The 57,671-nt window shown below is 33.9% G+C and carries 63 protein-coding genes and 2 pseudogenes (2 of these 65 only partly in view); 50 read left to right on the top strand and 15 right to left on the bottom strand.

Going from position 1 to position 57,671, the window contains the following annotated elements; genetic code table 11:
* The 5 genes from FOT98_RS09870 to FOT98_RS09890 all read left to right on the top strand — a co-directional run.
* On the top strand, positions 1–284 hold the end of the coding sequence (locus FOT98_RS09870; RefSeq protein WP_000257392.1) for an SPFH domain-containing protein. 688 nt of this gene lie to the left of the window's left edge; only the last 284 of its 972 coding nucleotides appear in the window; the start codon falls outside the window, past its left edge; it ends in the stop codon at positions 282–284.
* Between the two features lie 172 nt (positions 285–456).
* Positions 457–1,047 carry a histidine phosphatase family protein gene (locus FOT98_RS09875; protein WP_063261356.1) on the top strand — a complete coding sequence of 197 codons (591 nt, stop codon included), beginning with the start codon at positions 457–459 and terminating at the stop codon, positions 1,045–1,047.
* 6 nt (positions 1,048–1,053) lie between these two features.
* Positions 1,054–1,830, top strand: coding sequence for a Cof-type HAD-IIB family hydrolase (locus tag FOT98_RS09880; RefSeq protein WP_063261357.1), 777 nt, complete (start codon positions 1,054–1,056; stop codon positions 1,828–1,830).
* 148 nt (positions 1,831–1,978) lie between these two features.
* Positions 1,979–2,524, top strand: coding sequence for a MarR family winged helix-turn-helix transcriptional regulator (locus FOT98_RS09885; protein WP_063261358.1), 546 nt, complete (start codon positions 1,979–1,981; stop codon positions 2,522–2,524).
* 173 nt (positions 2,525–2,697) lie between these two features.
* The gene (locus FOT98_RS09890) at positions 2,698–3,879 is read left to right on the top strand and encodes an MFS transporter (protein ID WP_063261368.1); all 1,182 of its coding nucleotides are present in this window, start codon (positions 2,698–2,700) and stop codon (positions 3,877–3,879) included.
* 8 nt (positions 3,880–3,887) lie between these two features.
* On the opposite strand, the gene FOT98_RS09895 is transcribed toward FOT98_RS09890, so the two are convergent.
* On the bottom strand, positions 3,888–4,349 hold the full coding sequence (locus FOT98_RS09895; RefSeq protein WP_061676415.1) for a DinB family protein: 462 nt from the start codon (positions 4,347–4,349) through the stop codon (positions 3,888–3,890).
* 171 nt (positions 4,350–4,520) lie between these two features.
* Here FOT98_RS09895 and alr point away from each other — a divergent pair, with 171 nt between their 5' ends.
* Complete coding sequence (gene alr, locus FOT98_RS09900) at positions 4,521–5,696, top strand: alanine racemase (RefSeq protein ID WP_061676495.1); 1,176 nt, start codon at positions 4,521–4,523, stop codon at positions 5,694–5,696.
* 20 nt (positions 5,697–5,716) lie between these two features.
* On the opposite strand, the gene FOT98_RS09905 is transcribed toward alr, so the two are convergent.
* The 3 genes from FOT98_RS09905 to FOT98_RS09915 are packed head-to-tail and all read right to left on the bottom strand — an operon-like array spanning position 5,717 to position 8,212.
* Positions 5,717–6,430 (bottom strand): class I SAM-dependent methyltransferase, encoded by a 714-nt coding sequence (locus tag FOT98_RS09905; RefSeq protein ID WP_063261359.1) that lies wholly within the window; start codon positions 6,428–6,430, stop codon positions 5,717–5,719.
* Positions 6,423–7,310 carry a GNAT family N-acetyltransferase gene (locus FOT98_RS09910; protein WP_063261369.1) on the bottom strand — a complete coding sequence of 296 codons (888 nt, stop codon included), beginning with the start codon at positions 7,308–7,310 and terminating at the stop codon, positions 6,423–6,425. The genes FOT98_RS09905 and FOT98_RS09910 overlap by 8 nt, the downstream gene beginning before the upstream one ends.
* A gap of 23 nt (positions 7,311–7,333) precedes the next feature.
* Positions 7,334–8,212 carry a phosphotransferase gene (locus FOT98_RS09915; RefSeq protein WP_063261360.1) on the bottom strand — a complete coding sequence of 293 codons (879 nt, stop codon included), beginning with the start codon at positions 8,210–8,212 and terminating at the stop codon, positions 7,334–7,336.
* Between the two features lie 195 nt (positions 8,213–8,407).
* On the opposite strand from FOT98_RS09915, the gene FOT98_RS09920 reads away from it, so the two are divergent.
* Positions 8,408–9,253 (top strand): YitT family protein, encoded by an 846-nt coding sequence (locus FOT98_RS09920; RefSeq protein ID WP_061676411.1) that lies wholly within the window; start codon positions 8,408–8,410, stop codon positions 9,251–9,253.
* Positions 9,254–9,293: 40 nt separating this feature from the next.
* On the opposite strand, the gene pdxR is transcribed toward FOT98_RS09920, so the two are convergent.
* On the bottom strand, positions 9,294–10,700 hold the full coding sequence (gene pdxR / locus FOT98_RS09925) for a MocR-like pyridoxine biosynthesis transcription factor PdxR (RefSeq protein WP_063261361.1): 1,407 nt from the start codon (positions 10,698–10,700) through the stop codon (positions 9,294–9,296).
* 130 nt (positions 10,701–10,830) lie between these two features.
* Here pdxR and FOT98_RS09930 point away from each other — a divergent pair, with 130 nt between their 5' ends.
* The 30 genes and pseudogenes from FOT98_RS09930 to FOT98_RS10070 all read left to right on the top strand — a co-directional run bounded on the left by FOT98_RS09930 (position 10,831) and on the right by FOT98_RS10070 (position 38,805).
* Positions 10,831–11,253: a GNAT family N-acetyltransferase gene (locus tag FOT98_RS09930; RefSeq protein ID WP_061676409.1), complete on the top strand. Its 423-nt coding sequence runs from the start codon at positions 10,831–10,833 to the stop codon at positions 11,251–11,253.
* A gap of 147 nt (positions 11,254–11,400) precedes the next feature.
* Positions 11,401–12,513 carry a metallophosphoesterase gene (locus FOT98_RS09935; protein ID WP_063261362.1) on the top strand — a complete coding sequence of 371 codons (1,113 nt, stop codon included), beginning with the start codon at positions 11,401–11,403 and terminating at the stop codon, positions 12,511–12,513.
* A 113-nt stretch (positions 12,514–12,626) separates the two neighbouring features.
* Positions 12,627–13,193: a GNAT family N-acetyltransferase gene (locus tag FOT98_RS09940; RefSeq protein WP_063261363.1), complete on the top strand. Its 567-nt coding sequence runs from the start codon at positions 12,627–12,629 to the stop codon at positions 13,191–13,193.
* A 6-nt stretch (positions 13,194–13,199) separates the two neighbouring features.
* Positions 13,200–13,760 carry a 2'-5' RNA ligase family protein gene (locus tag FOT98_RS09945; protein ID WP_063261364.1) on the top strand — a complete coding sequence of 187 codons (561 nt, stop codon included), beginning with the start codon at positions 13,200–13,202 and terminating at the stop codon, positions 13,758–13,760.
* Positions 13,757–14,242 carry a GNAT family N-acetyltransferase gene (locus FOT98_RS09950; protein WP_063261365.1) on the top strand — a complete coding sequence of 162 codons (486 nt, stop codon included), beginning with the start codon at positions 13,757–13,759 and terminating at the stop codon, positions 14,240–14,242. The genes FOT98_RS09945 and FOT98_RS09950 overlap by 4 nt, the downstream gene beginning before the upstream one ends.
* 12 nt (positions 14,243–14,254) lie before the next feature.
* Complete coding sequence (locus FOT98_RS09955; RefSeq protein WP_063261366.1) at positions 14,255–14,626, top strand: cupin domain-containing protein; 372 nt, start codon at positions 14,255–14,257, stop codon at positions 14,624–14,626.
* Positions 14,623–15,051, top strand: coding sequence for a GNAT family N-acetyltransferase (locus FOT98_RS09960; RefSeq protein WP_063261367.1), 429 nt, complete (start codon positions 14,623–14,625; stop codon positions 15,049–15,051). Before FOT98_RS09955 ends, FOT98_RS09960 begins: the two co-directional genes overlap by 4 nt.
* A 388-nt stretch (positions 15,052–15,439) precedes the next feature.
* Positions 15,440–15,736 carry a WXG100 family type VII secretion target gene (locus FOT98_RS09965; protein ID WP_000918601.1) on the top strand — a complete coding sequence of 99 codons (297 nt, stop codon included), beginning with the start codon at positions 15,440–15,442 and terminating at the stop codon, positions 15,734–15,736.
* 126 nt (positions 15,737–15,862) lie between these two features.
* Positions 15,863–19,507 (top strand): type VII secretion protein EsaA, encoded by a 3,645-nt coding sequence (gene esaA, locus FOT98_RS09970; RefSeq protein WP_144291055.1) that lies wholly within the window; start codon positions 15,863–15,865, stop codon positions 19,505–19,507.
* Entirely contained in the window at positions 19,479–19,982 is a 504-nt protein-coding gene (gene essA, locus FOT98_RS09975) for a type VII secretion protein EssA (protein WP_063261723.1), read from the top strand. Before esaA ends, essA begins: the two co-directional genes overlap by 29 nt.
* Before the next feature lie 4 nt (positions 19,983–19,986).
* Positions 19,987–20,238: an EsaB/YukD family protein gene (locus tag FOT98_RS09980; RefSeq protein ID WP_001007572.1), complete on the top strand. Its 252-nt coding sequence runs from the start codon at positions 19,987–19,989 to the stop codon at positions 20,236–20,238.
* 73 nt (positions 20,239–20,311) lie between these two features.
* Entirely contained in the window at positions 20,312–21,511 is a 1,200-nt protein-coding gene (gene essB / locus FOT98_RS09985) for a type VII secretion protein EssB (RefSeq protein WP_063261722.1), read from the top strand.
* A 43-nt stretch (positions 21,512–21,554) separates the two neighbouring features.
* Positions 21,555–26,066: a type VII secretion protein EssC gene (essC, locus tag FOT98_RS09990; protein WP_063261721.1), complete on the top strand. Its 4,512-nt coding sequence runs from the start codon at positions 21,555–21,557 to the stop codon at positions 26,064–26,066.
* 12 nt (positions 26,067–26,078) lie between these two features.
* A complete protein-coding gene (locus FOT98_RS09995) occupies positions 26,079–26,501 on the top strand; it encodes a YwqH-like family protein (RefSeq protein WP_002127046.1) in 423 nt (140 codons plus the stop codon).
* A 3-nt stretch (positions 26,502–26,504) separates the two neighbouring features.
* Complete coding sequence (locus tag FOT98_RS10000) at positions 26,505–26,807, top strand: TIGR04197 family type VII secretion effector (protein WP_063261720.1); 303 nt, start codon at positions 26,505–26,507, stop codon at positions 26,805–26,807.
* A gap of 17 nt (positions 26,808–26,824) precedes the next feature.
* Positions 26,825–28,330, top strand: a complete 1,506-nt coding sequence (locus FOT98_RS10005; RefSeq protein ID WP_063261719.1) for a T7SS effector LXG polymorphic toxin — start codon at positions 26,825–26,827, stop codon at positions 28,328–28,330.
* Between the two features lie 35 nt (positions 28,331–28,365).
* Entirely contained in the window at positions 28,366–29,160 is a 795-nt protein-coding gene (locus FOT98_RS10010; RefSeq protein ID WP_063261718.1) for a hypothetical protein, read from the top strand.
* Positions 29,161–29,241: 81 nt separating this feature from the next.
* The gene (locus FOT98_RS10015; protein ID WP_046959244.1) at positions 29,242–29,706 is read left to right on the top strand and encodes a DUF5085 family protein; all 465 of its coding nucleotides are present in this window, start codon (positions 29,242–29,244) and stop codon (positions 29,704–29,706) included.
* Entirely contained in the window at positions 29,700–30,146 is a 447-nt protein-coding gene (locus FOT98_RS10020; protein WP_063261717.1) for a DUF5085 family protein, read from the top strand. Before FOT98_RS10015 ends, FOT98_RS10020 begins: the two co-directional genes overlap by 7 nt.
* A gap of 289 nt (positions 30,147–30,435) precedes the next feature.
* On the top strand, positions 30,436–30,681 hold the full coding sequence (locus tag FOT98_RS10025) for a hypothetical protein (RefSeq protein WP_063261716.1): 246 nt from the start codon (positions 30,436–30,438) through the stop codon (positions 30,679–30,681).
* Positions 30,682–31,148: 467 nt separating this feature from the next.
* On the top strand, positions 31,149–31,409 hold the full coding sequence (locus tag FOT98_RS10030; protein ID WP_063261715.1) for a hypothetical protein: 261 nt from the start codon (positions 31,149–31,151) through the stop codon (positions 31,407–31,409).
* An 11-nt stretch (positions 31,410–31,420) separates the two neighbouring features.
* Positions 31,421–32,059, top strand: coding sequence for a hypothetical protein (locus tag FOT98_RS10035; RefSeq protein ID WP_063261714.1), 639 nt, complete (start codon positions 31,421–31,423; stop codon positions 32,057–32,059).
* A gap of 446 nt (positions 32,060–32,505) precedes the next feature.
* Positions 32,506–33,300 carry a hypothetical protein gene (locus tag FOT98_RS10040; RefSeq protein ID WP_063261713.1) on the top strand — a complete coding sequence of 265 codons (795 nt, stop codon included), beginning with the start codon at positions 32,506–32,508 and terminating at the stop codon, positions 33,298–33,300.
* A gap of 27 nt (positions 33,301–33,327) precedes the next feature.
* Positions 33,328–34,125 (top strand): hypothetical protein, encoded by a 798-nt coding sequence (locus FOT98_RS10045; RefSeq protein WP_063261712.1) that lies wholly within the window; start codon positions 33,328–33,330, stop codon positions 34,123–34,125.
* Positions 34,126–34,219: 94 nt separating this feature from the next.
* Positions 34,220–34,497, top strand: a pseudogene (locus FOT98_RS33260) (hypothetical protein).
* A 91-nt stretch (positions 34,498–34,588) separates the two neighbouring features.
* The gene (locus FOT98_RS10050; protein ID WP_063261711.1) at positions 34,589–35,359 is read left to right on the top strand and encodes a hypothetical protein; all 771 of its coding nucleotides are present in this window, start codon (positions 34,589–34,591) and stop codon (positions 35,357–35,359) included.
* A 62-nt stretch (positions 35,360–35,421) separates the two neighbouring features.
* Positions 35,422–36,192, top strand: a complete 771-nt coding sequence (locus FOT98_RS10055; protein WP_063261710.1) for a hypothetical protein — start codon at positions 35,422–35,424, stop codon at positions 36,190–36,192.
* 62 nt (positions 36,193–36,254) lie between these two features.
* Entirely contained in the window at positions 36,255–37,016 is a 762-nt protein-coding gene (locus FOT98_RS10060) for a hypothetical protein (protein ID WP_063261709.1), read from the top strand.
* Between the two features lie 62 nt (positions 37,017–37,078).
* Positions 37,079–37,855 carry a hypothetical protein gene (locus FOT98_RS10065; RefSeq protein WP_063261708.1) on the top strand — a complete coding sequence of 259 codons (777 nt, stop codon included), beginning with the start codon at positions 37,079–37,081 and terminating at the stop codon, positions 37,853–37,855.
* A gap of 176 nt (positions 37,856–38,031) precedes the next feature.
* Positions 38,032–38,805, top strand: a complete 774-nt coding sequence (locus tag FOT98_RS10070; protein WP_000628355.1) for a DUF3952 domain-containing protein — start codon at positions 38,032–38,034, stop codon at positions 38,803–38,805.
* A 278-nt stretch (positions 38,806–39,083) separates the two neighbouring features.
* Here the strand turns inward: FOT98_RS10070 and FOT98_RS10075 are convergent, their stop codons facing one another.
* Complete coding sequence (locus FOT98_RS10075; protein WP_063261707.1) at positions 39,084–39,869, bottom strand: GNAT family N-acetyltransferase; 786 nt, start codon at positions 39,867–39,869, stop codon at positions 39,084–39,086.
* 132 nt (positions 39,870–40,001) lie between these two features.
* On the opposite strand from FOT98_RS10075, the gene ytfJ reads away from it, so the two are divergent.
* The 4 genes from ytfJ to FOT98_RS10095 all read left to right on the top strand — a co-directional run bounded on the left by ytfJ (position 40,002) and on the right by FOT98_RS10095 (position 42,018).
* Positions 40,002–40,427: a GerW family sporulation protein gene (ytfJ, locus tag FOT98_RS10080; protein ID WP_000349987.1), complete on the top strand. Its 426-nt coding sequence runs from the start codon at positions 40,002–40,004 to the stop codon at positions 40,425–40,427.
* 160 nt (positions 40,428–40,587) lie between these two features.
* Entirely contained in the window at positions 40,588–41,364 is a 777-nt protein-coding gene (locus tag FOT98_RS10085; protein ID WP_061678612.1) for a hypothetical protein, read from the top strand.
* A gap of 51 nt (positions 41,365–41,415) precedes the next feature.
* The gene (locus FOT98_RS10090; RefSeq protein ID WP_061678611.1) at positions 41,416–41,736 is read left to right on the top strand and encodes a hypothetical protein; all 321 of its coding nucleotides are present in this window, start codon (positions 41,416–41,418) and stop codon (positions 41,734–41,736) included.
* A gap of 69 nt (positions 41,737–41,805) precedes the next feature.
* Complete coding sequence (locus FOT98_RS10095; protein ID WP_063261706.1) at positions 41,806–42,018, top strand: hypothetical protein; 213 nt, start codon at positions 41,806–41,808, stop codon at positions 42,016–42,018.
* Positions 42,019–42,048: 30 nt separating this feature from the next.
* Here the strand turns inward: FOT98_RS10095 and FOT98_RS10100 are convergent, their stop codons facing one another.
* On the bottom strand, positions 42,049–42,387 hold the full coding sequence (locus tag FOT98_RS10100) for a hypothetical protein (protein ID WP_001253205.1): 339 nt from the start codon (positions 42,385–42,387) through the stop codon (positions 42,049–42,051).
* Positions 42,388–42,591: 204 nt separating this feature from the next.
* Between FOT98_RS10100 and FOT98_RS10105 the strand changes: the two genes are divergently transcribed.
* The 6 genes and pseudogenes from FOT98_RS10105 (at position 42,592) to FOT98_RS10130 (ending at position 47,744) form a co-directional block, all read left to right on the top strand.
* The gene (locus tag FOT98_RS10105) at positions 42,592–43,272 is read left to right on the top strand and encodes a class I SAM-dependent methyltransferase (protein ID WP_063261705.1); all 681 of its coding nucleotides are present in this window, start codon (positions 42,592–42,594) and stop codon (positions 43,270–43,272) included.
* 94 nt (positions 43,273–43,366) lie between these two features.
* Positions 43,367–45,055 (top strand): formate--tetrahydrofolate ligase, encoded by a 1,689-nt coding sequence (locus tag FOT98_RS10110; protein WP_012644371.1) that lies wholly within the window; start codon positions 43,367–43,369, stop codon positions 45,053–45,055.
* 90 nt (positions 45,056–45,145) lie between these two features.
* Positions 45,146–45,673 (top strand): hypothetical protein, encoded by a 528-nt coding sequence (locus FOT98_RS10115; protein WP_063261704.1) that lies wholly within the window; start codon positions 45,146–45,148, stop codon positions 45,671–45,673.
* 19 nt (positions 45,674–45,692) lie between these two features.
* Positions 45,693–46,862 (top strand): DEAD/DEAH box helicase, encoded by a 1,170-nt coding sequence (locus tag FOT98_RS10120; RefSeq protein WP_061678608.1) that lies wholly within the window; start codon positions 45,693–45,695, stop codon positions 46,860–46,862.
* Between the two features lie 229 nt (positions 46,863–47,091).
* A pseudogene (locus FOT98_RS10125) lies at positions 47,092–47,304 on the top strand (sugar phosphate isomerase/epimerase family protein); the annotation flags it as partial.
* Between the two features lie 56 nt (positions 47,305–47,360).
* A complete protein-coding gene (locus FOT98_RS10130; protein WP_063261703.1) occupies positions 47,361–47,744 on the top strand; it encodes a VOC family protein in 384 nt (127 codons plus the stop codon).
* A 44-nt stretch (positions 47,745–47,788) separates the two neighbouring features.
* Here the strand turns inward: FOT98_RS10130 and FOT98_RS10135 are convergent, their stop codons facing one another.
* A complete protein-coding gene (locus FOT98_RS10135) occupies positions 47,789–48,427 on the bottom strand; it encodes a zinc dependent phospholipase C family protein (protein ID WP_063261702.1) in 639 nt (212 codons plus the stop codon).
* Positions 48,428–48,456: 29 nt separating this feature from the next.
* Positions 48,457–49,443 (bottom strand): quinone oxidoreductase family protein, encoded by a 987-nt coding sequence (locus FOT98_RS10140; RefSeq protein WP_063261701.1) that lies wholly within the window; start codon positions 49,441–49,443, stop codon positions 48,457–48,459.
* 206 nt (positions 49,444–49,649) lie between these two features.
* Between FOT98_RS10140 and FOT98_RS10145 the strand changes: the two genes are divergently transcribed.
* A complete protein-coding gene (locus tag FOT98_RS10145) occupies positions 49,650–50,228 on the top strand; it encodes a sigma-70 family RNA polymerase sigma factor (protein ID WP_063261700.1) in 579 nt (192 codons plus the stop codon).
* The gene (locus tag FOT98_RS10150) at positions 50,225–50,905 is read left to right on the top strand and encodes a DUF3600 domain-containing protein (RefSeq protein ID WP_063261699.1); all 681 of its coding nucleotides are present in this window, start codon (positions 50,225–50,227) and stop codon (positions 50,903–50,905) included. The genes FOT98_RS10145 and FOT98_RS10150 overlap by 4 nt, the downstream gene beginning before the upstream one ends.
* A 43-nt stretch (positions 50,906–50,948) precedes the next feature.
* Here FOT98_RS10150 and FOT98_RS10155 read toward each other — a convergent pair whose 3' ends face one another.
* The 5 genes from FOT98_RS10155 to FOT98_RS10175 all read right to left on the bottom strand — a co-directional run bounded on the left by FOT98_RS10155 (position 50,949) and on the right by FOT98_RS10175 (position 55,190).
* Complete coding sequence (locus FOT98_RS10155) at positions 50,949–51,194, bottom strand: hypothetical protein (RefSeq protein WP_063261698.1); 246 nt, start codon at positions 51,192–51,194, stop codon at positions 50,949–50,951.
* Positions 51,195–51,335: 141 nt separating this feature from the next.
* Complete coding sequence (locus FOT98_RS10160) at positions 51,336–53,282, bottom strand: ABC1 kinase family protein (RefSeq protein WP_063261697.1); 1,947 nt, start codon at positions 53,280–53,282, stop codon at positions 51,336–51,338.
* Positions 53,283–53,392: 110 nt separating this feature from the next.
* Complete coding sequence (locus tag FOT98_RS10165; RefSeq protein WP_063261696.1) at positions 53,393–53,827, bottom strand: hypothetical protein; 435 nt, start codon at positions 53,825–53,827, stop codon at positions 53,393–53,395.
* 85 nt (positions 53,828–53,912) lie between these two features.
* Positions 53,913–54,884, bottom strand: coding sequence for an MBL fold metallo-hydrolase (locus FOT98_RS10170; protein WP_063261695.1), 972 nt, complete (start codon positions 54,882–54,884; stop codon positions 53,913–53,915).
* Between the two features lie 96 nt (positions 54,885–54,980).
* On the bottom strand, positions 54,981–55,190 hold the full coding sequence (locus FOT98_RS10175) for a DUF3925 family protein (protein WP_002127081.1): 210 nt from the start codon (positions 55,188–55,190) through the stop codon (positions 54,981–54,983).
* 223 nt (positions 55,191–55,413) lie between these two features.
* Here FOT98_RS10175 and bsaA point away from each other — a divergent pair, with 223 nt between their 5' ends.
* Positions 55,414–55,896 carry a glutathione peroxidase gene (gene bsaA / locus FOT98_RS10180; RefSeq protein ID WP_000219426.1) on the top strand — a complete coding sequence of 161 codons (483 nt, stop codon included), beginning with the start codon at positions 55,414–55,416 and terminating at the stop codon, positions 55,894–55,896.
* An 82-nt stretch (positions 55,897–55,978) separates the two neighbouring features.
* Here the strand turns inward: bsaA and FOT98_RS10185 are convergent, their stop codons facing one another.
* A protein-coding gene (locus FOT98_RS10185) for a transglutaminase TgpA family protein (protein ID WP_063261694.1) crosses the window boundary here: on the bottom strand, positions 55,979–57,671 show its 3' portion. 536 nt of this gene lie beyond the right edge of the window; the window shows 1,693 of its 2,229 coding nt (coding positions 537–2,229); its start codon lies off the right edge, out of view — the gene reads right to left on this strand; the stop codon is at positions 55,979–55,981.

A 57,671-nucleotide genomic window follows, 5' to 3' on the forward strand; every position in this document is an offset into this window, starting at 1 on the left:
AAGCAAAGGAACTAGAAGCGCAAGGGGAAGCAAGAGCGATTGAGGAAATTGCAAAAGCAGAACAAAATCGAATTGAATTACTTCGTGCAGCAGATTTAGATGAACGCGTACTTGCTTATAAATCATTTGAATCATTGATTGAGGTTGCAAAAGGACCAGCAAATAAAGTCTTTATTCCGTCTAATGCAATTGAAACACTTGGTACTCTTGGGGCGATTGGAGAAATCTTTAAAGAAAAACAAGCGAAGAAATTGCCTTCTTCAGATACACCAAAAGAACAATAAGAGTGAAAAAGAGAAGTGGGATGCCATTTCTCTTTTTATTTTTTATCATTGCATTAATTTATTGAGTACATTTTTCATTCTTAGATGAATGGGGATTACTTTATTATTTTGAAAAATTTCAATAATATGTTAAAATTTAATCTTGATTTTAAGGAGAGAAGGGGAAATAAGAATGCAAATACTACTAATAAGACACGGTGAATCCGAAGCGGACATTTTACAGGTACATGAAGGACGAGCTGACTTTGAATTAACAGAAAAGGGAAGACAGCAAGTACAAAGGCTTGTACAGAAAGTGAAAGAGGATTTTCCGCCAGATTTCATTTGGGCAAGTACATTAAAACGTGCTCGCGAAACAGGTGAAACATTAGCAGAAGGAATTGGATGCCCAATTCAATTAGAAGAGGAATTAATGGAGTTCAATAATGGAGTGCAAGCAGGCTTATCATTTGAAGAAGCAAAGAAATATCCAGAGCCAAAGTTTCTTCATGACCGCTTTGAAAATGGGGAATCATTTATTGAATTTAGAATGAGAATAGAAGGAATCTTTTCTAAAATCGTGACAGAGAATACATATGACCGAATTGCAATTGTTGCACACGGTGGTGTAATAAATAGTATACTACGTGCATTTTTCAAAATGCCAATCTCAATGGATTATTACTTTAAAATGGGAGATACGGGAATCAGTTTAATTGAAATTGATGGGGAACAAAAAACGGTACATTTCATTAATGATACGAATCATTTGGAAGGGATATAAAGACCCGTGTACAAAGTAGTGTTTTTTGATGTTGACGGTACGCTTTTAAGTGAGATTGATAGAAGTATGCACGAAAGCACAAAAGAAGCGATACAAAGATTAATAGATAAAGGAATTCACGTAGTTGTTACAACAGGGAGACCTTATAGCTTGTGTTCACAATTTAAGGAACTAGGCATAAATACGTTTATTTCTGCAAATGGTGCACATATCAAGTGTGAGGAAACAGTTATACATAAATCAGTACTTTCAAGTGAAATCGTTCATGATATCTCAGAGTTTGCTGAATTACATGGTCACGGTATTTCTTATTTTACAGAGGATTTTGAAATGAACGGAATAGCCTCGGATAGTGAGCGTGTAATGCAAGCACTTAGCGAGACGTTGAATTTAGAGAAGTATCCTGAAAAAAGCAGGGATTTGTCAGAAGAGGTCTATTGTTTATGTCTGTATGCGGATGAAATAGAATCTAAAAAATTTATTGAAAAATACCCAATGCTGACATTTGACCGTTTTCATAGTTACGTAATAAACGTATTGGAAGATAATAAAGTATCAAAATTAACTGCAATTCAAAAGATATTAGATCACTTAAACATTTGTAAATCAGAAGCGATTGCATTTGGCGACGGTGGAAATGATATTGAGATGTTGCAGTATGTAGGATTAGGTATTGCGATGGGGAATGGCGGAGAAGAGTTAAAAACAAGAGCTGATTTCGTTACAAAGAAGGCGAGTGAAGGTGGTATTTCCTTTGCCTTAAAGGAGTTTCGTCTTATTTAAAAATAATAGCTAGTCAGTTTGAAAAATCCTGTTTTAATTACAGGATTTTTTTGTCTAACAATATTCTTGCAATAAAAGGAAAAATGTGAGTATAATGAAAAGTAGTTAGGTAAGCTAATTAATTGAAGAGAAAGGAGAGTGAAGATGAATGGATTCAAAAAAGGATTCTCTTCCTTTAGGGATTGGGCCGTATGCTGAGCTAATAAAAAAGACAGTATCAGCGGATACGGATCCAATCGCAGCAAAACTTGGTTTGTTAATGTTATGGACGTCTGATAATGTTCTAGATGCTGTTGATGTAGATTTAGCTCCGCTTGGTATATCGGAAAGTAAATTAGATTTTTTACTGTTGTTTATTTTGCGTGAAATGGAATCAAATGGGGAAGAAGTGAATATGAGTCCTTCGGATATTGCGAGTCGATTAGGGATAACACGTGCTTCTGTCACTGGTCTATTAGATTGGATGGAGAAACGAGAGTTAATCGTAAGATTCCATCATTCTGAAGATCGAAGAAGACTAAAAGTGAAAATTACTCCGAAAGGAAAAGAGCTAGTTACACACTCTTTACCAACTTTTTGGTTATCTTGCGCTTCGTTAGTTGACGATTTTAATCAAGAAGAGCGTCAAGTTTTAGAAAGGTTATTAAATAAAATGCAAGTAAATATGCAGGTGAAATTAGGAGAAGGTAGGTAAATAAGTTGATTATAAGGGTCAACTTATTTATTTGGAAATATAATTAGCTTACCTTATTATATGTTTAACTAATTTCATGATCTGTCATGTTTTTTACGATGTAATTAAAATAAGTAAGCGTGCTTTAGAGGTTTTAAATTGATAAAAAATTGTAATAAGGGAGAGATATTATGATGGAAATAGGAAAGGAAATAAATAGTGAAAAGAATTATACAATAATGACCGTTGTATTATGTTGGTCGGGTATGGTAGTGATGTCTAGCTTATATGTAACAATCCCTTTAATTGCACTATTTTCAGACCTTTTTAATGTTTCACTAGCACAAGCTGCAGCTACAGGCAGTATATTTTCTGTTGGCTTTGCTATTGGTTGCTTGTTATTTGGGGCAATCTCTGATAAATATGGGCGGAAAAAAGTGATCTTCATTGGATTACTTGCTCTGTCGATTATTTCGTTTTCCTTAGGGTTTGTGGATAGTATATTGTGGCTTGTTATTTTTAGGGGCTTACAGGGTATTGCAGCAGCTACATTTTCTCCGGTAGCGTTAGCTTACGTTGTAGAAATGTTTCCAGTAGAAAAAAAGGTTACAACAATAGGATTTGTTAGTACGGGTTTTTTAGTAGCTGGAATTGTAGGGCAGGTAATAAGTACGGTTGTTAGTCAACATTTTGGATGGCATATGGTGTTCTTTCTTCTTAGCATTGTCTATATGATTACTGCTGTATGGATTCAGTATTCTCTTCCGAAAGGGGAGATATCTCAATCTTATACTGATATTTTGGGACCGATTAAACAGATAGGTAAAGTCTTTACACATAAAAGCTTATTATTGAGCTATATGATTGCGTTTGTTTTATTAATGGCTTTTGTTAATATGTATACTGTTTTAGGGAATTATTTGAGCTCTCCTACTTATAATTTAACTGCAGAACAAATCCTTTATTTTCGCTTAGCGGGGCTAATTGGTATGCTGCTGTCACCACTTACAGGTCGTTTAACAAAGAGGTTCGAAGTAAGGAAGGTTCTGCAAGGTGGATTGCTAGTCGCTATTTTTAGTCTAAGCGCAATGGGCTTTGTTTCGTATTTGCCTCTTCTTGTCATAATGAGTGTCTGTTTTGTAATAGGTATTGCTATATCCGTACCGTCTTTAGTCGCTCTTGTCGGCCAATTGGGAGGGAAAGCAAGGGGAATAGCAGTTTCTATTTATACCTTTATTTTATTTTTAGGCACTAGTATAGGACCCATCATTTCTATTTATCTTATGAAAATAGGAAGTTATGCCCAAACATTTATTTTATTAGGAATGATACTTTTTATTGGTTTTATAGCTTCTCTATTTATAAATAATGAATGAGTGAAAAATCATTCAAATAAAGGAATGTGAGGATCTTTCGTATGCTCACACAATAAAATATGAATTTGCCCACGATGATGATAAAAGTGTGCAACAATTTCAAGCAACCATTCAAAGCGTGAATAAGAAATCCCCCAATAAGCAGTCTTCATTTCCGCTAATTGTTCATTGGAATAGGATAAAAAAGTTTTAGAAAGTAAATCGTAGCCCTGTATCATCGTTTGTTGTATTTGCGTAATTGTTTCGGGTGTTTGTTCTTTATAGAAAGTATGTAGTTGTTTTTCCGTAATCCCATTTAAAATGAGTAGATCTGCATGGCAAATAAGAGAAAGATGTGCACACATTTCAAATACTGATCGCTTCGAGTGAATGGGGCGTATTTTTAAAGTGTCTTCATTATATTGGTTAAGCATTTGAATAGAAGTATCAACAGCAACTTTAAGTTGATGCAAGGCAGATTCTACAAACATTGTAATTCTCCTCATCTCCGTATATAATAGTTTCTTAAGGGTATTATATCATACTCAAAATTCCGAAAATTCTAGTAGTTTGACTAGCATATTGAAAAGTATTATATTGTAAAAGGTCATATGAAACGTGAAATAGAATGGAATGCAATTATTGAGTTAGGAGTTAGACCAATGAGTTTGAAATATGGAAGAGATACAATTATTGAAGTTGACTTAAATGCAGTAAAACATAATGTAAAAGAATTTAAAAAACGAGTGAATGATGAAAATATTGCAATGATGGCTGCTGTAAAAGCAAATGGGTATGGCCACGGGGCAGTTGAAGTTGCGAAAGCTGCTATTGAAGCAGGAATAAATCAGCTTGCAGTTGCATTTGTAGATGAAGCGATAGAGTTAAGAGAAGCAGGAATTAACGTGCCGATTTTAATTTTAGGCTATACATCAGTAGCAGCTGCTGAAGAGGCAATTCAATATGACGTTATGATGACTGTTTATAGAAGTGAAGATTTACATGGTATAAATGAAATCGCAAACCGTCTTCAAAAGAAAGCGCAAATTCAGGTGAAAATTGATACAGGAATGAGTCGTATCGGTTTACAAGAAGAAGAGGTTAAACCATTTTTAGAAGAATTAAACCGTATGGAGTATGTAGAGGTAGTAGGAATGTTTACACATTACTCTACGGCAGATGAAATTGATAAATCATATACGAATATGCAAACAAGTTTATTTGAGAAAGCTGTCAATGCAGCAAAAGAATTAGGAATTCATATTCCATATATTCATAGTTCAAATAGTGCAGGTTCAATGGAACTAAGTAATACATTTCAAAATATGGTTCGTGTAGGTATTGGAATTTATGGAATGTACCCTTCAAAAGAGGTAGATCATTCAGTTGTTTCTTTACAGCCTGCGTTGTCGTTAAAATCAAAAATAGCTCATATTAAACATGCGAAGAAGAATCGCGGTGTAAGTTATGGGAATACGTATGTAACGACGGGTGAAGAATGGATTGCAACTGTACCGATTGGCTATGCTGATGGCTATAATCGTCAGTTATCTAATAAAGGGCATGCATTAATAAATGGAGTTCGAGTACCTGTTATTGGCCGTGTTTGTATGGATCAGCTCATGTTAGACGTTTCAAAAGCAATGCCAGTACAGGTTGGGGATGAAGTAGTATTCTACGGTAAACAAGGCGAAGAAAACATTGCAGTAGAAGAAATCGCAGATATGTTAGGTACCATTAACTATGAAGTTACATGTATGCTAGACAGAAGAATCCCGCGAGTGTATAAAGAAAATAATGAAACGGCTGCTGTCGTAAATATACTAAGAAAAAACTGAATCGTTATGATTCAGTTTTTTTATTTTTGACAAATGAAAAATGCTCTATTTGTACCGTGTATTTGAATGTTCTTAAAACCTACAGATTCCAACGAAGAAATTATTTCTTCATTGGAATAACAAGCTTCCTCAAAAGAAAAGTCACTTCTTGTCCAAGCATTATCTAGATCATGTTTAAATAGTATAAAGTTCATTATTGCTTTTTTATTTTCGTTATCATAGGTAGAGTCAATCGTACATACATATTCTTCCGCTGAAATATGAAATGAAGCAATCCAATTTTCAAGAAAACCTTTCTCCATATTCATATCAAATACGAATGTACCTTCGCTATGTAATACGGAGTAAACATTACGAAAAACATTTTTTAATTCATCTAATTTTAAAATATGGTTTAAGCTATCACCGGTAGAGATAACATAGTGAAATTGTTCATTTATATTGAAATAACGAGCATCATCGACGATAAAGGTTGCGTCTGGCGCGTTTTGACGTGCGTATTCAATCATTTGAACAGAACCATCTATACCAGTTACTACAAAAGTATTATCAATTAATTTCTTAGTAAGGTGACCAGTCCCGCAGCAAAGATCTAAAATATGAGAATGAGGTGGTGCATATTGTAAAACGAGTTTTTCCAAAAGTAGATAGGAGTGTTCAGCGTAATGCCCCCAATGTTTATTATAAATGGATGCGAAAATATCATAATCAGAATAAATTAGTTTTTTAGACATATGTATTCACATCAAGATTCATTACATTATAATAATCATGCTTCGTTTTTATTTCAAAACCACATTGTGTATATAGTTTTAAAGCATTGTTATTTTTCGTTTCGACGTCTAATTCAATTGTTGATATTCCTTCTGAAATAAGGGTATGTACCATATAACTAAGAATATCTTTTCCGTATCCTTTACCTTGATAAGAAGGATGAACGGCGAAGCCTGATAGTGTAGTAGATTGCTCATGCTCAGAAACTGTAATCGTTCCTATCACTTTGTCGTCGATAAGAGCACTGTAAACTTGATGAGAAGGTGAACTCATCATTTTTTGTAACCATGTAGCGGTATTTTCTACTGAATCTCCAAAAGCTTTACTGGAAAGTTCAATAAGATCAAGAAGTGATTCTGAAGATGCAAGAGTAAGCTGTATAGTATGCTTTGTTGTTTTTGGCCCTTCTTTTGTTTTGAACGCCATACTATATTCACTATATAAATAAGGTAACTTCAAACGTTTTGCAAATTCTTTCCCAGAAATAGAATCTCCATTCATAATAAGAAGAGCTTCATTTGCCTCTCTTGTTCGTATTTCTTTCATTGCGGTTTGTAGAAGAGTAGTGCCTATATGTTGTTTCCTATAGTTCGGATGAACAAACCCTAGTAACTCCAGTTTTGTCGGTCTTTCAAAGTCATACATACTTAATACACCAATTAATTGAGTATTATCATAAAATAGGAAATCATATATCTCTTCATTGTTACGAGCAGTTAAAAAGTTTACATGTAAATCTGAAGAGTAATCAATTTGATCGTGTTGCCCACAAATATGAGCTAAATCTTTCATTTGCTGAATTTCGTTCGTAGTTAAAGATTTCTTTCGTTCAATATTCATTTCATAATCCCTCGCATTCATATTTAAAAATAGGATGGATGACTTAGCCACTTTTTTAACTCCACGCTGCCCTGAACAGATAATAATCGGTACAAATATCGATAAGGAGATCTACATTCTGCAAGGTCAGGAATGGGCATGATGGTTTCGTAACCTAGTTTAAAAGCATGAGCCTCTTTTTCAGTAAATATATATTCTAAGCCGATAAAATCAAACTCCCTTGGAGCAACTGCGTAGGCTTCTGTATCTACTAAACCTGTAATAGTAGTACCATCTGATAAAAACTGAGTGGGGTCCATATCAATTAAAACGAGCGTTGATTTCTTTGGTGCTGGTAAGGAAGAAAGCTGAGATTCAAAAGTAGAAAATGAGTTATAGATGTCAGCGTTATCGGAATAGAACTTATTTACAAGATCTTTACTGACTTTTAATATATGAGACTTAAACTCTTCTAGTGGAATGTGGAAAGTACTTGATGGGTTTCCTATAAACTCTGCTTGAAACGAATGAATTTCTGCTAGTCCTTTTCCGAGACTGAATAAAATTGAATCAGGTTGTCCGAGGAAGGATTGCAGTGTACTTCCTGTCAGTTTTTCGACAGTAACATATTCCCGTCCATTTAAAACATGTTTTTGTAAAATAGTCGGGATTGGCAGGGTAGTATGCTTTTTCAACAATGCATGTATATTTTCTAAATGATGTACGTTCCTTGGATCAATTCCAAATAGGTTTTTACACCCCCACCAAAAATCATTATTTGGTTCATCATTCATTTTAGAAGAACGAATGATGACTTCTGCATCTTCTGTTCGGACGAGAAAGACATCGCTTGCATGGTCTTCGTAACCTGGGTGTAAAGCTTGAACAGATAAAATAGGTGAAGTGAATAGCTGTTGTAGCATGAAGTCTCTCCTTTTTCTGTAAATTCTATAAATTAAGTATATAACATGTCGTATGGTAAGAGGTAAAGTTTTTGATTCTACATAAGAATCACCAAAAAGGTGAAAAATGTGTGTATATAAGGCAATTTCTTTGTATTTGCGAAAAAAATTAGTTATGATAATACTAAGAAAATATATAAGTTTTGGGGGTAATGAATGAAAAGGTTATTTGAATACATATTATTAACAATTGGCTCAATTATTGTAGCGGGTTCATTAGAGCTTATTTTAGCACCTAATGGATTAGTAGATGGCGGGGTAACGGCCATTGCTATCATGGCAAATAAAGTTGCTGGATTACCGCTGTACGGGGTGTTTTTAGGACTTAATATTCCTATCCTGCTATTTACCGCAAAAGTAATGGGGAAGAAGTTCTTCATCCGTACATCTTATGCAAATGTAGTTACAACACTCGGGTTAATTTATTTAAAACCATTTCCTGCGATTACAACTTCTGAACTATTAATTGTACTTTATGGTGGAGTATTGTTTGGAATTGGCGTTGGGATCGTTGTTAAAATGGGTGGAGCAATAGACGGATCAGAAATGTTAGCAGTTTGGATGAACAAACACTTTAAAGTACCGATTAGTACATTTTTACTTGCGGTAAATGCAGTTATTTTCACATTTGTAGCGATTTTATTTTCAATCGAACAAGCGATGTTCTCATTAGCAATTTTCTATATTGTTACGAAGATGATTGATTTCATATTAGATGGTATAAATCAAGGAAAGAGCGTTATGATTATTTCTGGTAAAAATAAAGAAATAGGCGATCTACTTATGAAAGAATTGCAATTATCTGTTACGTATCTACATGGAGAAGGTGGTTTTTTAGGAGAAGAAAAGAGAATCATTTATTGTATTACAAACCGTTTCATTTATCCGAAAATGAAAGATCTCGTTCTCTCTGTAGATCCAACTGCTATCATTGAAGCTTCCTATTCAACAGAAACAACTGGTGTTAAGCGTCCGGGAAGGACTGCGAGATCAGAAAAATAGTGTATGGAAATAGCTCCACGTAAGTATAACTTGCGCGGAGCTATTCTTGTGTAGAGAACCAGGCCTTTTTCAGTAATTGGACAACGGTTTCGATACGATTCTCTGGAATACTGCCAAAACCGAGTAATACATACGATTCCTCTCTTTTATTATGAACAGAATCGTATGTGGAGAGAGGGTATAACTTAATACGTTCTTTTGCGGCCGCATAAATAAGTTCTTGTTCATTCATCCCGTTATGAACGTGAAGTACGATATGCAGTCCGGATTGTTCACCAAGTACATGAACGCTATTACCCATTTCGTTTGTAATAGATTTAATTAAAGAAGTATGTTTTCTTTTATATAACGTGCGACTTCGGTTAATATGACGTTCCCAATCACCATTTTGAATAAAGGTAGCAAAGGTAAGTTGTTGCAGCGTAGAAACCGTTTGTTTAAACATACCACCAAGTTCTTGATAAGCTCCTAATAGATGAGGGGGTAAAACGATATATCCCATTCGTAAAGAAGGTAAAAAAGATTTTGAGAAAGTTCCCATATAAATAACGCGTTCATTTGAATCTAGCCCTTGTAAAGAAGGAATAGGTTTTCCTATATAGCGGAATTCCCCGTCGTAATCATCTTCAATAATATAGCCCTTACAATCATTCGCCCATTTTAATAACTCGAGTCTTCTAGATAACGGCATAATGATTCCAAGTGGAAATTGGTGAGATGGAGTGACATACGCTACATTGGAACCCGATTCACGCAAAGCGGAAATATGAATCCCTTTATCATCTAAAGGGATAGGGTGAATGGGAAGGCCAGAACTTTGAATCATAGCAGGGATACGGTGAAATCCAGGATTTTCGATTCCGTATTCTTTTTTTTGACCAAGCAGTTGAAGTAGTAGCCAAAGAAGAGGCTGCGTACCTGCTCCGATAATAATTTGATCAGGTGAAGAATGTACCCCGCGAGCATGATATAAATACTTTGAAATATGTTCTCGTAGAACGAGCTCACCTTGTGAATCTTCTTTAGCAAATAATTCATTTTCATACTGAAATAAAGTTTCTTGTATTGCTCTTTTCCAGTTTGTTATCGGAAAAGCTTTTTGATCAATAAGTCCTTGACTACAATCATAATCATACTGTTTGCTTTCTGTATTGTTAGCACTGTTTGATGCAATTTGCTGTTTCTTTTGAATGACATCGATATCAACTTCTGCAACAAAAATCCCGCGTTTCGGTTTGCTTTCTACATACCCTTCAGCTAGTAATTGTTGATAAGCAGATTCAACTGTAATACGGCTCACATTAAGTTGCATAGCTAAATTTCTGTGAGAAGGAAGGCGTGTACCGGCACATAGTGATCCACGAGAGATTTCTCGTTTCAAATATTCGTAAATCTGTATATAAATGGGTGTTTTACTTTGCGATTGTAATGGGATAGTAAGATCCATTCGTTGACGCTCCTCTTTATACTGGCCTTATAAAAAAGAATAGAACTGTCACTTAAGTTAAGGGCAGTTGTTTTCTATAATGATGATATAACATTTAGAAAATTTTATAAATAGTAAGGAGAGGTTCATAATGAATATTAGAGCGGTAGTAACAGAGGCAGACTTACATGATGTATTCCCAGTATTACAGCAATTACGAACGAAGCTTTCAAGAGAAGAAGCGAGTTCTTTATTTCAAAAAATGAAAGAAGAAAACTATAAACTATTTTCGCTACGTAATGAAGAGGGTGAAGTTGTGAGTCTAGCCGGTGTAGCAATTTGTACGAATTTTTATAATGAGAAACATGTTTTCGTATATGACCTTGTAACCGCGGAAGCTCACAGATCAAAAGGATATGGTAAAGTTCTGCTGTCCTATGTAGAAAAATGGGGGAAAGAAAAAGGGTGCAGTTCTATCGTTCTAACATCCGCGTTTCCAAGAATGGATGCACATCGTTTTTACGAAAGAGAGGGCTATGATAAGGTAAGTTATTCTTTTTATAAAGAGTTATAATACTAAGTAGGTTCCGTGTGCGAAAATATATGGAGCCTATTTTCTTTTTCAGATTTGAGCTAGGAACAGGTTTAGTAATATAATTTGTCGAATATTAGAAATTAACAAGGGAATATTGAATTTAGAGAATGTTAGGAGCGTTTATACTTGGAAAAAATAAAGAAATTGTCTATACCAAATGATGTAAGAGTCATCATTATTTCTGATATTCATGGAGAATTAGATCTTTTTAAGGAACTACTACATAAAGTTAATTTTCAAGATGAGGATTATTTAATTATTAATGGCGATCTTTGTGAGAAAGGAAGAGACAGCATCGGCGTTGTAAACTATGTGATGGATCTTGTAGTTAGTAAGCCAAACGTGTATGTAATTGAAGGTAATTGTGAAGTTGTAGTAGAAGCGCTTGTAAATGAAAACCCTGCGCTAATACATTATTTATGTACGCGAAAGAATACAATTTTTAATGAGTGGCTAGGTCAATTGAACGTTTCCATTAATGAAGAAAGTGATATTTGTGACCTGAAAAACATATTGATGGGCCATTTTTCAAAAGAAATAAAATGGCTAACAGAATTGCCAACTGCTATTGAAACAGAAGATTATATCTTTGTACATGCGGGTCTTGAAGATAGAGAGGATTGGAAAGAAACGGAACGGAAAAATGCGATAGCAATGCCGGAGTTTTATAATAAATCACATAGAGTAAATAAGTACGTAGTTGTCGGTCATTGGCCTGTTGTAAACTATTCTGATGAAGCACCATCTAATAATCCAGTTATTGATGAGGAGAAAAAGATTATTGCGATTGACGGTGGAAATGCGATTAAAGAAGCAGGACAATTAAACGCATTTATCATTCAGAGGACAAGAGCAGGCGATACGTTTTCTTATACATATGTAGACTATTTTCCAGAGTATGAAGTGATAGCAGATTTTAATGCAAACTCAGAAATGCAGGGCGGGGTGACATATCCGTATTATTACATAGAGCCTATGGAGAAGATGAAAGATTATACGGTATGTAAGCAAAGAGAAACGAATAAATTACTCTCTGTGAAAAATGAATATATTAGGCAACTTGATTCAGGTGAATACACAGTGAAAACTGATATTTCTTGTGCACAAATAAGCGTAAGAAAAGGGGACATTGTTTCTCTCATTGATAACAGATGTTCAGGATATGATTTAATTAAAAGAGATGGAGTAGAAGGCTGGATAGAGAAAGGTATTTTAGTTGAGATAGAAAAGATGAAATAGGAGGTATGGAGCCTTCTATTTTTTATTATCTTTTTATAATCGATATCTGTTTTGATTTTTCTGAAAAAATATTATAATTATATATGAAATAAAGAGAGATGTAGGAGGAAATTATGCAAAACGTAATAGTAAAAGGGGATAAAGTTACAATTCGTACAATTGAAGAATTAGATATAAAGACATTATGGAATCTTGTATTTAAAGAAGAAAATCCAGAATGGAAAAAATGGGATGCGCCATATTTCCCGTTCTCAATGCAAGAATACCCGCCTTATAAAGAGAGGATGCAAACGCGTTTAAAAGAAGAACCTCTATCCAATTTAATTATAGAACATAACGGTCAAATTATAGGGACAGTCGGGTTTTATTGGGAATATAAACCGACGCGTTGGTTGGAGATGGGGCTTGTTATTTATAATCCAAATTACTGGAATGGTGGCTACGGTACAGAAACGTTAACGTTATATCGAGATTTACTATTTGAAAAGATGGAAATTGGTAGGGTAGGAATCACGACTTGGTCTGGTAATGAACGAATGATGAAAGTAGCGGAGAAAATAGGAATGACTTTAGAAGGTAGAATGCGCAAATGCCGTTATTATAACGGAACATACTATGATTCTATTCGAATGGGAATGATTCGTGAAGAATGGGAAGCGCTACATGTAACGAAGGGGTGAGGAAGTATGTACGCTATTATTGCTACATTTGATCGTGTGTTTACTAATAAAATAATAGAATTGCAAAATGAAATAACAAATATCATTGGCACGAATCAATTAGCCGGAGTAGAACCTCATATTACATTAGCTGACTACAATGAGTTAGATGTTCATTTATACACGGAGAAATTAGAGGGATTTGTAGCTGTTCAAGAGAATATGGCTGGGGTAACTTTTCCTTCTGTAGGAATTTTTCCTACTAACGGAACGATCTTTTTAGCACCGACCATTACAGATGAATTGTTAAAACTTCATCATTCTTATCATGATAAATTTAAAACTTTTCATGATAATTTAAATTCATATTATGTACCAGGAAAATGGGTTCCGCATTGTACAATTGCAAATAAGTTACATGTAAATCATTTTTTAAGTGTAATGGAACATATATATGAAAAATTTGATTATGCAACAGCATCAATTGAGAAATTAAAATTAATTAAAGTAAATTATGAAAATGGTTCTGCCATTTCTTCTAGTATATTAGCAGAATATAATTTTAAGAGAATGGAGACATCGAGATGACATATGTAATTAGAGAAATGAAGCAAGAAGACATTCACGCTGTACAATCAGTAGCGAAAATAGCTTGGCATGATACGTACGAAGGTATTATTCCGAGAAAGATTCAAGACAGTTTCTTAGACGAGGCTTATTCTGATGAAAAAATGAAATATCGTCTTGAAAATACACATTTATTCGTTGCGGAAGAAGAGGGAGAAGTAATTGGCTTTGCGAATTTTTCACCTGTTAGATTGCAAAACGAAGCAGAATTAGGTGCGATTTATTTGTTACCAGATCAGCAAGGGAAAGGGATCGGAAGTGCCTTATTACAAAAAGGGTTAACGGCATTAAAAGGAATTCGGAAATTATATATTCATGTAGAAGCAGCGAATGAAAAAGGAAAACGTTTTTATGAAGCGAAAGGTTTTGCGCAATTAGAGGAATTTGAAGAAGATTTTGAAGGACATATGATGCAGACAGTAAGGATGGTTTTATACGTATAAGGAGGACTAGAAATGAAGATATTTGATTTTAGTAAAAAAGTAGGAAAACACATATCAGCATTTCAATCTGATTTTATAATGTCGAAAATATTAAACCATAAAGGAATTGTACATATCGGTGCTATGCATTTACAAGAGAATAGAATAATTGGATATCATGAAGCTGTTGTATCGCAACTGCTTCTTATTGTGGACGGAGAAGGATATGTATGCGGAGCAGATAAAGAAAAAGTGAAGGTGGAAGCGGGACAAGCTGTGTTTTGGGAGAAGGGCGAATTTCATGAAACGAGTACGGAAAAGGGATTGATGGCAATGGTAATTGAGTCGGAGGAACTTGAACGAGCAATATTAATGCCTATTAAAGAGGAGAGTTGTGAAAAATGATAGAAAAGGCAAATCGGGAAGAAACGGAAGAAATAATACAATATGCAGCTCAATCGCTTTTTGAAGGCACGAGGGGGAATTGTCAGTTAAGTAAAGAGAAAGCTATTGAAATTACAAAGCCAATAGTGGAGAAGGGAGCATATTATTTAGTTGTTAAAGAAAAAAACAATGTAATGGGATGGATATTAATAGGGGAAAATAAGGACTATTTTTCTCATGAAAAACTAGGGTTTATATACGAATTGTATGTTTTTCCAGAGTACCGTGGGAAAGGGTTGTCAAGAAAGTTAATGAGGACTGGTATTAAGGAATTACAAAAGAATTATTCAGAAATTCGTTTGAATGTATTTGCTGGAAATTTTGCGAAAGAGATGTACAAAGAGTTTGGTTTTGTTGAAAGACAGGTAATTATGACTTTGAAGTGAGAAAAATATTGTGAGTGGGAGAAGAGAAAGAGAATATGTTGCGCATTTCCAAATGGTGTATCCAGCATAACAAATAGAATCAACTTACATAAATGAAATAGGACAAAATAATGATTGAGTGAACACTTTATTGCTGGATTTAAAAATAGAAAAGTTCTTAAAGATACTTAAAATAAAAGGTTTTCTTTAAATGTATAGTCGATTTACAGCGTATGTCTAAAAAAACACTAAATTTGTATTGTATAATATAATGTTATTATAGTAAAAGAGAAATTTTGGAAAAATATCATTTTTTTATTTAGAAATTTTTAAATTATTGATATAATCAATTTGTAGAATTGATTTTTGGTTAATTTTACTATTTTTAAATTTTAAGGGGGATTTATTCATGGCAGGACAAATTCGCATGTCACCAGAGGAGCTTAAATCGAAAGCGACTCGATATGGACAAGGTGCAAATCAAATTGAGGACATTTTACGTCAACTACAAAACTTACAAAATGAATTAAGAGGAGAATGGGAAGGTCGTGCTTTCGAAGGTTTTGATCAACAGTTCAATCAATTAAAGCCAAAAGTACAAAACTTCGCACAGCTATTACAAGAAATTAATATGCAGCTTAATAAAACTGCAGAAGCTGTTGCGAGACATGACGAAGATCTTTCTCGTAATTTCGGTCTACAATAAGACAGATAAAAAGAACTATATAATTTAGCCATGCAACCATACGTTGTATGGCTAAATTACTTTAAAATTAGAGTAAGATACGAAGTCTTTAACTTAAAAGACTCGCAGTCGCAGGAGTGATAAGTAGTGAAAAAGTTCAAGTGGAGCATCTTGTTGTTTATTATTTTAGCTCTTGTGTTATCAACAGGGGTCTCCTATTTAGCGTTAAATCAAAATGTTAAGAAAGCAAATGAAAATACTACGAAAAAAATGACAGTTGCATTGGTAAATGAAGATCAAGGCACTGTATTTGAAGGTAATAAAATAGCGTTTGGAGATCAATTTGTTAAAAATGTAAATAAAAATACGAAACAAGAATGGTACGTAGTAAGTCGTGGTGTAGCAGAAAGTGGTTTGAAAAATAATAATTACAATATGATGATTGTAATACCTAACGATTTTTCTAGAAAGGCTGTTGCAATTGATTCAGAACTTCCAGAGAAATTAACATTAAATTACAAAGTAAATGCAACTGGGAATAAAGATTTGAAAGCCGAGGCAGAAAATACAGCTTCTGCTATTTTAGAAGATTTTAATAAGCAAATCATTGACGTTTATTTTGCAAGTGTTATCGGTAAGTTGCAAGGTGCACAAGATAATATAGGTAAAATAATTGAAAAAGGCACCAATCAAACGACTATGTATAAAAAAGATGTACATAGCCCGTTGGCAAATTATACAAACCAATTTAAAACAGTACAAGATTACACTGGTATTTCTGTTAATAGTTTTAAAGGATTCCAAGATGTTTTAAAAGGATTTGGACAAGCATTAGATGAAGGGAATAAATCTAATAATACGTATTTAGAAGGATTTAATAACTTTCAAAAAATACAAACGGATAATAATCTGTTAGCGAATAATTTTACAAATCAATTTAATCAGTATATGAGTGATATGAATTCAGGCGATGTTTTAAAGCAGTTAAGCGCATTAGAATCTGCGAATAAAATTATCGCAAATCAGTTTACGCTTTCAGAGAAAGATCCTAATATTTTAGCTGATGCTTCAACAATTCAAAAGTATTTAACAGATGTAAAAAAACAAGTGTCAGAATATGATACAGAACTTGCAGGGAAGTTAGAAAGTGACATTCAATCGACGATCCTTAAACGATTACAAAAGTCTATTTCAAATGATGGACAACATGAAGTAGTTATAAATTCGTTAATGAAACAACCAGATATTCGAATCAAGAAACAAATTGAAGATTTAATTAAGAAGTTGCCTAGTTTAAACATGGAAGAAATCGTACAAAGTGATTTGCCTGATGTAACGAAATTACAATTGAAAAACGTAATCCAATTTACGAATAAATATAATAAAGAAAATAATTTATATTATGACCCTGAAAATAATATATCTTTAGGGAATTCAATAAAAGAAGTAAAAGAAAGTTTGTCTAAAGACGGGATTACATTCAGTGATACAGCAAAAGTAATTAAAACAGATTCTTCACAAATTATGAACATAAATATTCCTAGTGGTTTTGAGTTATATGGAAGTAAAGATGCGTTACTAATTGATGGTGTGGACCGTACAAGTGAATTTCTACAAAACGGTGCAGTTGCAATAGCTGCGCGCAATGAAGGAGATTTAAAAATTAGCCTTCATGTGAAGCTAATAGATCCAAACTTCAAAATAGATGTTTTTTCTCCTGTAACGTGGGAATGGAAATTGTATGGGGAAGATACTAGTTCTGGAAAAGAAGAACCAAATAAAGAGAATAAAGGAACAAAAACAGATAACCGCAAGGTAGAAAATGTAGTTAATAAAACGCAGTATGGAATAATGCCGCTAGTAAACACTGTTAAAAAGCCTATCATTCAAAAGGCAGAACAGAATAATAATGATGTCAGTGTAACTCCAGATCCAGGAGGAAAGCCTGATCCAGGAGGAAATCCAGATCCAGGAGGAAATCCAGATCCAGGAGGAAATCCAGATCCAGGAGGAAATCCAGATCCAGGAGGAAATCCAGATCCAGGAGGAGAGCCTGATCCAGGAGGGAATCCAGATCCAGGAGGAAAGCCTGATCCAGGAGGAAATCCAGATCCAGGAGGAAATCCAGATCCAGGAGGAGAGCCTGATCCAGGAGGGAATCCAGATCCAGGAGGGAATCCAGATCCAGGAGGAAATCCAGATCCAGGGGGGAATCCAGATCCAGGAGGAAAGCCTGATCCAGGAGGAAATCCAGATCCAGGAGAAAAACCAGACACCGGAACAGATAACGGTGGGAATTCAGAAGTTATCGGACGTACAAATAATCATATTGTACATCAAAAAACTGAGAAGTTAACAAATAATACATCTAATGTATTAATTAAAGAAGCAGTCGAGACTGTTCAAAGTTATCAAGGTTTAATGAGTCTTTATCAAGTGTATTATGGGATTGATTTAAGAACGAATGATGTGGGGTCTAAGCTTGAAGAGGGAAGTTTAGATGCGATTGCTACGGATCATTCATTGTACTATATGTTAAATAAGCAAAGTGTAATAGATTTAATTTCAAATCTTGTTTCAGCTAGTATTACGAGTGAAGTAAAGCAAGATATGACAGGTTTAAAACAAAAAATGGACTCTTACCAGCAGCTCATTACTAGTGCAGATCAAAATTCAATGCTATTAGCAGAGAAATTAAATGAAACGATGCAGCAAGCAACTAGTATGAATCAAAATTTAGGAGAGTATTTAAAAGGTTTAGCGAAATGGCGTGAGAGTAGCTTAAAGTTAGTGGAAGAGCAACAAGTATTAACGACTAATAATGCAGGTGAACAAACAGCTGTACTATCGTTAGACTCTGGTATTAAATCTTTAACGATGCAAACTCAGTCATTAGTAGAAAGTTCGAAGCATAGTTTAACGACATCAGATGATGTGTATAAAACATTTGACCAAATTAATGGACAAGCAAAAGAAATTCAAGAAAGCGGAACGACAATTGTTTCGAAAGCAGATTCTTTATTAAATGATTTTACGAAGAAAATGGAAGACGATAAAGCATTCTCGAAAAACTTCACGAAAATTTTAGCGAATAGTCGTATTGGAGATCGTCAAAATGAGATGCTATATGAGTTTTTATCTAGTCCAGTTCAGAAACAAAATGATGGGGTAATTGTAGCTGGTAATGCTTTTACACCATACTTAATCGTATTAACTTGTTTCATTGTTGCGTTATTTACAGCATATGCAATTGCGAATCAAGAAAAGAAACGAACGCAATCAGATCATTTTGAAGAGAGATTCTCTTTAATTGATATGAATGTACCAACTACAGTAGTAGCATTTGGAATATCGATTGTGGAAGGAATCAGTATAGGAGTCATTTCAGGCCGTCTTTTAAAGTTCGGTCAGGATCAAAGTTTACTATGGATTGCGTTTATCACAATCATTATGATGGCGTTCGTATTAGTTTCAACATACTTACTACGACAAATAAAAATGGTAGGGATGTTTATCTTATTAGTATTTTTAAGTATGTATCTATTTTTAACTGAAGCAGTTGGAAGTAAAGTAGATCAAATGTCTTCTGTAGGTAAATTGCGTCAATTTTCACCGCTTCAATATATAGAAGGTTTTCTAAATGATTTTATTAGCGGTAAAGATACAGGAAAAGTTATTTTTATCGTATTGTTTGTAATTGCCATTATAGGATTAGTTAGTAATCTATTTGTATGGCACAAGAAATGGGAGGAAAAAGAAGTAAATGATCAAACAATGGAGCATAGTGGTTAAGTTATCATTTATTTGTTTCCTTTTACTGTTTGTCGCGCTACCGATTAGGAGCGCGGCGGACAGTTATCTTGGTGATGATGGAAAGATTCAGTTTAAAGTAGACCGCTTTGAAGATAAAGACCAAGAAAAAAATAAAAAGGAACATAAGGAAACAGAATTAGATAAAGCATCAATTGAGTTATTTAATAAAGATATAGAAGAAGAAATTCAAAAAAAGAAAAAGAAAGAACAAAAAGAGATGGAATCCTTAAGAGATTCTCTTTTTATAAAACAAAAAGAAAATAATCGTGTTAAAGATACGAAAAATAGTTTGTTTAGCATTGACTACGTTGTAAGAAAAAGCGCTGATGAAGTAGCAAGTAATCAAACAATGAATGAAAAGCCAATCAGCACAACAATAATTATATTGTTAGGCGGTAGCGTTTTACTTATTTGTATAGGCATTTATATGGTTCTTCGAAAAAGTTGGAGGTAAAGTAATGGCAATACAAACGCATATTAATGTAACGGTAGATTTTAGTAAATGGAATGGAAATACATATGATTTGCGTATTCCGAATCATCAATCTATTAAATATTTATTGAAAAATTTATTAGATACGCTAAAGATCGATAATCATGAAGGTTCACATTTTGTAATGAAGGTGAAAAATAAGTCAATTGTTTTAACAGATAATGATCGTTTAATTGATCACCAAATAACAGACGGAGATATTTTACAAGTTTTATAAAGAATATTTCTTACTTGTAGTTTTTTGAAAATAAGTTATTACTGGTTATAAAGAAAAGGAGAAGAGGATAAACATGACGGAAAAAACAATTCAAATTGATGGAATGAACTATCAATTTCACATAGAAAAAGAAAATTGGAAATTGGAGATGACCAAATCTCAAACGCGTATAAAAGACTTCCGTCAATTCGATATAATTACGGGCGCATCATCTGACTTTGTACCATTAACGATAGAAGAAACGGATGATATGTTTACGTTTCTATTTCAAGTGGACAAAAAATTATATAAGTGGGACGACCTTAGCCGTTTTGGAAGAAATGAGAAATTGAGACTGCTTCGAAACGTTGCGCAATTTCGTAAATATTTAAATAAACGAATTACGTTCTTTTTACATCCAGGCAATATAGTTTTTAATGCGAATTTAATGCCAAGTATTATACATAGAGGAATTCGAGATATTGTTCCACCAACCCCGTTGTTAGAAGAGCAATTTTTAACGCAATACAAGTGTCTAATTATTGCTTTATTCTCCGAAAAGCACAATTTTGATGATTTATATGCTGGGTTACTAAAAGATGCAAAAGAAACAACATTTGAACAGACAGTTGCTCAAATGGAAAGCTTAGATGCATTACTGCAATTTCTTGATGACAGCTTTGAGAAGGAACAAACAAAAACAGAAAAAAATATGCAGTTAGTACCTAAAAAGAGCTATAAATCGTTTAAATACTTAGCTTTTTCCTTCATAGCGGCGACAGTTATTTTAGCTGCTCCTTTAATATATTTCACTTTTATAAAATTTCCTTATCAAAATAAATTGTTAGAAGCAAATGCGAGTTTCATAGCAACTGATTATGACAAAGTAATTACGCAATTAAATGAAGAGGAATTTGAATCATTACCGATTGCATCTAAATATGAGTTAGCATTTGCATACATTACAGCTGAAAAACTAGGTGAAGACCAAAAGAAATCAATTATGAAAAATATTAGTTTGAAAAGTGATGAAAAGTATTTGTTGTATTGGATGTATAACGGAAAAGGTAATTTTGATCAATCATTAGATTTAGCTAAAACTCTTGATGATCCTCAGCTTATTATGTACGGCCTTGTTAAACAAATTGAATCGCTGAAAAATAATCCGGATTTATCAGGCGAAGAGCGTGATCAAAAGTTAAAAACATATGAACAACAATTAGATGAATACCAAAAGAAATATGGCAAATCATCAAACGATAAAGACTCGTCGAACACAGAGAAAAAAGAGTAAGCAAGCATTTGATGAGACAGTTGAAAAGGAGCAGTGAACACGGATGGAGCAACTATTAGTATTGACTTATGGAGACAAAATATATAAGTGCACATTACATCCAAATGAGCAATCAATAGTGTCGATTGGAAAAGAGTGGACAAATGATATTACGAATCCAAGTTTAGAACAAGAAGTAGAGTTAAAGTGGAATAATGAAGTAAATGCTTGGATGGTACAAAATCAATTAATAGAGTTCAATAAGGAATTTGAGATTGAAAAAACTAAAGATGCGAGCTTGAAAATCTTTATATCTATTATTGGTACAACTCAAGTGTTTGATATCGGAACGAAACATTCTCTTACATTGAGTCAAAACAGTTATGATGATATTTCTATTACTGGGACAAATGTAGATTTAATGCTATCTCGTGAAACGTTGTACGATTCTTTTAAAGTGAACGTATATGACGGAGATGTATTTCATAATTATACGAAGATAAAAGATAGCGTTATGTTAGAAGCTGGAGACGTATTATATTTTGATGGTGTTTTAGTAGAAATAGGCAGTGAAGATATTCAAGTATTGTCTTCAGAAGAGAACCTTAAATCTACGTTACCTATTTTAGTAGAATCAGAAACAAATTATCAAAGTGGTTATCCAGACTATCATCGTTCACCACGTATTATTTACCGTGAACCAGAAGAGAAAATGACAATTGCAAAACCTTCAAGTATGCCGTCAAAACCGACTGAGCATTTGGCAAGAATCATTGCACCATCTCTTGTCATGATTGTCGTAACAGTATTACTTGCTATCTTTATGAAATATGGAATGTTTATTATTGCATCGATTGCGATGACATTAGTAACGATTATTGTTTCTGTCACATCTTATATAAAAAATTTAAAGCAATATAAAATTGACATAGTTGAACGTGATAAAAGTTATAGAGAGTATATAAAACAAAAAACGAAAGACTTACATGCAGAAAGTGAAAAACAGCGTCATGCATTACAATATCATAATCCAAATGTTGAAGTGATACGTAATATGGCTGTGCAAGTAAATCCACGTATTTATGAAAAAACAATGCTACATCATGATTTCTTAACATTTAGCGTTGGGACAGGACAAGCTAATACGAGTTTTGAAATCCAATTTAATGAAGAAGAATTTAGTCAAACGAAAGATGAATTAATTGATATAGCACGTGAACTAAGACAGCGTTATCTTACTTTGGAAGATGTACCCGTTGTAACAGATTTGATTAATGGACCGGTTGGCTATATTGGACAACGCTCTTTAGTGTTAGAACAATTACAATTATTAGTTGTACAAACCGCGTTATTCCATAGTTATTATGACTTGCAGTTTATTACTATTTTTCCTGAAGAAGAAAAAGAAAAATGGGATTGGATGCGCTGGTTACCTCATGGAAGTGTTCGCGATATAAATGTACGTGGATTTGTGTATCATGATCGTAGCCGTGATCAAGTGTTAAATAGTTTGTATCAAATATTGAAAGAACGAAAATTAAAACTAGATGAAAAAAGTTCAACGAATGAAAAAATGTACTTTGCACCGCACTACGTCGTTCTCATTACAGATGAAAAACTAATACTAGACCATGTTGTTATGGAATTCTTTAATGATGATCCGAGTCAATTAGGTGTATCACTTGTATTTGTACAAGATGTTATGCAAAGTTTACCGGAGCATGTGAAAACGGTAATTGATATAAGAGATGCAAAACAAGGGAACATCATCTTAGAACAAGGAGAGCTTGTTAACCGTCAATTTAAACTCAATCACGTACCGAAAAGGTTCAATTTAGAAGATGTTTCACGAGCATTAGCACCGTTAAATCATTTGCAAAACTTAAAAAATAGTATTCCAGAAAGCGTAACATTTTTAGAAATGTACGGCGTTGAAAAAGTAAAAGAACTGAATATCACAAGTCGTTGGGAGAAAAATGCAGCGCATAAATCTTTAGCTGTACCACTTGGATTACGTGGTAAAGAAGATATCGTAAACTTAAACTTACACGAAAAAGCACACGGACCACACGGATTAATAGCAGGTACAACAGGTTCAGGTAAATCGGAAATTATACAATCGTATATTTTATCTCTAGCAGTCAATTTCCATCCTTACGAAGTAGCCTTTCTACTAATTGACTATAAAGGCGGCGGTATGGCGAATTTATTCAAAAACTTACCGCATTTATTAGGGACAATTACGAACTTAGATGGAGCACAAAGTATGAGGGCACTCGCATCAATTAAAGCTGAATTACAAAAAAGACAACGATTATTTGGGGAAAATGATGTAAACCATATTAATCAGTATCAAAAACTGTATAAAGAAGGTTTAGTAAGTGAACCGATGCCACATCTATTTTTAATTAGTGATGAATTCGCGGAACTGAAGTCAGAACAACCAGAATTTATGAAAGAGTTAGTTTCAACAGCACGTATCGGTCGTTCACTCGGAATCCATTTAATATTAGCTACGCAAAAACCGAGTGGTGTTGTAGATGATCAAATTTGGAGTAACTCGAAATTCAAACTAGCATTAAAAGTTCAAAATACGTCAGATAGTAATGAAATTTTAAAAACGCCAGATGCTGCTGAAATTACATTACCAGGACGTGCTTACTTACAAGTTGGGAATAATGAAATTTATGAACTATTCCAATCAGCTTGGAGCGGAGCAGACTATGTAGAAAACAAAGAGGATAAAGAACATTTAGACGCAACAATCTATGCAATAAATGATCTAGGACAATATGAAATATTAAGTGAAGACTTAAGTGGACTTGGTAGCAGTAAAGAAGTAATAAGTGTACCATCTGAACTGGATGCTGTTATTGACTACATTCACGATTACGCAGAAGTAAATGAAATTGAAGCGTTAGCTAGACCATGGTTACCACCGCTTCCAGAAAGCGTATATTTACAAGACTTACACGCTATTCAGTTCAAAGAAGCATGGACGAAAGAAAAGAAACCATTAAAAGCAACAGTTGGTCTACTAGATCAGCCTGAATTACAATCACAAACACCATTAACACTAGATATTAGTAAAGACGGGCACGTAGCGGTCTTCTCAAGTCCAGGCTACGGAAAATCAACATTCTTACAATCAGTCATTATGGATGTAGCTCGTCAGCATAGTCCGGAGCATTTGCATGTGTATTTATTAGACTTCGGAACAAATGGCTTAATGCCATTAAAATCTTTACCGCATGTGGCAGACATCATTACATTAGACCAAGTTGAAAAATGCGAGAAATTTCTTCGTCGCATAGAAGACTTATTAAAAGATAGAAAGCAATTGCTAAGTAAATATGGCGTTGCAAGTCTTGAAATGTATGAGAGAGCTAGTAAAGAAGTATTACCAACAATATTAATTACGTTAGATAACTATGATGCTGTTAGAGAAGCTGGATTTGTCGAAGACTTTGAACGCATTATTGCACAAATTGTACGTGAAGGGGCAGCGGTAGGAATTCATTTAATGCTTACGGCTACACGTCAAAATGCATTGAGAGTACAAGTAAATACAAATATTAAACTACAAATTGCTCTATATATGATAGATGAGGCAGAATCTAGAGCGATTGTAGGAAGAACAGAGTTAAAAATTGAAGAATTAGCAGGCCGTGGTTTAGTTAAAATTGACGAACCAACAATCTTCCAAACAGCTTTACCGACAAATGGAGAAGATGTCCTTACTCGAATTGAAAATATACAAGCTGAAGGAAAAGAGATGGATTCCTTCTGGGATGGAGAAAGACCGAAAGCAATCCCTATGGTACCTGAAGTTCTGGAATACAAGGAATTCATTGCATGGCCAGAAACAAGAAAAATTATTGAAGCAGGCAAACTAACATTTGGTGTAGAGACAGAAAACGTTTCGCCTCTTGAATTAGATTTAACGGAAGCGTCTAATATTGTTGTAGGGGGAATCAAGAAAGATGAAGTTGAAAATGTAGTTCATCAATTCCTTCAACAGTTAGCTGACAGTGGACACTTTGACCTAGGTTTAATTGATACAAGAACACGCAATTTCTCAAACTATAGAGAGAGTGCTGCTTTATATGTAGCTGAAAAAACAGGAATTGAGAAAACGATTAAACAAGTTACAAATGCTTATAAATCGAGAGAAGCAGCGTTTAAAGAGGAGCAGGAAGCATCAAGTGAAACAGTGAACCCAGCCGAATTTATTAAGAAATTTAAGCCGATTGTAATCGTAATTGCAGATGTAAATGATATTTTAAGTAATTTAGAAGATAGCGATATATATAGTTTAGCGGAATTAATAACAAATGGTGCATTTATGGGCATCCACTTCGTAATTGGCTGTGATGTTGATTCAATTGACAGTCGATACGATTTAGTTTCAAAAACAATAAAAACGCAATCTCATGTTATTTTACTTAGAAAATCATCAGGCCAAATGGTCTTTGATGTATCTAATAAAGATTTAAGTAGTACCAAATTAAATCCATTTGAAGGGTATTTTGTTGAAAATCGTTTTGCTACTAGAATTAAAGTGCCAACTATTTAAGGGGTGATTTGCATGGGGATAGAGGAATTAAATAGTCAAAAATCGGGTTTATTAAGTAGTATAAGTCATCAACAAGGGCAATTGGCTGAATTACAAATGAAACTACGAAGGCTAATAACTGCTAAGGGGAAATTTGTAAATAATCTTGAAGCAATTAAACAAAATCAAGAGCAGTTTAAGTCTTTAGAAATAAACGAGAGTAGTTGGAAAGGGCAAAGAGCAACTACTTTTAAAGAAACGTATGAACAACAAGTCATTTCTAATTTAGGGAGATTTATTGGAGAACTAGGGAGAGTGCAAGAAGACATCGATCAAGCCATACGACGGCTTGAAAGAGAAATCGCTGCATGTGAGTCTAGTATTCTTTCTCTAAGTAGAAGTGTTTCAATGGTTGACGCTAGTATTCAAGTAGAAGTACAGAAGGCGGGGAAATGATAAATGGGGGAAATTAAATTAAATAAAGGGGTATTTGACGCGAAAGTAAGTGATTTGAAAAGTGGTGCTAGTGATTTAGGTAAGACTAAATTTAATGGTATGCAGTTGAGTCGTACGAATTTGACTAGGCTGATTCAATATTGTGAAGCAGTTGAAAAGTTATCTCAAAAGGTGCAGCAATACGAACAGATATTAGAAAATGACTTAAATAAAATACAACAAACTGGGGAGAAAATAGTCGAAAAAGACGAACAACTTGAGAAGGAATTAAGGATCGGTTCAATTCATCATGCTATGAAAAATTAAAATAGGGTGGGAGAAGCGTGGATAAAAATATAGAGTTACAAGAAGTAAAAGAACTTCAAAGTAGATTTCAAGCAAGTGCCACTGAGTTGAATCTACAATTTGAATGTTTGATGCAAAAAATACTTGATTTTACAGAGATTAACTCTTTTCAAGGGAAAGCTGCTTCTGATATTAAAAATTATTTATCTACAGTTCATGGAAGTGTTATTTTTAAGTATATGGAAGCAGTGGAATTATTAAAAGAACAATTTCAAAAAAGTATTAATGATTTTAATAGTACTGTTGACAGTGATGCTGATACGAAAATTTATGGAATTTACTTGGATGATGTAAAGAAAAAAATTAATGGGTATAGTGAAGGATTTAATCTATCTAATGACCAAGCAAGACAAACTGTAGGGTCTGTTAACGACATCATCGCAATTCAATATCCATCATCAGCAGGGATCATGGAAGGGTCTATAAAAAGCCAAAAGGAAATTAGTGACACTTTAGAAAAATTAGAAGCTTATAATAGTAACCAAAGTGACCTACAAACGTTTCAAGAAATGATACGTGAGTTAGATGATGGAATGAATCGAGTACAAGCTTATGGGGGGGATTTTTCTAGTGATTCAATAGAAAAAATAATGCCCGAAGAATGGGTAGCAGCAACAGTTGTGAATTCGAAAGCTTGGATAGGCGGTTTAAATAAAGGAAATAAATGGGGAAAAGGAGTGGTATCTTCATTTTTGCGCTACCATTATATGAAAAAAGTTTTAGGGTTTGGTACGCAGTTTGACATTATAGATGGTGAGGGACAATATTTATTAAAAACAACCAAACCGAAACAAATGGTAGAAGCTCTTGAATTTTTAAAGGCTGATAAGAACGAGGATCATATTTTCAAATTTCTTAAAGGTAGAGTAGAAGAGTATTTAACTGGTTGGATGAGGCCAACTGATCCCAAAGTAACCGATAAAGAAGTAAGAATAGCGAAAAGAGAGATTGTGGAATTACCGGAATTCAAAGCGTATAAAGATTTCCATGTAGATTGGGATAAGAATGGGCTTGTGAAGGCTGTGGGAAATAATTCTTGGAGTTCACTTAAAACAGAACTTGGAAAAGGTATTACTGATTTGAAGCCTTGGAAATGGAAGGATACACTCAAAGAATTAGGTGGAGTAGGGAAAACAATGAAAAGTTTTGGGATAGCTGGATCTGTTCTTTCCGTTGCAAATAATGTTGTAGAGGCTAGCAATAATGCTAAAAAGAATGGTGGTTGGCAATTACATGACGTTGTGGATATAGCAACGGATTCAGCGGTAGATGTTGGAGCAACTGCTGGAGCGGCAGCGGCTGGTGCCGTAGCAGGCTCGTTTTTCCTTCCGCCTATTGGAACTGCAGTTGGAGCAGGTGTTGGAATAGTTGCTTCGTTGGCCGTAAATGCTGAATTTGGTGGGTTAGGCGGAGAAAGTGTGGTTAGCGGAACAAAAAAAGGTATAAAATCGGTGACTAAGAAACTTGCAGATTTATTTTGGTGATACAATATAGTCCAGAGTGAAGGTGGAGAAGTCAAATGTGGAATATAAAAGAAGAGGATTTAAATGAATTTAAAAGTACTTGTAAGAACCGCTTAAGTCCCGACTGGGCTACAGGGTTTATGTTTGGAACAATGTTTTTTATTTCATTAATAATGTTTTTTCTTATTGTAGGGTTAATAAGGTTTGGTTGGAGTTATTACCCGACTCTCTTTGATAAAATAATTGTTAGCTTTGAGTTAGTGTTTTATAGTCTTCAAGTAATTTTTTTAATTATTTATCTGTTTCCTAAGATGTCATTTAAATTTCAGAAACTACAAACACTTGTGGTACTGTTATATGCGTTTCAGCTAGGTACTATAACATTTACAATACTGATAATCCCAGGAATGTCAAATTATTCGATTGATCAAATTACATTAATGTATGTTGGGTTATTATTTTTAGGAGCAGTCATTTTGCATATTTTAGCGACTATTGATACTTTTAGACAGGCAAGTAAAGGGGCATTTAATACGGGAGAAGAATCCTCTTCATTTTTTAGTAAAACAAAGAGGAATGCAATTAAGTGTGCTCTAATTTATGTGTTAACTCTTCTCATTTTAATTTATGTGCATAATGATTATACACTGAAGATTTTTGGATTGTATGCGGGCGGAACTTTAATAATGTACGCGGTAGCCGTAGGCGCAGCAGAGTTCCAATTATTAGCCTATTGTAGATTTAAATTTCCATCATTTTATATTTCATGGGAGGAACACGAAAGGGAACGTCAGAAAAGACTAAAGCTTTATGAAGAAAAGGAAAAAAAGCAAGCTAAAGAAATAAAATAAGTTTTGCATCTTAAACATTCATTACTACATATGTAGTAATGAATGTTTATAAATCAATACTATCAAAAAGGAGTAGATTTTGTGAAAGTTCAGCATAAAGCATTATCACTTTTAAATTTAATTAGCATTACTCAAATTGTAAAAAAAGAAGATTGGTTGTTACCCGCAAGAGCACTTAGAAATCAAGTAGTTCGTAATGGGATATATGCAGTAGGACCTGTTCTATATAAATATTCACAGTTAGAAAATGAACCAGAATATGGGGAATATACGTATTGTATTCCTGTCAATGGAAGAGTTGATTTAGGTGAGAGCTCTGCATATGAGTATTATGATGCTTTAATTATTAAGAGTGCTCTATGTGTGCGATTTACAGATGAAGATGGTGATATTGAGGAGGCTTATAACCTAATACGTGAGGTTGCAGAGCAGCATCATATGAAATTAGATAGTAGTTTTTATCACGTATGTTTAGATGTATATGGTGATACATGGTTAGATATTTATGCTCCTATTATAGAAGTAGGTGAAACAGTGAAATGCTAATTGAAAAACAAAGTATTGCATATACAAATGTTGTTTCAAGAGAATACATTTTTCATTACCCAGATATGAAAGAAGCAATTGAAGATTTTATGTCAGAAATTTCAAAAGCGAATTTAACGATAAAAGGTCCTATGTTTTACGCTTTGAAAAATATACCGTCTGATGGAAATATGTATATTGAATTATTTATGCCGGTAAATGAAGATAAAATTCCAACGTCAGAAACACTTCAATTTAGGAGCTATTATTATGTTGATGAGATGCTCATGAAACGATATACGGGAGATTATAAAAAATTAACAGAGCAGGTATATGGTGAAATGCTCCAATATATGGAGGATAATAATCTGAATTTAGCTTCGCCAATTTATCATGTGTTTAGCGGTGATGAGTCTTTACAGTATGTTGAAGTGAAAATCGCGGTATATAGTGAAGTATAGTATTTGAAGCTTGAGATTTTTAAAATATGGAAGCATCATGAAATATCTTAAAAGAGATAGTTTTGAATAGTATATGGGGATGTGACATAAATAAAACCTTCTCTTCTCGTTAGAATGAGGAGGTTTTTCGTTCTCAAATCTATATATAATTAACTTAATATTTCGACATGTGATTTTCAGTTAGATTATTCTGAATTGGTAGTAGTTACGTTCTATAGTTCACTTTGTTGCTATTTTGAAGGGGAAAGTTTATTCAAAAGTCAATTTGTAAAGAGAGGAAGGTGTTACTTTGAATAAGGAGCAGAATGTTTTGAAAACAGAGAAAAGTTGTTTTGAAAGGACAATAGTATCTATATATATAGCGTTAGAAATTATAATGAAATATACAATGATTCTAATAATAATAATGTCAATATTTGTGATAATTGCTGCTGTTTATTTTAAAATATATGAGGGTATAGGGGCAGGTGTATTCCTCTTAATCTCGTCATTATTTGCATATGTGGTGTTTTTTAAGAAAAGTAAAAATGCCTAAATTAATAGTGAAAATAAAATTAAAAAGATTAACTATAATACGTTATTTCAAGAGGGAAAGTTTTGAATATGGCATGAATGTATAACAGCAAGAAAACCTTCTCTTTTCATTAAAATGAGAAGGTTTTTATATTTAATCTACATGATTTAAATGAATGTAGTTAAAGGTGGGACACTTGAATGCGGGATATAAAAGAAGATTCAGATAAATTCCGGATGATATGTAAACATCGTTGGAGTCCTGAGGATGCTTTAGGATTTATGATAGGAACAATAAGGGAACGTAATGAAACTAAAAATGCCTAGAGTAACTGGTGACAGTATGAAGTTAAAGAGGAAAGCGAAGCAAGATTATGTGAATTATGAAAAGTCTTTTCATAATAATAAATCATTCTAAGGGAGCTGATTTGTTTTGAAGAATTGAAGATCAATTTGCAGCTAAGTTTAAAATGTGGCGGAGTAAGTTGGGTGAATCATAGACGTAAGAAAAAGAAACCGAAACAAATAAGAAAGGAAGCTGTTCAGATAAAACCGATAGTAGAAGAAAAACCACTAAAGAAGAGTAGCAACAAGTTAGTTGATATTCTCCTAGGTATTCTTCTTTTTCCAATTCTTATATGGGCTGTCTTGGAAGGTTGTACAACACAATTAAGCAAAGGGAAGACTTTCTTTATTATCGTTTTCTTTCTCTTAATTGCAATAGGGTTATCTATGATAGGAAACAAATAAGGGGAGTGCAGATGTTTAAGAAGAAGGAGAAAAAAAACATTTACGTTAGATTGGTAAACACACAAGGGGAAATCATTCGAGAGTTTAATTGTACAGAAAAAGACTTGCGAAAAGTAAAAGAAAATGGTACTGAAATTCGTTTGGTTGGAGATAACTCATATGAGATGGTAGCAACCGATGAACAATTACAAAAACTAGCAAGAGCTGAAGCAGAAATTGAAGCGGAAATTAAGGCATGGGAAGACGCTTTAAATGAGAGTTTGGATGAACGCGAAGAAAGAGAAGCGAGACAGAAGGAATTGAAAGAAAAGAATAAATGGAGTACAAAGAAGAAAGTAATCGTATTTGGACTCATATTCTTTGTATTTATTGGATTACCTATTATCGAAGGGTATCAAAATAGTAAATTAGTTGAAGAAGGTACATCATTAAATGCAGAAATTGTAGGTAGGCATGTAGAGAAGGAATTCATGTTTACACACCCAACATTAGTAGTTGAGGTAGATGGTAACAAGCATAATGTATGGGTAAGTGAAGAGACATATAACGGAGCAGAGTGGTTAGGTAGACTAAAAGTCATCAAAACAAAAGATGGTAAAGTTGAGAAAGACCCTAGATATGAGGGGGAAGACTTAATTACGAGTTATTAAGCAGTATGTTTTTAATATTCGCTGCTCAAATTAAATAACATTATTATTTGCAAAAATCGAATCCATTAAAATAAAAATCAAATTTTAAATAACTGTAATCACCTCCTAGTATATTGTCGATGGGAGGTGATCAACTTTCTGAAGATACAATTGTGATAACAGTAACGTTTTTACTAAGTGAGTGCAATTTCAGAGAAACAAAAATAGAGTATGAGGGAAATGCTTAAGTGAAAGAGAGAAGAATATTTAGAGCTTTTGAGGAGAAAGAAGGCTATTTGTACTATCAAAAGCATTTGGATTATGTACGGCAATTAATGTAGTGATGATATACATAAAAGATTATCTAAATTTAGTTACACAAAGATAAATGTACTTAAAAAATTAGGAATGTAATGGGATTTTAGTGAATGAAAATTATTTAAACTATATAGAAGGTGAAAAACTGAATGTGGAGTATAAAAGAAGAAGATTTAGATGAATTTAACATAACATGTAGAAATCGTTTAAGCCCTGAAGGAGCTATGTTGTTTATGTTTGGTGGAATGCTTTATAGTTCGTTATTGATGCTTTTTATTTTTGGAGCACTAATTAGATTTGGCTGGGATTACTATCCGACTCTTTTTGACACAGTAATAGTCAGAATGGAATTGTTGTTATATAGCCTACAAGTAATCTTTTTTATTATATATCTGATCCCTAAGGTACGTTTTAAATTTCAAAAGCTCCAGACATTGGTGATATTATTATATGCGTTTCAGTTAGGTACTATAGGTCTTACGGCGTTTGTCCTTCCAGGGATGAGTAATTATTCTATTAATTTTATTACGCTTATTTATGTAGGCTTACTAGTATTAGGAGCAATACTTGTTCATGGTGTAACAACATTTGATACTTTTAAACAAGCAAGTAAAGGTGCGTTTAGTATGGGAGAAAGATCTACTTCATTTTTTAATAAGGCAAAGAAAAATGTAATGTTTGGTGTGGCAATTTATGTACTAATTCTTCTCGTTTTAATTTATATACAAAATAATTACTCATTGAGCATAATGTTTGGTTACTTTATATTTACGTTCATCATGTACGCGATAGCCATAGGCGCAGCTGAGTTCCAATTATTAGCCTATTGTAGATTTAAATTTCCATCATTTTATATTTCGTGGGAGGAACACGAAAGGGAACGTCATAAAAGACTAAAGATGTATGAAGAGAAGGAAAAGAAGCAAACCAAAGAAATAAAATAAGTTTTGCGTCGAAATGAGGAAAGATGGATGCTTAAAATAAAGGAAGAAGATTTAGGTTTTTTCGAAATTGAAAATAGAAATCGATTAAGTCCGGATTATATAAGAATCTTTTATGGGGGAGTTTTTGCATATACTTCTATACCCATGCTTATTATGTTTTTAATTCTTTTGCTAAATGGTGATAAGATTTCTTTAACTCCTTTTGAGAAGATAGTTGTACAAACTGAAGTAGAATTGTATATTTTGGAGCTTATTTTTTTAATGTTATTCATGCCTAAAAAGCTCGCTTTTAAATTACAGAAACTCCAAACCATTGTGACTGTATTTTATTCTTTTCAGTTAGCAACATTACCATTTATGGCTATGGTGGTTGAAGAAATCTTTGATTTTCCATGTGATAATAAAACACTGGTTTATGTTGGTTTAATACTTTTAGGTGCAATGTGTACTCACATTGTAGCAACGATCGATGTTTTTAGAAAAGCAAAGCATGGAGGATATAAATTGAAAAGACCGGCTGTCTCGTTTTTTACTAACATGAAATTATATTTATTAATTGGGATGATAAGTTGTGTAATAGTTTTGCTTATATTAATTTTCCTAAACCTTAATTATGCATTTGATGAAATGGCAATTTATGTGACACAAACAATAATATTATATACATTTGCTGTAGTATCAGCAGAATTCGTCCTATTGGTGTATTGTCGCTTTAAATTTCCATCATTTAATATTACGTGGGAACAACATGAAAAGGAAAGCCAAGAATTTATAGCAAATAGAAAAAGAATAAGAGAGAAAGAACAAAAGCGAAACAAAAACTGAAATGAAAGTTATAAATGATACTCGTAAACTTACATTGAAGATAGAATGAATACATTATTCATAAATTAACTAGTAAAGGGAGGAATGTAATATCTTGAATAAAGATTCTAAAGCTGTAAAAAAAGAAAAAGGTTTATTTGAAAGTGTAATAGCACCTATTATTGTGGGGATTATGTTTATTTTTTAAATTCTATATAAAGTAGTAGAGTTTCTGGGGAAGTGGATTGTTATCTTCGGAATAATATTTTTTATTAGTAGTATATTTCTTGCATATATCTAGAAGAATATGGAGGGGTGTTGGGCGGTGGGACAGGGTTAATATCGATGTTATTGTTATATTTTATGTTTATTAGAAAAAGTAAAAAGGGCTAGTTTAATATGAAATACCAAAACATTTATTTACTCCTAGTTTGTTTACAAATATAGAGTTATTACATGATTTTAGAAAAGATGGTGTAATTATATGTGGAAAATAAAAGAAGAAGATTTAGATGAATTTAGGATGACATGTAAAAATCGTTTAAGTCCTGAAGGTGCTGTCGTTTTCTTTATTGGAGGGGTAGTTTATACTTCAGTATTTATGTTTTTTATTTTTATGGGGGGCTTGGAGTATTATAATACTTTCTTTGACAAAACAATTGTTAAAATTGAAATTGTGTTATATAGCTTACAAATAATGTTTTTAATTCTATATTCATTTCCAAAAGTGTGTTTTAAATTACAAAAACTACAAACTTTTGTAATTTTATTATATGCATTTCAATTAGGTACTATAACATTCACAGCGTTGATTCTTCCTGGAATTTCGGAGGATTCAATTGACAGAATTACATTAATATATGTAGGTATGTTATTCCTAGGAGCAGCCATTGTTCACATTGTGACAACTATCGATACGTTTAAACAAGCGAGTGAAGGTGCGTTCAGTAAGGATAAAAGATCCACCTCATTTTTCAGTAAAACAAAAGGCAATGTGATGAAGTGGGCTACAATATATGCGCTAATCCTGCTTGTTTTGATATATATTCATAATGGTTATGGAATTGATGTTTTAGTTCTTTATGTAGTGGGTACTGTATTAATGTATACAGTTGCTGTCGGCGCAGCTGAATTTCAGCTATTAATGTATTGTAGATTTAAATTCAAGTCATTTCATATGTCATGGGAAGAGAATGAGAGAATGCGTGGAAGATTTCGAAAGCGAAATACAAAATCCAAATCGAAAAGTAAATAAGAGTGAAATAGAATTGAAGTGAATGAAAATTATTTAAACTGTATAGAAGGTGAAATGTCAGGGTGTGGAAAATAAAAGAAGAAGATTTAGATAAGTTTCGAATGACATGTCAAGGGCGTTTAAGTCCAGAAGGTGCTGCGGGTTTTATGCTCGGAACGATATTTTATACTTCATTATTTATGGTTATTATTTTTGTGGGAGGAATGGATTATTATACTACCTTGTTTGATAAGGTAATTGTTAGGATTGAATTAGTGTTATATGGTTTGCAAGTAATGTTTTTAATACTATATTTATTCCCTAAAGCTCGTTATAAATTTCAAAAATTACAAACGCTCGTGATATTATTATATGCATTTCAACTTGGAACTATCGGATGCACGTTATTTGTTCTTTCTGGGATGATAGAGCATTCAATTGATCTCAATACACGTGTTTATGTAGGGCTATTAGTATTAGGTGGAATTATTGTTCATATTGTGACAACAGTTGATACATTTAAACAAGCAAGCGAGGGTGCATTTAGTAGTGGGGACAAATCAGCTTCATTTTTTAGTAAAACAAAGGGACATGTTATACGAGGTGTTGTAATTTATGTGTTAATTCTTCTTGTTTTGATTTATATAAATAATAATTACTCATTAAACACAATGTTTGGTTATGTTATATGTAATGTTGTTATGTATGCAGTAGCAATAGGAGCGGCAGAGTTCCAGCTCTTAGTGTATTGCAGATTCAAATTCAAGTCATTTAATATAACGTGGGAAGAGAATGAGAGAATGCGTGGGAGAATTCGAAAGCGAAATACAAAATCCAAAACGAAAAGTAAGTAAGAGTGAAATAGAATTTAAGTGTATGAGGATTATTTAAACTTTATAGAGGGTGAAGAGTCAGGATGTGGGATATAAAAGAAGAAGATTTAGATAAGTTTAGGATGACATGTAAAGGGCGTTTAAGTCCTGAGGGTGCTACGGGTTTTATGCTTGGAACAATATTTTATATTTCAATATTTATGTTTATTATTTTTGTAGGTGATTTGAATTACTACAACAATTTTTTTGATAGAACAATTGTTAAAACTGAAATTGTGTTATCTAGTATTCAAATTATATTTTTAATTATATATCTATTTCCGAAAGCATGTTTTAAATTTCAAAAGTTACAAACGCTAATCGTATTACTATATGCGTTTCAACTTGGAACGATATTATTTGTAGTTTCGATTGTTTCTGAAATGGCTGACAATTCAATTGGTAGGATGTATACCGGGCTACTAGTTGTAGGAGCAGTTATTATCCATATTGTAGCAACACTAGATACATTTAAACAAGCAAGTGAAGGTGCATTTAGTAGTGATGAAAGATCCACCTCGTTTTTTGGTAAGACAAAAGGAGCTATGATAAAGGGGGCTATAATATATATATTCATACTACTTATTTTAATGTATTTTCAAAATGATTATTCAATTGATTTTTTTGTTATGTATGGAGTAGGAACTGTATTAATGTATGCGGTTGCAATCGGAGCGGCAGAATTCCAACTATTGGCTTACTGTAGATTCAAATTCAAGTCATTTCATATGACGTGGGAAGAGAATGAGAGAATGCGTGGGAGAATTCGAAAGCGAAATAAGAAATTCAAAACGAAAAATAAATAATATATTAATAGAATTTTAGTGCGCGCAAAATAATTGAAACATATAGAAGGTGAAGAGCCAGGATGTGGAATATAAAAGAAGAAGATTTAGATAAGTTTCGGATGACATGTGAATATCGTTTAGACCCTCAAGGTGCTACAGGATTTATGTTTGGAGGAATACTATTTAGTTCAATAACAATTTTTTCTATTGTTTTATCAGCTGGGTGGGATTACTGCATGCTTCTCTTTAATATAGGAATTGTTAAGTTAGAAGTATTTTTATATATTATACAAATAATTCTTTTCGTTTTTTATTCATTTCCGATAGCTCAATTTAAATTTCAAAAACTACAAACCCTTGTCGTATTATTATGTTCATTCCAATTGGCAACAATAGCTCCTATTGCTTTGACTGTTACTAAAATGGCTAATAATTCAATTGACTGGATTACAATACTGTATGTGGGGTTATTACTTTTAGGAGCAGTAATTTTTCATATCGTAACAACAATAGATACATTTAAATTGGCAAGTGAAGCTGCGTTTAGTATGGATGAGAGGTCTGCTTCTTTCTTTAGTAAAACAAAAGGAAAGATGATGAAGTGGGCTACACTATACGCAGTAACTATTCTTATTTTGATATATTTTCATAACGATTATGGGTTTGATGATTTATTTATGTATGTAGTAGGGACCTTTTTAATGTATACGATAGCCATCGGAGCAGCTGAATTTCAGCTATTAGCATATTGCAGGTTTAAATTTCCATCATTTAATAAAACGTGGGAGCAACATAAAAGAGAGACTCCAAGATATCGAAAGAAAAATAAAAAAGGTAAATCGAAGCGTAAGGCATAAAGAAAGTGCGTATTGTAAGTTTTGATGATAGAAAAGTAATTATTTACAGGAGAGTATTTTAACTTCTAAAAGAAAATTTAATTATGTAAGATGATTAAAGTGATTAGAAGGTTATCTGATCGAAAATATAGAGTGGGTAGTGTGATGATGAAATGAACACAAAAAAGGTTTCTAAAATGATTACTATCATAATAACAATCAGCCTACTACAAGCATGTAGTTTTTTTGAAAAAAAGATAGAATATGAGCCATTTGTCAAAGCTTTGGATGAAGGTGATATGAAAAAGGTTATGTCTGCGAGTGATGATGGATATGCGTATGTGAAACAAAGAGGTATATATAGTACATATGAGCAAAAGGAAGATGGAGAGCACAGTAAAACAATCTATCAAACTTCGAAAGGCATATATAATACGAAAGATAAAAGTTTATATGGAAATACAACACAAGAAATTACCTCGGAAGTAGATAATAAAAATTATAAAGAAGAAGTTAATTATAGTACAAATATTAGTTATGAGAATGGACAGGTACAAAGTACGGATTCAAGTCTGGATGTTTCATACGTGAACCTAATTGTAGATCGTTTAAAAGGGATAGGGAAACTAAAGATGAAGCCAGGAGGTGATATAAAAAAGTTTGGTCAGCCTAGTACTGTTGGATATACACTAACTGAATCAGAGTTTCAAAATATTATTAATGATAAGTTAAAAATACAATATGATGAATATGGTGGTGGATCGATCGCACTGCATATTGAGTTTACAAAGGGCTCAGAGCAGATATTGGAAGTGAGTATTGTAGTGAATTATAAAAAGAGAAATGAAGAAGGAAAGTCAGTAGAACACATATCACAAATACACACATACTTTGATAGTCAACAAGGTAATAATCAGGACGCGAGACAGGAATATATTGATTTTAAAGCACAGTATAATAAGAAGCAGTAATATTAAAAAGAGCATTTGCACGTAATGATAATAGCGACATAAGTGGAATAAATGTTTCATAAATATAGTGGGAAGAATTTGAGGATAAACGCCCCAATTGCTGGAGTAGATGCAACAATTGGGGCGTTTATCTGTCTAAATTTAGTTTGAATGCATACCATTTTTTAGTTAGAGTCCTCGCTCCTCAAGTAGTTTCTTCATAACAACGGTGTGAAGTTTTTGTGTAATCTGCTTTTATTGCTAAGTTACAACTATTTCCGCTTATAAAGTACCTCTTATTATCGATACATCGTCCACATCCCAATGTCTTTAAATCCTAGTCGTTTATAAATTCGTCCAGCAACTGGATTGTTATAAAATAAACAAAGTGTTCGGCCTTCTTTCGCAAAGTCTTGAATCATTTTTTGTAATAGGAGTGAAGCATATCCATTTCCCCGATAATTCGGGTGTGTACATACACCAACTACCATAGCAGATAATGAATTTTCAGCGGAAGTAGAGGCGGATGCGATGATTGTGCCGTCTTTTTCAATATAATATGTACGTCCTGTATTTGTTTCAATAGATTGTCGTAAAATTTTTTCTGATTCATTAGCAGTTGGAAATTCATCGATGCTACTTCTTAATTGCATAATTCGACCTACATCATTTATTGATGCAAGTTTAATCGTCTCATGAATAGGCGTGTCAGGTAAGTTGTTGCCATTTAGACATTCACAAAAATACATATCACTTTTGACACCTAGTTGAATAGCAGGAGAAGTTTCAAATTTTTCTACGATAGTTGACTTGCCAGATAGTTTAAGCGGCTTATACGCTGAAAGAAGTGCCTCATAGTCAGTTACTACAAACTCTTCTTTACTATATGGTATAAATGAATCGTGAAAGCGAAGTAAAATTGATTGTAATGTTCCATTCTCTTTAAATACTCCCCATAGTTCTTGAAAATCTGTATCATAACCGAAAGCTTCAATATCTCCAATAATAAATAAGTTAAGGGCTGCTTCTTCTTTTAGGTAAGCGAATACTTGTTTATGATCTTCCTTTGTTAATTTTCGCATCATAACGAATCGACCTCTTTTTTTATTTTTCTAAATATTACAACTTAAGTTTTTTGAAAGCAACATAAAATTTTATGTTTAGTTCACCAACTTTCGGAAAAACTAGGAAAGATATGACAAAGGAGGTTATGAACGGTGGATCATCCAATTCAAGGATTAATGAAAGCGGCAATGGAAAATTTAAAAGAAATGGTCGATGTGAATACGATTGTTGGGGAGCCTGTTCAAACGGCTGACGGTGGTGTGGTGTTAACGGTTTCTAAAGTAGCGTTCGGGTTTGGAGCAGGAGGTTCTGATTTCCAAACGAATGATGGACAAAGAGCGAACGGTAACCCTGCATTTGGTGGCGGTAGCGCGGGTGGTGTTTCTATTACACCAGTAGCATTTCTTGTGGTGAATAAAGATGGAGTAAATATTCTACATCTACAAAATGCGACACATTTAGCAGAAAAAATGATTGAATTAGCTCCACAAACAATTGATAAGATTCAATCGATGTTCCAAAAAGATGAAAAGAAAGAGGGAAATCATCATCCTCAAAACCCAGATGAAATCCTTTAAAAACGCCTGCTCACGAGCAGGTGTTTTTTCTTGTAATCACTATGTAATAAAACACATGAAATTGTAAATAGTTTTTGAATTTTTTTCTATGTTTCTAAAATTTTTCATGTTAAAATATGCTATAGAATTGAAACATATAAAACGAAGGTGGCTAGGTGCTTTGTCTGGAGGATCTGACCAAGTAAAGAATATGATATATATTAATGGTAATCGTCGGGGTCATTGTTTTATTACATCAGGAATTACGTTTAAAGAGTTTGCAAGTAACATCCCTTCACCGCTTCATCAAGTGTTGCTTTTGAAGCACAACTTTGAATGGACAGATTTTCACTATCATACTTTATTTGAATATGTTGAGGAAGAAAATATACATAAGTTAATTCAAGCAGAGATTGATGAATTTGATGAATTTTGTTGGGTAGATTTTGATGATGCAAGCGATTTAGATGAACTAGAGCCAAAAGAAATTGCAGAGCTTTTATATTTGGCTCACAAAAAAGAACCACTTGCAAGAACATTCTTTCCGCTATTGAAAAATAGATTTGTTTATTTTTCACATGATGACGGATGGTACAACAAAGTGTATTATCGTAGAATTGCTGACTTTGTAGGAATGTTAAGTAAAGTCATTCCTTATAAACTCGGTGCTTTCGGTAAGAAACGTTTTTCTTTGTTCCAAAAATCAAAAATTTTCCCAGCAATTTCGAAAGAATTGATCATGGGGCTTATTCCATTAATGGAAGATGGTCTTTATATTGATCTAGCAGGGAAAATTGAGTCAAGAAGGGGTCTTGAAATTCCGGTATATGTAGTTGGTTCGTATGAAAGTACGGATGAGGTACTAGATAATATCGATGAATTGAAAGAAGAAGCAACAGAGACAGGTTGGCTCATTTTTGATAAGAAAGAACAAGAATGGCAATGGGTTGTGGACTAAGAAAACTTGGCGCATGAAGTCAAGTTTTCTTGTCATTTGAAAGGAGTACAAATGAAGAAATATTATACAATTGTGGGTATTGTAAGTATTATTCTCGTGGCGATTTTACTTATTACTTGTCCGAAAGAATCAGATTTTAAAGTGTATGTAGAGGATAAGTATGCATTGAAATGTGATGAGAGTAGTTTTGAATGCACACAAAATGTAGATGGTAAAAAAGAAAAATTAAAATTTGAAAGTACAGATGCACGAAATGGTGTATTCTTTATGACTGTAAAGCAAACATTTAAAACAGAAGCTGATGTTACGAAAGAATATAGCGGAGTAGGAATGTTTGGTACATTTCTTTTTGTTTCAGAGAAGACTTTCTAGTAATAGAAGGTCTTTTTCTTATGCTTATGCTCATATAGATGAAGTAAGACAAGCATAGGAGGGGTAGTGATGAAGAATACATGTATCGTTTGCGGTGGTGAGGAGTTTTTTTCCTCCACTTTGTATGCACGTACGAAACAAGATTGGGCATATGCACAAAATATGTATCGATTTGAAAAGGTGTTTATTGAGCATCGGGATGAAGAGAATTATCCAGTTTTTCAAGAAATTATAGCGAAACATTGCTGTGGATGCGGTCATATTATGCTGTATCACGAATGAACACACCAAGTATAACTTGGTGTGTTTTTTTTAAAACGCTGACAAAGCAAGCGGATAGAGTAAAGTAAATAAAACAGAAAAACTACCAAAACCAATTGCTGTATATCCAAGTGTTCTTGCTCCGAAATTGACAGCTAATAAGCCGACTAAAATCGCAAGAGAGCCGAGTGTAACCGGATAAAATGCAATTGAGAAAAGCGAAAGAAATAAAGCGACATAGCCTACCATTGCACCGGTATTTGTACCTTCTATTTCATTTGCAATTTCTTTACGGTTATGTCTAATCGGAATGCCAGCTGGTGATATTTCAGCTGCATACTCTTCGTTTTTTTCACCACTTTTAAAATGATGATTTCTCTTTCTTCGCATGTACATCCCTCTCTTTCAATTGGGTGTACCTATAGTATCTTACATAAAGAGAAGAACATGAGTATGAGTTAAACCCAAGTAAAGCAAAAATTGGAGAATAAAGATTCCATTATTAGCTTGTACATCTCCTAATGAAGATAAACAGGAATTTTGGAAAATGATGTAGAATGAAATGAGTGATAAAACGTGAAGGCAGGGGAATGTATGACGAAATTTAATTGGCATGAATCAGCAGAGAAAAAATGGGATAGTAGTGCAGAATTTTGGACTCAGAATAGTCAGGAGATGTGGGACAGCGGGAGCAGAAGTACAATTATTCCATTTTTTGAACAGTATGTGAAGAAAGAAGCTTGGGTGCTTGATGTTGGTTGTGGGGATGGATACGGTACATATAAATTAAGTCGCGCGGGCTATAAAGCAGTTGGAGTAGATTTATCAGAAGTAATGATTCAAAAAGGGAAGGAGCGCGGAGAAGGACCGAATTTATCTTTTATAAAAGGAGATCTTTCTTCCTTACCATTTGAAAATGAGCAATTTGAATCAATTATGGCAATAAACTCTTTAGAATGGACCGAGGAGCCATTACGAGCATTAAATGAGATAAAGCGCGTTTTAAAAATTGATGGGTATGCATGTATTGCAATTTTAGGACCAACAGCCAAGCCTCGAGAGAACAGTTATCCTCGTTTATACGGCAAAGACGTTGTTTGTAATACGATGATGCCATGGGAATTTGAACAGTTAGCGAAAGAACAAGGTTTTGAAGTGGTAGATGGCATCGGTGTATATAAGCGCGGAGTAAATGAGAAGATGCTAGGACAACTACCTATCGAATTACAACAATCGTTAACCTTCTTATGGGTATTTATGTTAAAAAACGCATAAAGAAATGAAAGAATTTTTAGGAGGTAAATAAGTGCAGAAAATACAAAAAACTGATACAATATCATCAGAACCAATTAAAGGGGGACTAGGGTATATGACAACTACTACAACAGTTAAATCCGACATTGAAATCGCACAAGAAGCGAGTATGAAGAAGATTCAAGAAATTGCAGCTGAATTAAATATTTTAGAAGATGAATTAGAGCCATACGGGCATTATAAAGGTAAGTTATCTCTTGACATTTTTAAGCGCTTACAGAACGAGAAAGACGGTAAAGTTGTTTTAGTAACAGCGATTAACCCAACTCCAGCTGGAGAAGGTAAATCAACAGTAACAGTTGGTTTAGGTCAAGCTTTTAATAAAATTGGTAAGAAAACAGTAATTGCACTTCGCGAACCATCTCTTGGACCAACCATGGGACTAAAAGGCGGAGCAGCAGGTGGTGGTTTTTCACAGGTAGTACCTATGGAAGACATTAACCTTCACTTTACTGGAGATATTCATGCGATCACAACTGCTAATAACGCGTTAGCAGCGTTTATTGATAATCATATCCAACAAGGAAACACACTTGGAATTGATACACGTAAAATCGTTTGGAAACGCTGTGTTGACTTAAATGATCGTGCCCTTCGTAACGTAGTAATTGGTCTTGGTGGACCAGTTCAAGGTGTACCACGTGAAGACGGTTTTGATATTACAGTAGCATCTGAAATTATGGCGGTATTCTGCCTTGCAACAGATATTCAAGATTTAAAAGCGCGTCTATCTCGCATCGTAGTTGCTTATAACTTTGCAAATCAACCTGTAACGGTTAAAGATTTAGGTGTAGAAGGTGCGTTAACATTATTATTAAAAGATGCATTAAAACCAAACTTAGTACAAACGTTAGAAAATACACCAGCTATCATTCACGGCGGACCATTTGCGAATATTGCTCACGGTTGTAATAGTGTTATCGCTACAACAATGGCAGCAAAATTAGGTGATTATGTTATTACAGAAGCTGGATTCGGTGCTGATTTAGGTGCAGAGAAGTTTTTAGATATTAAAGCTCGTGCAGCTGGCATTAAACCAGAAGCAGTTGTTATTGTTGCGACTATTCGTGCGCTTAAAATGCATGGTGGCGTAGCAAAAGATCAATTAAAAGAAGAAAATGTAGACGCATTAGCAAAAGGTATGGAAAACTTACAGAAGCATGTTGAAACAATTCAAAGCTTCGGTGTGCCTTTCGTAATTGCAATTAATAAATTCATTACAGATACAGATGCAGAAGTTGCATACTTACAAGAGTGGTGCAATGAGCGTGGCTATGCAGTATCCTTAACGGAAGTTTGGGAGAAGGGTGGCCAAGGCGGAGTTGACCTTGCTGAGAAAGTGTTAAAGGAAATCGAAAAAGGTGAGAACAACTACGCACCACTTTATGAATTAGAATTACCATTAGAAGAAAAAATTCGTACAATTGCTCAAAAAGTGTACGGTGCAAAAGACATTGAATTTGCTCCGAAAGCACGTAAGCAATTAGCTCAATATGAAGGAGAAGGATGGAGTAACCTACCAATTTGTATGGCGAAAACACAATACTCTCTTTCTGACGATGCAACAAAATTAGGTCGTCCATCAGACTTTATCGTTACAATTCGTGAGCTGAAACCATCAATTGGTGCAGGATTTATCGTTGCGTTAACAGGAACAATGTTAACAATGCCAGGCCTTCCAAAACAGCCAGCAGCACTACAAATGGACGTAAATGAAGATGGAAAAGCAGTAGGTTTATTCTAAAAGGTTGTAATTCATCTCGTTTATCTGTAAACTATATATACATCAAGTGGCGCCTTTCCATCGAAAGGCGCCTGTTTTTTGGAGGAAATTATGTTTGATCCAACTGCTTTTGATAATTTAAAAGTAATCGTGGAAGGTGCTGTATATGATTTTGATTTACATGGAGATATTCTTGTAACAGATCGAAAAGATATGATGGACCTTGCCTCATTAAGTCGTATATACAATATTTCATTTCAATTAACAGAGCCGTTCGAACAGTTAGTAGAAGCAACATTTTCACTATCTGTAGATGCAAAGAACTTATCTGGTGAAATATTGGAAGTACCACAATTTACACCAGGTTGTGAAATGAAGTTAGCATTTTCATTCCCGATAGAAAAGCCAGAGGTAATGTGCGAAGAAATTGAAACTTTCATGCATTCTATATGGGGAAAAGAAAGAATGATTACGCAAAAACTTTCATACGAATATAATAAGCAAGCGATTTCATATCATAATAAGGTAGAGGTTCTATTTCAAAAAGCGATTACAGAAGACCATGTTGATGATTTAATAGCTGTTATTTCACACATGATAGAAACGGTGCGAACAATACAACATTTTCTTCAAAAATAGAGATAAAGGAGAAAAACAAATGATAAAAGATATGCAACCATTTTTACAACAAGCTTGGGAGAAGGCTGGTTTTAAAGAATTAACTGAAATTCAAAAACAAGCGATTCCAACTATTTTAGAAGGACAAGACGTTATAGCTGAATCTCCAACTGGAACAGGAAAAACATTAGCGTACTTATTACCCCTTTTACATAAAATTAATCCTGAAGTAAAACAACCACAAGTTGTTGTTTTAGCGCCAACACGTGAGCTTGTTATGCAAATTCACGAAGAGGTTCAAAAGTTTACAGCAGGGACTGAAATTTCAGGGGCATCTTTAATTGGTGGTGCAGATATTAAGCGCCAAGTTGAAAAATTAAAGAAACACCCGAGAGTAATTGTCGGTTCACCAGGACGTATTTTAGAATTAATTCGAATGAAAAAGCTAAAGATGCATGAAGTAAAAACAATTGTATTTGATGAATTTGATCAAATTGTAAAACAAAAGATGATGGGCGCAGTACAAGATGTAATTAAATCAACGATGCGCGACCGTCAATTAGTATTCTTCTCAGCGACAATTACCAAAGCTGCGGAAGACGCGGCACGTGATTTAGCAGTTGAACCACAAGTGGTACGTGTAACACGTGCAGAGTCAAAAAGCTTAGTTGAGCATACGTATATCATTTGTGAGCGACGCGAAAAAAATGATTACGTAAGAAGAATTATGCATATGGGCGATGTAAAAGCAGTTGCTTTCTTAAATGACCCATTCCGTTTAGATGAAATTACTCAGAAATTGCAGTTCCGTAAAATGAAAGCAGCAGCTCTTCATGCAGAAGCAGGTAAGCAAGAGCGTGAAGCAACGATGCGTGCTTTCCGCGGCGGGAAATTAGAAATTCTACTTGCTACTGATATTGCAGCACGCGGTATTGATATTGATGATTTAACACATGTAATCCACTTGGAGTTACCAGACACAGTAGACCAATATATTCACCGCTCAGGACGTACAGGACGTATGGGTAAAGAAGGAACTGTCGTTTCTCTTGTAACACAACAAGAAGAGCGTAAATTACTTCAATTTGCAAAAAAACTAGGCATCGTATTTACGAAGCAAGAAATGTTCAACGGATCTTTTGTAGAAACGAAACCGAAAGCACCAAAGAAAAAGAAACCAGCGTTTACCGGGAAGAAAAAGCCTAGATAAAGAATGGGAAAGACGTAACTATTTGTAGTTACGTCTTTTTTATTTGCAATTGAATAATACAAGGAGGTTTATTAATGGTTATTAAAATGTATCTAGCATCATTTTTTAAATCAACATATGTACAAGGAAGTAATATAAAGAGAGTCGAATATTAAACTGATACGAAATAATAAAAAGAAGGTACATATATGAATAGGAAATTAGGGATGTTTTTAAATACGAAACATATTGTAAAGAAGTAAAAAATAAAAATTCAAGTAAGTATATAGAAGTCGCAGCAGGAAATGGTGGAGTAGATTTCGATATATTCTTCAAGGTATTAGATGAAATTGGATTCGACGGATATAATATGATTGAAAGAAATGATTATTTTGACGAGCTGGATGGGATGAGTCAGTCGATAAATTTTGCAAAGAAGTACATACCAACTCAAAAGGAATAACGATAGCAACTGTAGAAAGCTACATAGAATGTAAAAAAACAATAGGAGGAATACAAATGATTCATAAAGTTGGACAAATTATGTTATATGTAAATAATCAAGATGAGGCAGTAAACTTTTGGACGGAAAAGGTAGGGTTTCATGTAGTAGCAGAGGAAGATAACAAGCAAGGAATGAGATGGATTGAAATCGCTCCGAAAAGCGATGCAGAAACGAGCATTATATTACATAATAAAGAAGTGATTTCTAAAATGAGCCCAGAATTAAATCTTGGTACACCATCTTTAATGTTCTTCTCAGAAAATCTTGATCAATTATATACAGATTTAAAAAATAAAAATGTTACTGTTGGCGAAATGGTAACTATGCCTTCTGGTAAAGTATTTAACTTTGCGGATAGTGAAGGGAATTATTTTGCGGTTATGGAAAAGAACAAATAATAATATCACTATGTGAAAATCCCCCTCAAATATATTGAGGGGGATTACATGTTTGAAGGGGATTTTTCATTAGAGAGTTGATTAATATAAAATACGCCCTTTTCAATAACTGTCTCAATATAACCAACGATTTGATTAAACGTAAACACTTGTAAGTCCTCATGCAAATGTTGCTCTGGATACAACATATCTTCAAAAAGATACTTTCGAAAAGCTAATACGTTTTCTTTAGAAACCTCTTCAATATCCATAATGTGAACCTCTTGATTGAGAAGAGAGAAGAGTTGTTGTTCTTTATCGTAATGATGAAGCAACTTTGCATTTAACAATTTAAAATCGTTATAGTACATAGGTGCAATCGTTTCGTCATTTTCTATTCTATTTTTTAGCCAAGGTAGAAAAAAGCCACTTAGCCAATTATCATCGGCAATGAGATGGGTGTAATAACCTAAGAAAAAAGGGGAATCCATATGAACTTTATATTTTTGAAAAAAAGAATTGAAATCTATCCTTCTCGTATAGTTTTTCGTTGTGCCAGCGTAAAAGTGTGAAGCGCCTTTTTCTTTTGTTGAATGAACAGCATCAGGGGCTACACCTCCAAGTATGAAAGAAGTTTTATCTTGAATACATAATTTTTCGGCAATCCTGTTAGCGATAATAGCATGCATAATTCGTGATCCCATGAATGACACCTCGGTTTCAAGTATTCATTTCAGGAAGGGGACTGAACAGTTAGTATGACTTTCCCTGTACTTTTTCTACTTTCGACCCATTCATGTGCTTTCCCTGCATCTTGAAGTGGAAAAGATTTCGTAGCCTTAATTTGCAAACTTCCGTCACGTAAATAACGGAAAACTTCATTTGCAGTTTCTTGGAGTAGTTCGGGACGTTTTTCTCGTGTAGTACCAAAGCTAAAACCGAGTATAGAGCGACAACTTGCGTGTAAATCTTTCGTTTGACAGTTACCAATTTTACCGCTTGCATTTCCGAAATGAACGAGGCGACCATAATAAGCAAGACATTTTAAACTTTTTTCCGAAACTGTTCCAGAAATAGAATCTAAAATTACATCGACCCCTTCACCATTTGTCAGCTCATTGACTTTCTCTACAAAATCCTCATCTTGATGACAAATAACATAATCAGCTCCAGCATCTAAAGCGATTTTACTTTTCGATTCATTTCCGACAGTACCGATAACAGTTCCAGCTCCTAATAGTTTAGCGATTTGAATTGCTGTTGTACCAATTCCACCAGCCGCTGCATGAATGAGTACAGACTCGCCTTGTTGAAGCCTTGCTACATTTGCAAGTAAATTATAGCTTGTGAAAGATACGATAGGGCATGCCGCTGCAGTTTGAAAATCGACTTCATGGGGTAAAGCAAAAGTAAGGTTTTCGTTTGCGACAACGTATTCTGCGTAAGAGCCATTTTGAGGAAAAGCAATGACACGTTGCCCAGGATAAATATTTTTTACATGAGAACCGACTCGTTCTACCACACCAGTTGCATCTATCCCTGGTATAAAAGGTAGTGCTTTATTTCCTTTTTTACCATAACGGGATTTAATATCGGCGAAATTTATACTAGTAGCAACAACGCGAATCAAAACTTGATCTTCTGAAATAGCGGGCATATCCACATCTGTATATTTCATCACTTCAGGACCACCAAACGACGTTACAACGATAGCTTTCATCATATATCCTCCTAAATTTGACTATATAAATCATTTTAAATCTTCATTAGGAATTGGAAAATTATATAATTGTTATGCATGGTTATAAGTGAAGCTTATGAACTCATTGAATTATTATATTAATTTATATAAAAAACCTTTGAAAAAATCGAACGAAATATCAATTACTTGCCAATATATAGTGTAAGACAAAGGAGGGATGGTATATGAAGGATGAAACAGTGTATACAGATTTAATCCATTTAACTTTATCAGGAAATAAAGAAGCATATAGCGAGTTGTATGATAAAACGATTCAAGAAGTATATAAAACAGCACATTTTTTAATTGAAGATAAAACAGATGTAGATGATGTCGTTCAAGAAATATACATACAGTTATATGAATCGCTTCGTAAGTATGATAGCGAGAAGCCATTTCGTCCTTGGTTAATTGGACTTGCGATTAAACAAATTCATTCTTATAGAAGAAAGAGGTGGATGCGACTACGAATTATAAAAAAAGCAGAAGAGCAAAGAAAACCAGTGCAAATTGATTTTTCAAACGATGTTGTAAGTAAAATATCAAACCAAAAACTAGTCGAACTCATTCATAAATTACCGTATAAATTGAAACAAGTAATTATTTTAAGATACTTACACGACTACTCACAAGAAGAAGTAGCAAAAATATTACATATTCCACTTGGTACTGTGAAATCTAGAATTCATGCGGCCTTAAGGAAACTACGTCAAAAAGAGCAAGTAGAAGAAATCTTTTTAGGAGAGGTAGGGAATGCGAAATGAGTTTAGATTGTAGAGTTAGAGAATCTATACAAGAAGAAGCGAAGGGGGTTGTAGCCCCGCCGGAGTTAAAAGAAAAAATAATCGTTCAAATAAAAATGAAGCGCGGGGGAAGTAAGGTGAAGAAACGCCTTATCGCAGGAGTGCTTGCAGCAGCATTTTTAATCCCTACGACGGGTTTTGCTTATCAATCTATCATGGCAGATGGTATATACGGATCTTTTGAGAATTTAAAAAAACATGCCGGAGCGATGACATTAGAAGCGTATATGCGTTTTAATGCAAAGTTATCACAAGCGAAAGATGAAATGGGTGCAAAGGAATATGAAGAGTTTACAAAAGAACTAAAAAAATTAACAAATGCTAAGCTTGAGTACGGAGATTCGAACGGTAATATTGATTACGATCAATTATCACCAGTTAAAAAAGAAGAAATGAAAAAAGTAGAGATGGAGCTTCAGCCATATTTTGATAAATTAAATGGCCATAAATCTAGTAAAGAAGTATTAACCCCTGAAGAGTATGAACAATATATGGAAGCATTAATGTCATATCAAACCGTATTAGTAAAAACGAAATCAAGTGGTGGGATAACAGTAAACGAAGTACCTGAGGCATACAAAGAAAGATTTATTAAAGCGGAGCAGTTTATGGAGTATGTAGACGAAAAAGTACGATAAGTAGGAAAGCTCATAGCTTTAGCTGTGAGCTTTATTAATTGTATTAACCACCTATTCCTTTTGCTAGCAATAGAAAATATACAACTACTAGTATTACGCCATTTAATGCAGTGCCAACTATTCCGAATAACCAATTTTTTGATGCTATCGCAAAAATAATTCCGAGTAATGAAAGGGGAGCTAGAATCGCAACAATTAAAGTTAAATTTGCATTAGGCCCTCTTAAAATAAAGAAAGAACATATACTTGCGAGAAACATTAGACACGAGAATCCAAAAAGTTTATACATAATAATGCTCCCTTAGTTGAAATGGCATTTAACTTAGTACACGATTTTCTTTAGTTTAACATAAATTTCCTAGTATATATTGAATAAGTAAACAATAAAAAACGAGTATACAATCTATGTGATTGTATACTCATTTTATTATTATTTAAATTTCCTTACCGCATGAATAGCGACTCTTACAAGTAATATCGCACTTATAAATAAACCACCGTAACCAACGACACTTAAAAATTGATTATTTGGCTCTTTCGCATTGTTTGCTAAATGCAATACGCCTACTGAAATCCCACCAAATGCAGTTCCAATAAATGCAATTAGGAATTGCGAGATAAACGTAGTAATGAATGATGCATTTGTTTCGTCAGAGAAAAAGCCGACTTTTACAGATAATTCTCCGTTTTCTAGTTTTGAACTTAAATCATCTAGTTTTCTAGGAATGCGTCGTATGGCAGGTAACATAGAGAGTAATTCGTTTGTTGCAGCTTCTTTTAGACTAGAATAATTGTTAACCGGCATAAAACTAGCTGCATGATCTTTCGCAAAGCGTTTCGCTTCGTTCATTAAATTGAATTCGGGATTTAGTTGTAGCATCGTTCCTTCTAGCGTAATTAAAGAGCGGAAAGCTCCTGTAACCATTGGATAAAAAGCCAATTCAAACTCAGCGATTATTTGAAATAATCCTTGCATGAATTCTTCAGAACTATTTGTAGAAACATACGTACTTTGGATTAATAATTGACTGATAGCTTGTTCTAATCCTTCTTTATCAACATTTGGTTTCTTTTCAACTAATTGAAGCAGTCCATCAAGCAAGACATATGAATTTTTGCGCTCAAAGCCGATAAGCAGTCGCTTGAATGCATCTTGTTGTAGTGTTCCTAATCGTCCGACAGAGCCGAAATCAAGTAATGCAGGAGTGCCATCACGGAGAATATATACGTTACCTGGATGAGGATCTGCATGGAAAATACCTTTAAAGAAAATTTGCTCTAAAATACAATCGAAGAGTTGTCGTTGTACTTTTTTCGTATCAATTTGTAATTCATTTAATAAAGCTGACCCGCTTTTAACACTTACCCCATCCAAAAATTCAAGCACAAGTATTTTTGAATTACTGTATTCTTGATATACTTTCGGTATTTTTACTTTCGTTTCACTATTTTTTAGTGAATCAGACACTTGTTCGAAGTTACGAGCCTCGATTTTGAAATCAATTTCTTCTTTCATTGCGGTAGAGAAGCCATGTGCTAAATCAAGAAAGCCGATGTTTTTAGCCCAAGTTGATTTGTTGGAAATCCATAAAGCAAAGTGAATTAAAATATCTAAGTCACGTTTAATTGTTTCAGAAATATTAGGCCGTAGTAGTTTAACGACGACATCCTGGTCGCTTTCTTTTAGCTTTGCTTTATGTACTTGTCCAATAGAGGCGGCAGCTAACGGTTCCATTTCAAAGGAGCTGAAAATTTCATCTTTTGGTATATGTAGTTCCTTTATCAATATCTCTTCCACTTGTTTTTGTGATAAACGTGTTACATTTTCCTGAAGGTTACATAACTCGTGAATAAAAACAGATGGTAATAAATCAGATCGAGTTGATAAAACTTGTCCGAATTTAATAAATACACCACCGCATTCTTCTAGTGTATTTCGAAGTGAAGTGGCGAGCTTACGATCTGCTTCTGGCGAGCGCTTTAATGCTAAATATTTTCCCATCCCGTGCTTTATTGCAATAGAAGAGACGCGCATATATCTTTTTTGTCTACCAATCTTAGCGAAGAATTTTGAAATAGGATTTCGGCTTTCTATTACTAGCTCATCCATTTCGCCACGCTTAATAGGATCAAATAGTTCAAAAACTAGGTAACAAAGCATTGATACGATTAATGAGCTTCCTAGCCAAAAATATCTATCAACACCGATAATCGATTCATCTTGATAGCGTAAGAATAAAAACCAATACATAGCTGACGTAATTGAAACACCTAAAGTGGCCGCACTTGCTTGTTTGAAGAAATTTAGTTTTGTACCAATTAGCCGACCACTGATGAAAGACATAATGATTGCTAGTAGAAAAAGTTGAAAAAACATTGTATCATTCCTCTAAATTTTATTCGATTACTGTATTATACTGGAATGCAATTATTCTAACAACAAGCCAAGGAAGTACAAACCTTGGCTTGCAAGATTCAATAGAGTACTCAATTATATTTTTTCATAGTTGCATTATCTTTTTGTATAAAACAATCTAAAAGGGAATAACCAGCTATTAAACTAATTATCGTAACAAAGGTTGTATTTATAAGAATAATATTAGCTAAATAAGGTAGATATTGGCCAAGCGGTGAAAAGAGTAGAGCTGGAGAAAAGGAAATTAATATTGTAGGCACTGTAATTACGATAAACTTATCTGGTTGAAAGCTCCAGCTTTGTTTACTCGTTTCGCGATTAATCGATTGAAGGAATCGTAATAATATGCCAACGATAAGAGGGAAGAGTGTAAAGTAGAATAATCTTGGATATACGTTAAAGTTTACCTGGGCGTCTGTATCTAAATAAAATTGAATTTTCACTCCGACAAATAATAATAAGACGATAAATAAGGTGAAGCAGAGGTATAGCATCACTTTTTGCATTGTATTCCACCATCCTTTACTCAAAATATATTCAAAAAAAGAAGAGATATACAATAACTATTGTTGTATATCTCTTCTTTTATGGTTAGTTAATAGTGGAGTTTGTTTTTTCTTGCTTCGTGAAATAATCTATAATGCCCATCGCGCTAATTTCTATATCCAGATGTAAAATGTTATAAACGGAATGATCTGATGGAACGTTTAACTTTGTAAGGTGGGAAGAGATCTTATTCATTAATACAGTTTGTAAAGCTTTAGTCGCTTCATCGAAATCATTATACTGTTCAAAGACCTCTTTTCCCGTATGAACGAAAATAGGTAGCCAATGTTCAAGCTGGTTATATACTTCTGTAACATTAGATGATGCACCGTAATGACCGAAATAAATAGTATCTACATTCATACTTTGAATGTGATTTTTTGAAGCAATCATCGCATCTGGTTGGAATTGTGAAGGAGACGTTGATGGGAGATATAGTTCTATACCAACGTCTGCGAGTTCTCTATAATAAATGCCAATTGTATCGCCAGTAAAAATGCCGTTTGTTAATGAATCGTGAATGCTAATATGGTGCTTCGCATGTCCCGGTGTATCGTAAAATGTAAGGATGCGGTCTTCGGCAATTTGTAATGTATCACCATGTTGTACAATACGAACACGTTCTTCTTCTATAGGAAGAATGGGATCAAACAGTTTATCGAAATCTTCTTTGTATACAGCTTTTGCGCCTAAAATGAGTTTTGTTGGATCAATCATATGACGAGCACCGCGAGAATGCACATATAAAGTAGCATTTGGGCACTTTTCCATCATTAAACCAGCAGCCCCGGCATGATCTAAATGAACGTGTGTTACGATAATGTTTTTTAAATCGTTTAAATCAATATGTAATTGTTGTAAGCCGTCTAAAATATACGGAAGAGAAGGGGCTGCACAAGTTTCAATTAAAGTAATATCGTCACCTAATAAAACGTACGTACCAGTTCGTTCATTATGTTGTAAATCGAAATCATCAATAAGATATAGGTGAGAAGATAATTGCTCTACTTTTTTCATCATTACCACTCCTTATTTACTGTATGTTTCTATTATACGCTAAAATAGAAAAAAGGCAGAAAACGAAAGCTCGTCTTCTGCCTTTTTAAAGTGTTATTATTTCGTTTGTTCTTTATTGATAGACATAACGAACAGTCCAACTATGCCACCAACGATTGGCAGCATAATCTCTCCTGCTAAATTAAAGTAGGAGCTTAAAAATAAACCATTTACATCGATTACCCAGCCAATCACATACAATAACATCATATATAGTACGAAATAAAACTCGCGATTTGAAATCGTTTCATGTTGTGCAGTTTTCATAATGAACACCATCCTTTTCTTTTATAATGGAATATAAACTGTCACATTTTGTTCACAATTCAATTGTAAAACTTTCCAACATAAAAGTCTAGTAGTTTGTGTCGAATTTCCGAACAGAAATAAAGCGCTGTCATTTTGGAGGGGAATACGTAATAAGAGCTGTATATTCACGAATGTAGTATAGTATAAACATAGAATGATAGTGAAGAGAGGGGCAAGGACCATGACAGTTTATGATTTTTCAGCTAAAACGATAACAGGAGAAGATAAGTCGTTAAAAGATTACGAAGGAAAAGCGCTTCTTATTGTAAATGTAGCTAGCAAGTGTGGTTTTACACCGCAATATAAAGGGTTACAAGAAGTATATGATAAATATAAAGACCAAGGACTAGAAATACTCGGTTTCCCTTGTAATCAATTCGGAGGACAAGAACCGGGTACAGAAGCAGATATTACTAGTTTTTGTGAATTAAACTACGGTGTAAACTTCCCGATGTTTGCAAAGGTTGATGTGAAAGGTGATAAGGCACATCCGCTTTATACATACATGACAGAACAAGCACCAGGTTTACTCGGTATGAAAGCAGTGAAATGGAACTTTACTAAGTTTCTAATCGGAAAAGACGGGAAAGTAGTAGGGCGTTTTGCGCCGCAAACGAAGCCGGTGGATTTAGAGGTTGAGATTGAGAAGGTACTTGGGGAATAACTAGAAGTTTCAATTTATTAAAAAAGCCTCAAAGAACAATGTTGTTCTTTGAGGCTTTTTCTTTTAACTCACATTATCAAGATTAAATCGCTGAATGGAAGTCATTTGATTTAGGCGGAGAAGCTGCTTTTTTCATAAGGATTTCCCATAAGTGAACGGATTTTTCCCATTCTGTTGCAGCCTGTCCCTTTTGATACATAGCGTTCTCATAACTAAAAGTAAGTTGTTGCATATCATTCGAGTTGTAAAGTGTGTCGATGTGGAGAGCATATTCTCGGAATGTTTGACTTTCACTTCGTCGTATACCGACTCGAGTAAATTGTTTTAAAAGTGCGCCATAAGCTTTGCTATAAACAGCATCATCTTTTCGGTATTTATAGAAAAGAATGATAAAAAATGTAATCCATTTCATTCTAGTAGCGAAGAGAGTATATCCTATAATACTAATTAGTATCGAAGAGAGGAATACGTACCACCAAGAAAATACATTTTTAGCATTTGTAATCTTTTTAGTAGGAGCTTCTTCTGTATCTTCTATTAAACTTTTGAGCTTTGCTTCATTGTTTCTTTGGTGCATTTGCGCGTTTTGAGAATTAGTTTCTTCGCTATTTTGTATTGTGGGAGCAGGAGTATTATTTGTAAAATTATAGGGATTAGTAAATCCTTTTGTTGGTTCGAATGGAATCCATCCGTATCCAGGGAAGTATACTTCGACCCAAGAGTGTGCGTTATCGTTCGCGATTTTATAAACATCCTCACCTTCTGCAGAGGCAAGCGTATTATCAAGAGTTCCTTCCGTATACCCTTTTACCCAGCGAGCAGGAATCCCGGCAGAACGAAGTAACACGATCATAGATGTTGAGAAATTATTACAGTATCCGCTTTTTGTATCAAAAAGAAATTGATCTACATAATCTTGGTTTTTGGCAGGGAACAACACATTCGTTGTTTCATATACGAAAGAATGGTCGGTAAAGTAGTTTTCAATAGCTAATACTTTCTCATATCGGTTGTCTTTATCATTTGTTAGATTAGCAGCTAAGTCTTTTACTCGCTGCGGTAATGATTCGGGAAGTTGTGTGTACTTTGTCATGAAGTAAGGATTTGTTTCTTGGCCTTCATTCGTTTTTACAGCTTTCAATTTTTCTATGGAAAACTCGGGGACCTCATACGTTACTTTATATGAATGTAAAGTAGTGGAGGAGTCTCCGTCCATCGTATAGATTTTTTCAGAAAATGGATCAACGCTGTATGATGCATCTGAAGAAGCCTCAACTGATATTAACCCTGCTGGATAGGTAAGGTGAGGATAACTTTTTTGCATGTTAATTGTTGACTTTGTTGTCTCCGTTTTTGTATTTTGTTCGTACCAGCTCAAGACGTCGTTTTTATTTTTAAAAGAAATCTTTTTTTGATTTTCAGAAACCTCCCATCCTTTTCCAGTATAAAAATCTTTCGTTTCAACTCTCCAATATTGTTTGTTTTGCGTTTGTACTGTGAAAACAATTGTAGGATCAGCCTTAAAAGGACCACCTAATCTCGAGTCATCTAAACCATACCCAATTTTAGAAACTTCTTGCTGTTTACTTGCTTCGGATGTGTTGAATTTTAAAAAATCCATTGGGTTGGGCCATTGAGGACCAAATTTTGGTGCGAAGTATGCGATGGTTGCTGACAATACAATAAACACTGTAAGAGGTCTAAGTAATTTTGAGATTTCTTTAGCATAATTTTGTAAGTGTTCCATCTCTTTTATTCGTTCTATGCGAAGAAGG

Source organism: Bacillus sp. HY001 (assembly GCF_007558965.1).
Classification (GTDB): domain Bacteria; phylum Bacillota; class Bacilli; order Bacillales; family Bacillaceae_G; genus Bacillus_A; species Bacillus_A mobilis.

Bases quoted from the DNA above. Each gene is read 5' to 3' on its own strand.
- FOT98_RS09910 (WP_063261369.1), bottom strand. From the start codon at position 7,310: ATGAATATTGAACGAAAGAAATCTTTAACTACGAACGAAATTCAGCAA.
- FOT98_RS10145 (WP_063261700.1), top strand. From the start codon at position 49,650: ATGAAGGATGAAACAGTGTATACAGATTTAATCCATTTAACTTTATCA.
- FOT98_RS10175 (WP_002127081.1), bottom strand. From the start codon at position 55,190: ATGAAAACTGCACAACATGAAACGATTTCAAATCGCGAGTTTTATTTC.
- FOT98_RS10060 (WP_063261709.1), top strand. From the start codon at position 36,255: ATGTGGGATATAAAAGAAGAAGATTTAGATAAGTTTAGGATGACATGT.
- FOT98_RS10165 (WP_063261696.1), bottom strand. From the start codon at position 53,827: ATGCAAAAAGTGATGCTATACCTCTGCTTCACCTTATTTATCGTCTTA.
- FOT98_RS10070 (WP_000628355.1), top strand. From the start codon at position 38,032: ATGATTACTATCATAATAACAATCAGCCTACTACAAGCATGTAGTTTT.
- FOT98_RS09915 (WP_063261360.1), bottom strand. From the start codon at position 8,212: ATGCTACAACAGCTATTCACTTCACCTATTTTATCTGTTCAAGCTTTA.
- FOT98_RS09885 (WP_063261358.1), top strand. From the start codon at position 1,979: ATGGATTCAAAAAAGGATTCTCTTCCTTTAGGGATTGGGCCGTATGCT.
- FOT98_RS10050 (WP_063261711.1), top strand. From the start codon at position 34,589: ATGTGGAAAATAAAAGAAGAAGATTTAGATGAATTTAGGATGACATGT.
- FOT98_RS10065 (WP_063261708.1), top strand. From the start codon at position 37,079: ATGTGGAATATAAAAGAAGAAGATTTAGATAAGTTTCGGATGACATGT.
- FOT98_RS10130 (WP_063261703.1), top strand. From the start codon at position 47,361: ATGATTCATAAAGTTGGACAAATTATGTTATATGTAAATAATCAAGAT.
- FOT98_RS09940 (WP_063261363.1), top strand. From the start codon at position 12,627: ATGCAAAACGTAATAGTAAAAGGGGATAAAGTTACAATTCGTACAATT.
- FOT98_RS09945 (WP_063261364.1), top strand. From the start codon at position 13,200: ATGTACGCTATTATTGCTACATTTGATCGTGTGTTTACTAATAAAATA.
- FOT98_RS10105 (WP_063261705.1), top strand. From the start codon at position 42,592: ATGACGAAATTTAATTGGCATGAATCAGCAGAGAAAAAATGGGATAGT.
- FOT98_RS09955 (WP_063261366.1), top strand. From the start codon at position 14,255: ATGAAGATATTTGATTTTAGTAAAAAAGTAGGAAAACACATATCAGCA.
- FOT98_RS10160 (WP_063261697.1), bottom strand. From the start codon at position 53,282: ATGTTTTTTCAACTTTTTCTACTAGCAATCATTATGTCTTTCATCAGT.
- essB (WP_063261722.1), top strand. From the start codon at position 20,312: ATGACGGAAAAAACAATTCAAATTGATGGAATGAACTATCAATTTCAC.
- essC (WP_063261721.1), top strand. From the start codon at position 21,555: ATGGAGCAACTATTAGTATTGACTTATGGAGACAAAATATATAAGTGC.
- FOT98_RS10135 (WP_063261702.1), bottom strand. From the start codon at position 48,427: ATGGGATCACGAATTATGCATGCTATTATCGCTAACAGGATTGCCGAA.
- FOT98_RS10100 (WP_001253205.1), bottom strand. From the start codon at position 42,387: ATGCGAAGAAAGAGAAATCATCATTTTAAAAGTGGTGAAAAAAACGAA.
- FOT98_RS10090 (WP_061678611.1), top strand. From the start codon at position 41,416: ATGAAGAAATATTATACAATTGTGGGTATTGTAAGTATTATTCTCGTG.
- FOT98_RS10170 (WP_063261695.1), bottom strand. From the start codon at position 54,884: ATGAAAAAAGTAGAGCAATTATCTTCTCACCTATATCTTATTGATGAT.
- FOT98_RS09960 (WP_063261367.1), top strand. From the start codon at position 14,623: ATGATAGAAAAGGCAAATCGGGAAGAAACGGAAGAAATAATACAATAT.
- FOT98_RS09875 (WP_063261356.1), top strand. From the start codon at position 457: ATGCAAATACTACTAATAAGACACGGTGAATCCGAAGCGGACATTTTA.
- alr (WP_061676495.1), top strand. From the start codon at position 4,521: ATGAGTTTGAAATATGGAAGAGATACAATTATTGAAGTTGACTTAAAT.
- FOT98_RS09930 (WP_061676409.1), top strand. From the start codon at position 10,831: ATGAATATTAGAGCGGTAGTAACAGAGGCAGACTTACATGATGTATTC.
- essA (WP_063261723.1), top strand. From the start codon at position 19,479: ATGATCAAACAATGGAGCATAGTGGTTAAGTTATCATTTATTTGTTTC.
- FOT98_RS10035 (WP_063261714.1), top strand. From the start codon at position 31,421: ATGTTTAAGAAGAAGGAGAAAAAAAACATTTACGTTAGATTGGTAAAC.
- FOT98_RS10010 (WP_063261718.1), top strand. From the start codon at position 28,366: ATGTGGAATATAAAAGAAGAGGATTTAAATGAATTTAAAAGTACTTGT.
- FOT98_RS10075 (WP_063261707.1), bottom strand. From the start codon at position 39,869: ATGATGCGAAAATTAACAAAGGAAGATCATAAACAAGTATTCGCTTAC.
- bsaA (WP_000219426.1), top strand. From the start codon at position 55,414: ATGACAGTTTATGATTTTTCAGCTAAAACGATAACAGGAGAAGATAAG.
- FOT98_RS10040 (WP_063261713.1), top strand. From the start codon at position 32,506: ATGTGGAGTATAAAAGAAGAAGATTTAGATGAATTTAACATAACATGT.
- FOT98_RS10020 (WP_063261717.1), top strand. From the start codon at position 29,700: ATGCTAATTGAAAAACAAAGTATTGCATATACAAATGTTGTTTCAAGA.
- FOT98_RS09890 (WP_063261368.1), top strand. From the start codon at position 2,698: ATGGAAATAGGAAAGGAAATAAATAGTGAAAAGAATTATACAATAATG.
- FOT98_RS10110 (WP_012644371.1), top strand. From the start codon at position 43,367: ATGACAACTACTACAACAGTTAAATCCGACATTGAAATCGCACAAGAA.
- FOT98_RS10000 (WP_063261720.1), top strand. From the start codon at position 26,505: ATGGGGGAAATTAAATTAAATAAAGGGGTATTTGACGCGAAAGTAAGT.
- FOT98_RS09965 (WP_000918601.1), top strand. From the start codon at position 15,440: ATGGCAGGACAAATTCGCATGTCACCAGAGGAGCTTAAATCGAAAGCG.
- FOT98_RS10155 (WP_063261698.1), bottom strand. From the start codon at position 51,194: ATGTATAAACTTTTTGGATTCTCGTGTCTAATGTTTCTCGCAAGTATA.
- FOT98_RS09905 (WP_063261359.1), bottom strand. From the start codon at position 6,430: ATGTCTAAAAAACTAATTTATTCTGATTATGATATTTTCGCATCCATT.
- FOT98_RS09950 (WP_063261365.1), top strand. From the start codon at position 13,757: ATGACATATGTAATTAGAGAAATGAAGCAAGAAGACATTCACGCTGTA.
- FOT98_RS09980 (WP_001007572.1), top strand. From the start codon at position 19,987: ATGGCAATACAAACGCATATTAATGTAACGGTAGATTTTAGTAAATGG.
- FOT98_RS10120 (WP_061678608.1), top strand. From the start codon at position 45,693: ATGATAAAAGATATGCAACCATTTTTACAACAAGCTTGGGAGAAGGCT.
- FOT98_RS09920 (WP_061676411.1), top strand. From the start codon at position 8,408: ATGAAAAGGTTATTTGAATACATATTATTAACAATTGGCTCAATTATT.
- FOT98_RS10140 (WP_063261701.1), bottom strand. From the start codon at position 49,443: ATGAAAGCTATCGTTGTAACGTCGTTTGGTGGTCCTGAAGTGATGAAA.
- FOT98_RS09895 (WP_061676415.1), bottom strand. From the start codon at position 4,349: ATGTTTGTAGAATCTGCCTTGCATCAACTTAAAGTTGCTGTTGATACT.
- FOT98_RS10115 (WP_063261704.1), top strand. From the start codon at position 45,146: ATGTTTGATCCAACTGCTTTTGATAATTTAAAAGTAATCGTGGAAGGT.
- pdxR (WP_063261361.1), bottom strand. From the start codon at position 10,700: ATGGATCTTACTATCCCATTACAATCGCAAAGTAAAACACCCATTTAT.
- FOT98_RS10150 (WP_063261699.1), top strand. From the start codon at position 50,225: ATGAGTTTAGATTGTAGAGTTAGAGAATCTATACAAGAAGAAGCGAAG.
- FOT98_RS10045 (WP_063261712.1), top strand. From the start codon at position 33,328: ATGCTTAAAATAAAGGAAGAAGATTTAGGTTTTTTCGAAATTGAAAAT.
- FOT98_RS09995 (WP_002127046.1), top strand. From the start codon at position 26,079: ATGGGGATAGAGGAATTAAATAGTCAAAAATCGGGTTTATTAAGTAGT.
- FOT98_RS10095 (WP_063261706.1), top strand. From the start codon at position 41,806: ATGAAGAATACATGTATCGTTTGCGGTGGTGAGGAGTTTTTTTCCTCC.